This is a genomic window from Rhodococcus sp. ACPA1, assembly GCF_002300195.1.
Classification (GTDB): Bacteria; Actinomycetota; Actinomycetes; order Mycobacteriales; family Mycobacteriaceae; genus Rhodococcus_F; species Rhodococcus_F opacus.
The window spans coordinates 227,451-283,439 of record NZ_NSDX01000005.1; the positions used below are offsets into that span (position 1 = coordinate 227,451).

Consider the following 55,989-nt stretch of genomic DNA (forward strand, 5'->3'; position numbering starts at 1 on the left):
ACGTCCCGGCGCAGTTCGGTGTCGTGCGCGTGCCACCACTGCACCCAGTCGGGGCCGGCGAACCGGCCGAGGAGCCGGTATCGGGTGGCGACGAGCATGCCCGGGGCGAGCGAATCCGGGCCCTGCGGCGAAGGCGGCGGGACCCCGGACACCGGCGTCGCTGTCATCTACTCACCCGGCTCTCCCCGACCCGAAAAACCCTGTCAGGCAACTCTCACCCGGGCAGCAGCGCAGACGTTCGCGCCGCACCGGGCCTAGTGCTGATCATCCTCGGATGCGGCGCGAACCGTGTGCTTTTCGTTCGACCTAGCCGAGGACGTGCTCCGCGTATCGCGCGACCGCGAGTACGAGGTCGTCCGAGTGACGGGGGCCGATGACCTGCAGACCCACCGGCAGACCCGCAGCGGTGCGGCCTACCGGGATGCTGATCGCCGGCTGCTGCGTCAGGTTGAACGGGTAGGTGAACGGGGTCCACTGCGGCCAGCTGGTGAAGTCGCTGCCCGGCGGGACGTCGTAACCTGCCTCGAAAGCCGGAATCGGGACGGTGGGTGTGAGCAGGACGTTGTGCGTCAGGTGGAATTTGCCCATCGTGATGCCGATGTCCGCGGCGACCGCGCGGGCGTCGAGATAGTCGACCGCGCTGAACTTCTCGCCCCGCTCCCAGATCTTGCCGAGCCCCGGGTCGACCTTGTCGCGCGCACCCTCCGGGAAGTTCTTCAACATGGCCGCGGCCCCGGACGCCCACAGCAGCTCGAAGGCCTCGATCGGATCGCTGAAGCCGGGGTCGGCGGCGGTGACCGGCAGACCCGCGGCGTCGAGGGCCTGCACGGCGCGGTCGACGATCGCCCGGACCTCCGGATCGACGGTCACATAGCCGAGTGTGGGGGAGTACGCGATGCCGAGTCCGACCACGTCGCGGCCGATCTCGCCGCGGAAGGTGGTCGGGAACGGGGCGAGCGACGTCGGGTCGCGCGGGTCGGGCAGCGACAGGATGTCCATCAGCAGTGCCGCATCCTCGACCGTGCGGGTGAGGGGGCCGGCATGCGCCAGCGGCCCGAACGGGCTCGCCGGGAACAGGGGGATGCGACCGTGGGTGGGTTTGAAACCGACGACACCGCAGAATGAGGCGGGGATGCGCACACTGCCGCCGCCGTCGGTGCCGACGGAGCAGGGACCGAGCCCCGCCGCGACCGCCGCGGCACTGCCGCCCGAAGATCCGCCGGCCGTCTTGGTCGGGTCGGCCGGGTTGCGGGTGATCCCGCACAGGGCGCTGTCGGTTACGGCCTTCCACGCGATCTCGGGGGTCGTGGTCTTGCCGAGGAACACCATCCCGTCTTCGCGGAGCCGGGCGGCCACGGGACTGTCGACATTCCACGGCTGGTCCTCGTCGACGGCCTGTGATCCCCGGAGCGTCGGCCAGCCGTCGGTGAGGAAGATGTCCTTGATCGAGATCGGAACGCCGTCGAGTAGTCCCTTGGAGTAGCCGGTGTTCCAGCGCTCCTCGGACTTCCGGGCCTGCTCGAGCGCCCGCTCCTCGTCGACGAGGCAGTAGGAATTGATGGTGCGGTCACGCTCGGTGATGGCGTCGAGCATCGCCTGCGTCGCTTCCACCGGCGAAAGTTCTCCGGACGAGTAGGCCGTGACCAGTTCGACGGCGGTCATGTCGGTGGGATTCATGAGAACTCCTTCAGCCTGGACGTTCGGGCCCTGTCTTCATCGGCTCGGTACGTACCCGAGGTGCTTGTCAACTACGTTCTCGAGCGGGTACCCCGCAACCCAGCGTTCGAAATTGTCGGTGAACACGGTAACGAGGTCATCTCGCCAGCCGGCGAAGTCGCCCGAATTGTGGGGTGTGATCGAGACGTTCGGCATGTCCCAGAGTGGATGGCCGGCGGGGAGCGGTTCCGTGTCGAACACGTCGAGCGCGGCGCCCGTGATCGTCCCCGCCCGGAGCGCGGTGACGAGGTCGTCGGTGCGGACGAGCTCACCGCGTCCGACGTTGACGAACCGGGCGCCCGGCTTCATCGCGGCGAACGTCGAGTCGCGGAACATGTGGCGGGTCTGATCGGTGAGCGGTGCCACCGCGATCACGTAGTCGGCGACGGCGAGCTGCTCCGGGAGATCTTCCGTTGCGGTGACCGACCCGAAGTCGGGATCGGCGTTGCGTGCGGTGCGACCCGACCCGCTGACCTCCATCCCCGCCGCGCGGAGAAGCCGGGCGATCGCGCGGCCGATGGGACCGGTGCCGACGATCAGGGCGGTGCGGCCCGCGATCCGCTCGGATTCCCGGTGCTGCCAGGTGTGGGACTGCTGCAGGCGGAGCGAGCCCGGCAGATCCTTCGCGAACGAGAGCACCTGGGCGAGCACGTACTCGGCGATCGCCCCGTCGAACACGCCCCGTGAGTTGGTGATCGTGACGTCGCTGTCGCGGGCCTCGGGGAACATGACGGGATCGACGCCGGCCGCCGCGATGTGCAGCCACTGCAGGGAGCCGGCGGCGTGCCAGGCTCCGGGCACCGCGTCGGTGAGGAAGTCGTAGAGGAACAGCACGTCCGCGCCGTCGAGGGCATCGCTCAGCCCCGCCTTGCCGGTGTAGCGAACTTCGGCACGGGACGCGACGGGTGCCATGAGTTCGTCGCTCGGCAGGACGTGGGCATGTAGCACCGCGACGATCGGATTCCGACTCACGTTGACACCGTATGAGTAACTCGTATGATTGTCAACAATCTGATAATGCTCGGGCGCGGCCGAAACGAAGGTGAGGCCTGGTGTTGGAACTGAACATTCCCGAATTCGAGGGGCCTATCGCGCAACGGGGAATCGGCATCATCGCCCCGTTCGACCTGGCGCTCGAACGAGAACTGTGGCGATGGGCTCCCCTCGAGGTGAGCCTCCATCTGGCGCGCACGCCGTACGAACCCGTGCCCGTCAGTCTGGAGATGGCCGAACTCGTGTCCGAGCGAAGACACCTCATGGCGGCGACGCGCGACGTCCTGCACGTCGAGCCCGAGGTCGTGGCCTATCTGTGCACGTCGGGAAGCTTCATCAAGGGTCTCGAATACGAGCGAACCCTGTGCGACGCGATCTGCGAGGCAGGCGCCCAGCACGCGATCACCACGTCCGGCGCGCTGGTCGAGGCGATCGAACACCTCGAGCTGAGCAGGCTGTCGGTGATCACGCCGTACGACGCCCCGCTCACCGAACGGCTGCACACCTTCCTGAACGAGGCAGGCACCGAGGTGGTTCGCTCCGATCACCTCGGGCTCGGCGGCGGCATCTGGAAGGTCAACTACCGCACGATCGCCGAGCGGATCATCGCCGCGGACGACCCCAGGTCGGAGGCGATCTTCGTCAGCTGTACGAATCTGCCGACCTACGACGTCATCGCCCCGCTCGAGCAGGAACTCGGCAAACCGGTGCTCACCGCCAACCAGCTCACGATCTGGGCCTGTCTCGGCCGGATGAAACTCCCCATGACGGGCCCCGGCAAGTGGCTCCGCAACGTCTTCTGACATCACCCCTCACGACACGGAAAGAGGAGAACGCATGACGAGCACGCCGACCCCCACTGTGGGATTCATCTACCCCGATCACGCCGCCGAGGACGACTACCCGTTCGCCGCGGAGATGCTCGGAGTGGATCTGCCGGTCGTGCACATCTACGGCACCGACCTGCACGCCGTGCCCGAACTGCTCGACCTCGGGAGCCCCGAGAAGCTCGCAGGCGGGGCCGCGCTCCTCGCCGAGACGAAGCCGGACGCCGTCGTGTGGGCGTGCACCTCGGGCAGCTTCGTCTACGGCCCCGACGGGGCGAAGCAGCAGGCAGAGACGCTCGCCGCGGCCACCGGTGTACCCACGTCCAGCACCAGTTTCGCGTTCGTCCACGCCCTGCACGCGCTGGGGATCACCCGCGTCGCGGTGGCCGCCAGCTACCCGGAGGACGTCGCGAAGCTGTTCGTCGAGTTCCTCGCCGCCGCCGGCATCGAGGTGCTGTCGATGTCGAGTGCGGGAATCGACACCGCGGCCGAGGTCGGTCTCCTCAGTCCGGAATCCGTGGTGGAACTCGCAGTGGAGAACGACCACCCGGACGCCGAAGCCCTGCTCATCCCCGACACGGCCATGAGGACGCTGGGTGCGCTGAGTACTCTCGAGCAGCGCCTCGGCAAGCCGGTCCTCACGGCAAACCAGGTGACCATCTGGGAAGGCCTGCGTCTTGCGGGCCACACGGCGGTGAACCCGTCGTTAGGAACCTTGTTCGAGAAAGGCCACAGTCATGGCTCTGACTGACCTGGAACCCGTCAGTCGTCAATCGACTGCCGAATTCATCGCGGACCGCCTGCGGGTCGCCATCATGAAGGGTGCGCTCGAACCCGGTGCACAGCTGGGCGAGGCGGAACTGGCCGCGCATTTCCAGGTCTCGCGCGGCCCCCTGCGCGAAGCCATGCAGAGGCTCGTGTCCGAGGGCATACTGCACAGCATCCGTCATCGCGGGATTTTCGTGACGGAGCTGACCCTCGACGACGTCGTCGACGTGTACCGCAGCCGCTCGGTCATCGAGCGCGGGGCGCTCGAAATGATTCTCGACGACGGCCGCCGGGAAGCCACCTACGTGGCGCTCGAACCCACCGTGCTCGTGATGCTGGCCGCGGCCGAGCGCGGCGACGCCGCCGCCGTCTCGGACGCCGACCAGCAGTTCCATCAGATCCTGGTGGAGAGTTCGGAGAGCCCCCGGCTCATTCGGGCGGCGCGGACACTGCTGATCGAGACCCGGATGTGCCTGGGTGCGTTGCAGACCACCTACGACGACATCCGCGAGCAGGCGCAGGAACACGCGACCCTGCGCGAGGCGATCCGGTCGGGTACAGCTGGAGAGGTGCAGAAACTGCTCGCCGAACACCTGGACGACGCCGTCCAGCGGCTCCGCGCCGATCAGAAGACTCTGTCGTCGTAGCGACGGAGAAGTAGAGGTAAGTGCCGAGGAGGGCCAATGACCCAGGTAGCTGAGGTTCAGGGACACACCAACCGCCACGATCGCTACCCGACTCGGATCGCCGCCGAGCCGTCGATGCTCCAACGAAGCGAACCCGCCGTGTGGGGCAGACCCGCCGACGGGCCGTTCGATTCGTCGGCCCTCGCCGGACACGAGTCACGCGGCTTCACCATCATCGACAATTTCCTGAACGCGAGCGAAGTGATGTCGTGCCGGGAGGAGCTCGACCGGCTGTCCCGGGACCCCGCGATGCGTGACAGCGGGCGCGTCATCTGCGAACGCGGCACCGACGAGGTGCGTTCCGTCTTCGACGTGCACCGGCGCGGTGACGTGGTTGCCGAGCTGATCCGCGACGGCAGGATCCTCGACCGCGCGCGACAACTCCTCGGTTCCGATGTCTACATCCATCAGAGCCGGATCAACTCGATGCCCGGTTTCAAGGGCACCGGTTTCTCCTGGCACTCGGACTTCGAGACCTGGCACGCCGAGGACGGTCTTCCCGTCCCGCGGGCTGTCAGTTGCTCGATCACGCTCACCGAGAACTACCCGTTCAACGGGTCGTTGATGGTGATGCCCGGTTCGCACAAGCGGTTCGTCCAGTGCGTCGGCGCCACCCCCGACGACAACTACACGTCGTCTCTCGTCGCGCAGGAGGTCGGGGTTCCACGTCGCGAGGACGTGACGCGGATGGCAGCGGAGTTCGGGATCGACCAGTTCACCGGTGCCGCAGGCACCGCGCTGTGGTTCGACTCCAACGTCATGCACGGGTCGGGGAACAACATCACGCCCTACCCGCGGTCGAACCTGTTCCTCGTGTTCAACAGTGTCGAGAACACCCTCGTGGAGCCGTTCGCCGCGGCGCGTCCGCGGCCGGAGTACATCGCGTCGCGCGACTTCACCCCGCTGTCCTGACGTGAGTGGCAAGGAGTGCTCCGGCACGCCTTGGCACTCACCTATGCGGGGACTTCGTGCAGGGCCCGGGCGAGGTGAGCGAGCTCCGGAATGTCGGCGGCCCGATCGAGCGCCGCTTCCAGCGTGGCGTCGTGGGTGGGACGCGCCTCGTCCAGTGCGGCCCGGCCCGCGGGTGTGAGCTCGGTGTAGATGCCGCGACGGTCGTCGTCGCACAGAATGCGGATGAGCAGTCCGCGGTTCTCCAGACGGTTCACCAGCCGGGTGGTGGCGCTGCTGCTCAGCGCCGCCGCGCGGGCGAGTTGCGCCATGCGCATGTGCCAGCCGTCCTGACGGCTGAGTGCGTCGAGCACCGTGTACTCGACCACCGAGAGATCGTGCCCACGCTGAAGGGCGCGCTCGAGGTCCGCCTCGAGCAGCCCGTGCAGGGCCGCGAGCGTGCGCCATCCCTGCGACCGGATCTCGACGGCGTCGTCAGCGACTGCCATGGGCCACCTCCTGTGGATACGACTGCCAGGTCAGAATACCAGCTTGCGCACATAGCAGGCGTGTGCAACTATTTATGGCGCGCCTGCAACTAATGCAGGCGCGGTATTCGAGCTAGCGCTCTTATCTCCCAGTCTGTACGAAAGGAGTGGCTGCGATGCCACTGGGTCTGCTCGCCCTCGCAATGGGCGGCTTCGGGATCGGTCTCACCGAATTCGTCATCATGGGGTTGCTGCCGGAGGTGTCGGCCGATTTCCAGGTGAGCGAGTCGGTGGCCGGCTACCTCATCTCCGGCTACGCCCTCTCCGTCGCAATCGGGGCGATCGTCATCACCGCAGCCGTCACCCGCTTCGACCGCAAACGCGTGCTCCAGGCGCTGATGGTGCTGTTCATCGGCGGCAACCTGCTGTCGGCGCTGGCCCCGACGTACGAGGTCATGATGGGCGGACGCGTCCTCGCAGCCCTGTGCCACGGCGCGTTCTTCGGCATCGGCTCGGTCCTCGCCGCCGACCTCGTGCCCGCGAGCAAGCGGGCAGGCGCGATCGCGACGATGTTCGCGGGACTGACCATCGCCAACGTTCTCGGCGTCCCGTTCGGCACGTTCCTCGGCCAGCAGTTCGGCTGGCGCTCCACGTTCTGGGCCATCACCGTCATCGGCGTCGTGGCGCTGATCGGCATCGCAACGCTGGTGCCGTCCGTGTCCCGTCCGGCGGACGCACCGGAATCCGACGGTCTGCGCACCGAACTGCAGGCCTTCCGGTCTCGTCAGGTGTGGTTCTCGATCGCCGTCACCATCCTCGGATTCGGCGGCATGTTCGGTGCGTTCACGTACATCGCGTTCACCCTCACCGAGGTCGGCGGATTCGCGTCGACCAGCGTCCCGTGGCTCCTCGTGCTCTTCGGCGGCGGTCTGTTCGTCGGGAACGTCCTCGGTGGGCGGGCCGCTGACAAGGCACTCACCCGCACATTGATCACGATCCTCGCCGTGCTCACCGTCGTGCTCGTCGTGTTCGCCCTCACCGCCGGGAGCAAGCCGATGACGATCGCGGCCCTCTTCTTCATGGGGCTCTTCGGTTTCGCGACCGTCCCCGGGCTGCAGATGCGGATCATGAACTACGCGGCACAGGCGCCGACCATGGCGTCCGGCGCGAACATCGCCGCCTTCAACGTGGGCAACGCACTCGGGGCCTGGCTCGGCGGCATCACCATCGCCGCGGGACTCGGCTTCACGTCCCCGATCTGGATGGGTGCCGCACTGACCGTGGGCGCGCTCGCCGTTCTCGTCCTCGCCACCGCACTCGACCGTCGGTCGAAAGATCAGTCGGTGGAGGAGGATCCAGCGGTGGTGTCGGTCTAGCGTCAGCGCGGCGGCGTCGCGTCGCCCGCTGCGCGCGTGATGGTGACGATCGTGTTGTCGTTCTGGCTGGTGGCGTAGGCCTTCCTGCCGTCGGCGGAGACCGCGACGCCACCGGCGCTGCCACCGACGGCGAGCGACGTCACCTCGGCGTTGGTGCCCGGATCGAAGACCGTGACGGACCCGCCCTCGGAGTCGATGACGTACAGCGTGTTTCCGTCCCCGGTCACCGCGGCGCCGCCCATTATCCCGTCGACGCCGAACGTGGCGGTCACCGTGTTGGTGGCGGCGTCGATCACCGACATCTCCGCGCCGCTCCGCACGTAGGCCCGGTCGTTCGTCGCCGTCACGGCACTGGGATGGGAGGCGACGGGAATCGTGTCGACGACGGTCGTCGTGGCCGTGTCGATCACCGTCACCGTGTTGTCGGAGGAGTTGGTGACGTACACGTGCGTGCCGTTGGCCGCGAGCTGGATGGGGAAGGCGCCGACCGGAACCGTGGCGGTCACCGTGTTCGTGGCGGTGTCGATCACGGAGACGGTGCTCTCGACGCCGTTCGTGACATAGGCGTGGGCGCCGTCGGCGGAAACCGCAACCGCCAAGGCGAACTCGCCGACCGGGATCGTCGCCGCCACCGTGTTGGTGGCGGTGTCGATCACGGACACCGTCCGGTCGGCGGTGTTCACGACGAACACCCGCGCACCGTTCGGGGTGACGGCGATCCCGGTGGGGCCGCCGCCCACCGGGACGGTGGCGGTGACGACGTTCGTCGCGGTGTCGATGACGGAGACGCTGTTGGCCCCGGAGTTCGTGGCGTACGTGACGGCGCCGTTGGGTGCGACCGCCACCTGCATCGGCGTCTGCCCGACGGGGACGGTGGCGGTGACGGCGTACGTCGGCGCCGCGCCGGCGGTGGTGGCCAGCAGGCCGAGCGTGGCGGCGCCGATCGTCAGGACGGTCGAAGTGCGGGCGAACATCACCGTCGTAGTGTCTCTCGCACCCAGGCCGCCGTCGGGGACGTCCGCAAGATCACGTGGCAGGCTCGGCGAGTCCCCCCGCGTTCGCGGTCTCGCGTGTTCGCTGCGCCAACTCGCTGAGGCGACGAGCACGCGCGATCTCGGCCGGAGTGAACGGCTCGTCGGCCGGCCGCACGAAGACGAGCGGCTCGCCCTCGCCCGACGGGATCGCGACGGACGCCGCCGTGGTCGGATGGTCGCTCACTCGCGAATCGACGTACTGGGCGCCGAGAAGCTCCGCGATCGACAGGGGTAGTTCGGACGGATCGGCCGCCACCCGCGACGCCAACGTCAGCGCCTTCGTCTGTCCGTCGATCAGCGCGAGCGCCGACGCCGGCCAGATGCCCACACTGCGACCGCCCCCGGCCCGGACGGCATGCGACAGCGCGTCCGGTGGCGTCTCCCGGTCCGCGCCGACGATCAGCTCGTCGAGCGAACCGCCGTCCAGGTGATGGACGTGCACGGTCAGGATGTTGGCGTCCAGCTTCGCGAGGTTGCGCGCCAGCGATTCGAGCTGTCCCGGTTGGTCGCTCACCCGGACACGGATGCGCCAGAGCGACTGTCCGGTCGGGAGATCGCCGTGTCTGCCGTCGGGCGGACCGTGCAGCCAGCCGCCGAGCAGTCTCATCGCCGACGGCTCCACCACCCAGATCACCAACACCGTGGTACTGACGGTCAGGACCGTGACGGTCATCAGGTAGGAGACGTGGAAATGAATGACCAAGGCATGGAGCAATAGTTCGACGGGAAAGACGGCGCACAGTTTCGCGAGCGCCAGGCGGACGCGACGGGGGTGCGGAAGCCGACCGCACGCCTCGCACGCGTTGACATGAACTCCGGGTTCTCTCGCGGCATCGTTCATGCGCCCACTGTCGTCCGGAAGTATTGCCGGGTAGTTTCATCGCACGGTCGGTGGTGTGACGGATGAGCGTGAAATGCGTTGGGGTGCAACGTCGATGTGGTGGGCTAGACACTGCGGCGCCGCTTGTGAGCGGGGGCACCCTCCTGGGTCGCCGATACGCGCGTGGACATGGTGACGCCGCTGCCGCCGGGGACTGGCGCCCGGCAGCAGCGGCGTTATTCGGAGCGCTCAGCGCAGTGCGGCGGCGTCGCTCAGGTCCGTTCCCCGGGTCTCCGGGGCCATGAGGAAGCTGACGAGTGCTCCCACCGCGGCTATGCCCGCGGCGATGTACATCGTTGCGGAGAGTCCGAGGTTGGACAGCGCCCACGGGGTGGCGAAGGTGCCGATCGCCGCGCCGATCCGGCTGATCCCCGTGCAGAGGCCGACCGCAGTGGCCCGCACCTCGGTGGGGAACAGTTCGTTGGGGTAGATCCATTCGAGGATGGAGGGTCCGCCGTTGAAGAGTGCGTAGATCGCGAATGCGAATGCGATCACCCACAGGCCTGCGTCCGGCTTGATCGCGAGGAAGAGCAATCCGAGACCGGAGAGGACGAACCCCCAGATCAAGATCGGCCGGCGACCGAGCCGATCGACGAGCAGCAGCGCGACGACATTGCCGATGAGGAAGAACAGGTTGATGAGCCCGTAGCCGATGTGGGCCAGATTTCCGGAACCGAGGTTGAAGAGCTCGAGGATCTGCGGCCCGAATGCGTAGATGGCGAACAGGGTCACGATCGTGCACGTCCAGAAGATCGAAATGAAGACGACCCGCTGCAGGTACCCTCCGCGCATCAGTCCGCGAATCGATGTGGTCCCTTCCTCGTCGGGCAGATCGTCCAGAGTCGCATCGTTTCCGATCGTCTTGCGCAACACCGTCAGCGCCTCCGCTGAACGTCCCTTGCTGAGAAGCCAGCGCGGCGACTCGGGGATACTCGTGCGCGCGATCACGACCAGGGTGGCGGGAACCGCCGAGGACAGCAGCATCCACTTCCATCCATCGGGATGGCTGAGCAGAAGGTAACCCACGAACGCGGCGGTGGTTGCGCCCACGAACCACATGGCGTTCAGGCCGCCGACGAGTTTGGCGCGCCAGGCCTTCGGTGCGAACTCCGTCACGAGGGCGGTGGCGATGGGGTAGTCGGCGCCGACCGCGATGCCGATGATCAAGCGCAGAATGAACAGTTGCATTTCGTCCGCCGCGAAGAATTGCAGCACCGAGCAGACGATGATCACGATCAGGTCGATGGTGTACATCAACTTTCGGCCGATCCGATCGGTCACTGCGCCGAACACGGCACCGCCGAGGAAGACGCCGATGAGAGCCGAAGACCCGATGAGGCCGGCCCACAGTGCGCTCATGTCCCATTGCGCCTGGATCTGAACCATGGCGATGCCGATGATGCTGAGGATGTAGCCGTCGAGAAAGGGGCCGCCCGAGGAGAAGAGGGCGAGTTTGGCGTGAAAGCCGTTGAGCCTGGCGTTGTCCAGTGTGACGCCCGATCGGGCGGTGACGGTGGTGTCGAGGTTCATCTGAGGAATCCCATCGGAGGTGTGGGCTTGAGGGTCGGTCCCCACGTGATGTGGTTGCTGCCACATTAGGAAGTGAATCGGCGGCGCGGAATTACCAATCTCCTACCAATTCATGCTTCGTGCTTATCAATTCGTTGGTCGACGGCGGCAACCGCGTCGATTTCGATTCTCTTGCTGCCGCGGAAGCGCGCGACCTCCACGGTTGTCCGTGGTGGTAGTGGAATCCCTTCCAGCCGGTCGAGATACGCGGCGTTGTATTCGTCGAACTCCGAGAGATCCGCCAGGTACACGGTGGTCTTCAGGAGCGTGTGCAGCCCGCCGCCCGAAGCCAGGAGCGTCGCTTCCAGATTGTCCAGTGCGACCTTCACCTGATCTCCGATCGCGGCCGGGGTCTGTCCGTCCGCAGTGGTGGGGATCTGCCCGCAGGCCCAGATGGTGCCGGCGAACACTGCGGCTCTCGAATACGGTCGTTCGGTGCCGCGCGGATGTGCGACGAGTTCACGCTGGTCAGTCATGGTTTGCCTCCGGAACGAGGAATCGCCTGCCGAGCGCGTACGCCCGCGACCACTTCGCAGTGTCGACGAAGACGCCGTACGAGACGGCGTGGCGGTATCGCGTCTCGCGTTCGACCGCGGTGTGGACGGGACGGGACGCGTCCGTGGCGTGTGGTGCGGTCAGGACGAGCGTGCCTCCGCCGTATTCATCGTGGATTGTCACGTCGGGTTCGAGCGCCGTTGTGACAGCGACGTCGCGGTGCATGTCGCCGGCTGCTGTCACGACCGTCGCGCTCGTGTGCCGCCCACGGTCATCGAGAGTGACCAGCCACAGCGTCGTGCCGGAACGGGACGCGGCGCGCAGGGCGTACCAGTCGACGGCCTCGTGGTCGTCGATCCGGGACAGCAGAACCGGTCGCGATTGCGACAGCGCGAGGTCGACCGCGAGGGGTCCCGACAGCAGACCGCTCCGGGGCGAGTGGTCGACGATGTCGACGGCGGAATTTCTCGACAGCGACACACCGGCGGGACTGCTCGTCGAATCGAGCCGGTCCAGCGTTTCCAGGAGAGTGTCGATCCCGGTACGCGCGTGGAGTTGCATCGCCGTCACGGTGTCGGCCGCGGCGGCGGCCTCGCCGGAGCTGACCCCGGCCGCGTACAGCGCTCGGAAGGCGGTCTCGCGAACCTCCCGTACCGCCAACCTGATTCGGTTGTTCGTGGTGGGGAATGCGTCCTGCTCGGATGTGTGGGTGAGCATGTCGGTCATCGGCGTTCCTGTGTCTTCTGCAGGCCGGGGAAGACTTCGTCGAAGATCCGCAGCCAGTTCTCACCGAGAATCTTCGCGATGGTCTCGTCGTCGAGTCCGACCTCCTGCAGGCACTCGGTGAGAACCGGGAAGTCGGACGGGCCCGAAAACCAGTTCGGCCACATGGGCCACTCGGGTTCGACGGGATTCTGGCTGGGCGGTCGCCAGCGACCGTTGCGCAACCACGCGACGTAGTCCTCCGACCAGTTCCGGGTGCAGTCACTCCCGATCGCGACGTGGTCGGGTCCGATCTGATCCACGAGTCGCGCGACCATGACCGCGAAGTCGGAACTGGAGGTGGCTTCCCCTCCGAGAACGTTGGGGTAGAGGCAGCAGCCGATCACGCCGCCGCGGGCGGCCAGCGCGTCGATGACCTCGTCCGGCTTGTTGCGGGGGCTGTCGACGAACCAGGTCGGGTTCGAATGGGTGATCGCGACGGGCTTTTCGGATGCGTCGATCGCATCCAGGCAGGTGCGGTTGCCGACGTGGGAGAGATCGACGAGCATCCCCACGCGGTTCATCTCGGCGACCATGATTCGCCCGAACGCGGTGAGTCCCGAGTCGTGCTCGTCGTAGCAGGCGCCGCCCGCCAGGTTCTGAATGTTGTAGGTGAGTTGCGCGACACGAACGCCCAAACGATGGAAGATCTCTACCATCCGGTAGTCGTCCCCGAACGGCGAGGAGTTCTGGAACCCGAGGAGTACGGCGATTCGGTTGTCCCGCTTCGCAGCGCGAATGTCTTCGGACGTCTCCGCGAGGGTGACGATGTCCTTGTTGTCGGCGGCGAGTTGATACCACTGCGCGACGGCGCCGAGGGTGTCGGTCGGCCCGTCCCACACCGCGCAAGTGGCGTTCACACCCGTGACGCCACCGGCTCGGAGTTCCTCGAGGACCTTCCGATCCCAGTTGTTGATCTGGAGTCCGTCCACCACCAGCAGGTCGGAGTGAGTGAGCGTGTGCACTAGGAATCCTTTCGCGGCTTGCGGGTGAAGATCCAGTCGTCGTCGACTCCGGCGGCGACGTCGTCGGCCCGTGGGGCTCCCGAGTAGAGGGTCACGCGGAGCCAGTCGGTCGATTGCGGGCTGTAGTTGTCCATCCCGTACATCGCCAGTTGGAATCTCTGCAGATTCAGGGGAAGGAACTTCTCGGCGAGCAGGTTGTCGTGTGCTTCCGAATACGGGACATCGGCGAGCGTCTGGACTCGGGCGACGATGCCGCGGTGCCGAGGATGCTCGACGAGAAACGCGGCGACGGACGCTTCGTCATGTGCCGCCGCGAGATCGCGGTCCAGAGAGGCGACGGACCGGGCGATGTCGATCGGATGCTCGACGTTCTCGCCGGGATCGATGCCCCTGCGTCCGCGACGCGGCTCCTCGTTGTTCTCCGAGGAGAACCAGAAATGGGCCAGCTCGTCGGGATCGTCGAAGTCGAAGCGCCGCACCCACCCGTAGCGCTCTCGGAGGGCGAAGCGCAACTGGGCGCAGGTCTGTGCGGGATCGACGTCCTGCCGCTGATCGCAGCACAGCAACTCCTCGACCTCGGCGTCGAGTTGAGGATGTACCTCGACGATCACGCTGTCCACGACGGCGCGTCCCTCGGGACCGATTGTCGCCGCGTGCTCGTGGAGCGTCCGCCACGCATGGGTCGTGGCCTCCCCGCCGATCGTCCCGCTGTCGATGTACTCGGCCAGCATGGCCCGGAGTGGTTCGAGTCGGGACGAGAGTTCGCCGCACGGTACGAAGGGGGCAGTCGCCAGGTCTGCGCGTTCGCGGAAGTAGTGGGCGGCTCGCTCGAGCAGGTCGCCGGCAGTGCGGATGCGTCGATCGGCGGGCGTGGTCGCCTGTGTCAGCGCGTGAGCGAGCGGGAGTTCCCGCGTGGCACACCAGGCGTCGAGCACGTGCGGGTGGTTGATCACGTAGGGCACCATGCCGAGACCTGTTGCGTTGCCCAGCCCGAGGTAGCGTCGCCAGTCTCCGGACAGCCGCACCGACAGAGGGTTTCGGGCGCGGGCACAGTGCTCGACGAGGTCGTAACTGAGCTCGCGCAACAGCCAGGCGGTCAGCATGTGTGCCCGGTAGGGCAGACGCAGGGGATGGTCGGCGTCGAGCCGATCGAAATCAGCGAGCCCGAACTTTCCGTTGCCGTAGAACGCGGTGCTCCGCAGAATGTAGGCGGCCTCGCCCATGGTCGTGATGTCCGGTTGGTCGCCCTCGGAGAGGCGGTCGACGACGTAGTCGAAGAATCGGGCACTGCGGTTCGCCCGCGTCCAGATGAGAGTGCCGTCGTCCGCCCGGCCTTCTTCCTGACGCGGTACCTGCACCCGCAATGCGTTCAACCGGCTCTCGGTCAGCGGTCCCTCGATCAGGGCGCCCGTGACGTCCCAGGCCTTGGCGATGACACGATCGGTTCGATCGCTCTCGGTGAGGGTCGCCGAAAACACGACGAATCGCACCTCGTGTGAACCGATGACGACGCGGTACACGATGTCGCCGCGGCCGGCGCCGTCGACGTCCCACCTCTCGCGTTCCACCAGCCAGTTCTGCGCGGCCGCCGTTCGGAGGAAGGACCGGGCGAAGCTGTGACGGGTGCAGCGTGCCGCTCCCATGTCGGCCGGGTCCAGGACCTGCTCGGGCGATCGTGCCAGGGTCTGCGTCCGGCGGAGCGTGTCGGTCGGCCTCATGCGTCGCTCCTCGGCGTTCCGGTGCGGGCGTAGGCGATCTTGCTCCACGTGAAGAACTCGGCGCTGGTTGCCGCATTCTGCTCGCGGGGAGCAGGGAAGGACGAGTCCTTGAGTCCGCCGAAGGGAGCGTGGAGTTCGGACCCGGTGTTGGGGGCGTTGACTTTGATCAGTCCCGCTTCGAGGTCACGGATGCAGCGACGAACGGCGCGCTCGTCACAGGTGAACACCGCGGCGGTGAGGCCGAAGGGCGTCGCGTTCGCCATGGTGACGGCCTCGTCGAGGTCTTTCGCGCGCAACACCGTGGTCACCGGGCCGAACACCTCCTCTCGGCAGATGGTCAATTCGGTGCTGCCCGCCAGCAGAGTGGGAGCGACGAACGCGGCACCCGAGGTGGGCAGTGGTGCGCGCGCCAGCAATTCGGCGCCCTCGGACAGCGCCTGGTCGACCGCGGCCGTTACCTCCTTTGCCGCGCGGGGCGAGACGAGCGGGCCGACCTGCGATTCGGGTGCCAGTCCGTCACCGACCACCAGTTCCTCGACGCGGGCGACGAGCTCGGGAACGAGTGCGTCGTAGGCGTCGCCGACCGCGATGATCCTTCTCGTCGCCGTACATTTCTGACCGGTGCTTCCCATGGCGCCGGCGATCAACACGGCTGCTGCGTCGTGCGGATCGACGTCGGGGAGCACTATTGCCGCGTTGTGGCCGCCGAGTTCCATCTGGACCTTCGCGCCGCGGGGCACGGCGGCAGCCTGGATCGACCTGCCCACCGGTACCGACCCGGTGAAGGTGACTCCGGAGACCTCCTCCCGGGCAACAAGTTCGGCGCCGATCGGGCCGGGTCCCAGGATCATGTTGAGGACACCTGCCGGGACACCGGCTGCGGCAAGGACTTCGGCGAAGGCCGCGGCAACCGCAACGGTGTCGCTGGCGGGTTTCCAGACGACCGTGTTGCCCCAGAGCAGTGCAGGCGCCAGCTTCCAGGCCGGGATCTGGAGCGGGAAGTTCCACGGGGTGATGGCGGCGACCACGCCGAGCGGCCGGCGGACCGTCCGAATCACCTCGTCGGGATGAGAAGAAGGGTAGGTGGCGCCGTCGGCGTTCCTCGCCTGCGCTGCGTGGTAGTGGAGGGTCTCGACGGTGGCCCCGACTTCGGCGCGCGATTCGGGGAGGGTCTTGCCCTGCTCTCGGGTCATCAGCTCCGCGATCTCGTCCGCACGCTCGGCCAGGATCTCGGCGGCCCGGCGCAGGACCAGTCCGCGGGCGATGATCCCGCGGTCGTCCCACTCCCGCCGGGCCGACACTGCAGCGGACACCGCTGCGTCGAGGAGACGGGTGTCGGCCTGGTGGTATTCGGCGACGGTGGTCTCGTCGGACGGGTTCGTCGTCGTGGTGACCGGACCTTCCCCGTCCACCCAGTCACCGCCGATCAGGTGGCGTAGAAAATTGTCCGTGTCCGGCGCGGTGACGTGGTGCTCCACTGCTGACTCCTCGATGGCATGGTGATTCGGTGCCCTCAACGCTAGGCCGGGCACACACCGTGCAGAAGTACCTATTGTCAACCGACTGATAAGTTGCAAGTATCAATCGCGTGGAACTGCGGCAGCTTCGATACTTCGTCACGGTGGCCGAGGAGATGAACTTCAGGCGCGCCGCGGAACGCCTGCACATCGCACAGCCGGCGCTCAGTCAGCAGATCAGCAAGTTCGAGAAGGAACTGCGAACCACTCTGTTCGAGCGAACCACGCGACGCGTCGAGCTGACCGACGCGGGCCGGGTGCTCCTGGACGAGGGCCGACGCGTCCTTGCGGAAGCCGACCATGCGCTGGCGGCAGTGGAGCAGGTCGCGCACGGTGAGGTCGGACTGCTCCGCATCGGATTCGTCAGTTCCGCCGCGTTGAGGATCGTTCCCGCCACGGTGCTCGCCCTGCAGAAGGCGTGGCCCGGAGTCCAGGTCGAACTGTCCGAGTCGACGACCGACCGTCAGCTGTCCGGGATCGCCGACGGAATTCTCGACATCGGACTGGTGCGGGAAGTCGACCGCGCGAAGGGCATCGTGGTGCGCCCGCTGACCCGCGAACCGCTACTGGTCGCGATGCACTCGTCGCATCCCTTCGCGAACCGGACGTCGGTGTGGCTCGTCGAATTGCGCGACGAACGGTTCCTCACCTTTCCGCGAGGCCAGGTTTCGCGACTCTACGACCACATTGCCGCCCTGTGCCACCACGCGGGCTTCCGGTTGGAGGCCGCCCAGGAGGCAGTGCAGTTTCCCACCCTCCTCGGTTTGGTCGCCGCGAACACCGGCGTCACCATCGTCCCCGCCAGTCTCAGGGCCCTGCACCTACCGGACCTGCGGTACGTCGCGCTGTCCGATCCGCAGGCGGCGTCGACCGTCTCGGTCGCGTATCGCGCCGACCGGCAACAGGTCCCGGCGATCCGGCACTTCCTCGACGTCGCATCGTCCCTCGACCTGACGGACGAAACCCGGTAGGTGCGCGGAGTCCGGCGGCTAGCCGACCTCGAATTCGTTCGACGTCCCGGTGAACGCGGCGATCGCGCCTGCCGCGTCGCGGCTGTTGCCGAAGTGCTGAACACGGTAGTGCCCGGCGGGTGTTCCGTCCGGGACGTCCCACGTGATGCGCGCGACCGACTGGTTCGGCCCGGTGCGCGTCCAGCGGAACTTGGTGGACCAGTCGCCGTCGTCGGCGTGACGCACCCAGCCGTCGCCGCCGCGGCGCTGGATCTCGAGGAACGTGCCACCTCGACGCGGGTCGTTCCGGGGGTGGCCGGTGACGAATTCGACCGCGATCTGTTCGCCCGCCGACGCTTTCGCGGCGGGCTGGGTCAGCACGTCGCCGAAGACGCGGCCTGCGGGCGGTTCGTCGCGGTCGATGCCCGGACCGAGGTAGGGCTGGAACTGAGACAGGTCGCGGGGTGCCGGTCCGCGGGGAACGTCGCTCCCGGTGCGTAAAGCGTCCGCGAGCGCCGCGAATCCCTGCTGGTACGCGGGCAGTGTGTATCGGCCGAACAGGGTCGAGCCGCCCTCGTACTGCTGCGCGTCGTACTCCTGCGGGGTGGTGCAGTAACTCGCGTACGAGTTGGCGTAACCCTGGAAGATCACGTTCTCCAGCGGGGCACCGAGTCTGTCGGCGACGGTGCGCCGGATCCGCAGCCCGGACACGATCGTGAATTCCGCTGGGCCACCGACGACGTACACCCCGCCGATGCGAATGATCTGAATCTTCAGCACGTGCGGAACCCACCCGTCGGGTGGCAGCAGACCGACGGCCACCAGCACGAGTTTCGGGGCCTGCGCATCCTGCAGCCACTGCGGGATCGGCGCGTCCATCCCGCCGAGTGCGTCGACGAGCGGATTGGTGGTGCCCTCCGGGAAGATCGGGATGGCCGGACCGTCCTCGGTGCTGCCCGCGCTCATGGCGGCCCCGACGCACGCGGGGGACGTCCGGTACGTGCGGCCGTCGGGGGTGAATTCGCCGCCGACCTCCTGATTGGCCATGTCGAGGTACATGATTCGGCTGTCCACGCCGCCGGTGAGGGTCTCCGACGCCGACTCCCACGCCGTCCGTGCTGCCGCGACCTGCCGCTGCCCGATGATGCGGGTGTTCTCGAACTCGTCGTCGGTGGGACCGTGGCCGGGCCGGAGGTCGAGGTTGGGGGACATGTCGCCGGTGTTCGTCTGCGGGAACGCGGCGACGAAATGCGGCCTGTCGTCGTCGAGGTAACGGACACCCTCGTGGTCGTGCTCCCAGAAGTAGGCGGCCGCGCCCTTGTTGTCACCGGAGATCAGATGGTTCGTGTTGGTGAGCGAAGCGCCGTGGGTCGGGAACCAGTTGATCGCCCCGACGTCTCTGCTGCCCTGCGTGATTCGCAGGACCCGCATCGAGGTGTCGATGCCCAGGGGATAGTAGTCCCGGTCCTCGGCGGGGTTGCGGTCGAAGGCGATCCGCGAACGGTTGACGCTGGCATCGGTGAGTTCGCTGCGCCCGTACGACACCGAACCGGGGGCGAGGGAAGCGTGCGCGGCGGTGATCGCCTCGACGATGCCACCGACCTCGGCGTCGAACACCTGACGGTTGTGGCCGAGCACGGCGAGGTTGTAGGCGTAGTCGTGGGACGCGCCGCCGCACGCCGCGTGGGAGTGCACCGCCGTGAGCATGACGTTCCGCTCCGTGTACAGGCCGCCGTGGAGTTCCGCGAGCCGAGCCAGCACGGCGTCGTGCACGGACTGGAAGATCATGCACACGTCGACGCACACGTAGACCACGCGCTGCCGGCCGGCCTCGGCGAACACGAATGCCCGCGCCCGGGTCCGCTGATGCAGTCCCTCGGCGCGCTGCTCGAAACTGGAGTACCCCATCATCCCGACGTCGGCGACCGGCCCGGTGGCGTCGGAAATGCCGACACCGACGAGGAATTCGCCGTCGCCGTCGGTGGCGGGTTCTGCGGCCGCCGTCCCGGAACCGAGCGCGGCGAACGCCGGAGTCAGGGCCGCCCCCGCGAGCATGCTGCGTCGTCTGATCTGCACTACCGATCGTCCTTTCGGCGGCCGCCCCCCGGGGTGCCACGAATTGGTCAGGCGTCCAGAACCGTAGCCGGTATTGGACCCCAGTTCGGTGATCGGCGCAACCCCCATGTGAGTGGCGAAGCGTGCGCGGGCACGCTTCGCCACTCACGTGCGGTCAGACGGGCCGCGCGTCCCCGAACGTCATCGTCAATTCGGGGATCGAGGATGTGACGAGTGCCCGTTTCGGAAGTCCCAGCGACCGCAGCTCGTCGGCGATCGGGTGGCTGCCCAGTTTCAGCTCCGCGCCTCCGGGCCGGGAGCGGACCCCGATCGGGTTCATGTCCCAGGTGGTGAACCGGGTGAGTTCGTCGAGGTGCGAATAGGCGGCGAGCGACGTGCCGGCCCCCGAACCCGGCACCGGAATGCCCGGTTTGACGCTCAACTGGGCGATCAGCCGGCCGTCCCGGCTCACCGAACCGCGCTTGACGGAACCGGTGTGGTCGACGTCGAAATCGGCCAGAACCTTCGGGAAGCCCCAGATGCCGCGTCCGGCGGCCAGGGTGAAGTCGCCGTCGACGGGCAGTTGATGGATCAGCGCCCCGGCCCGGCCCTTGGCCAGCGCCTTCAGGTCCCCGGGGACCGAGGTGCCGTCGGCCCGGTGGTCGCGGACGAGGAACGCCACCCCGAATTCGTTGTACGGCCCGAGGTCGCCGTCCACGTAGTCGACGAACACGAGCACGCAGATGCCGCGTCCGGGCCGGAACTGCAGGATCTCGAGGCCGGTGTAGTCGATCAGCGACTGGGCGGCGGCGGTCGGCACCGAATACATCGCCATGAACGCCGACGCGGCCCGGATCTGCACGGGCATGTCGACCTGCTTGCCGAGAATCTGATGCGACGTCACGGCGCGACCGCCCCGCGCAGACCGTCGGCGCCGAACATGGGCTCGAACATCGACGTGAAGTCGGGCCCGCGACGCAACATCTGGCCGCCGTCGACGTTGATGATCTGCCCCGTGATCCAGGTGGAGTCGGGGCCGAGGAGGAACTTGGCGAGCGCGGCGATGTCGGTGACCTCGCCGACCCGTGCGATCGGGGTGTTGGCCATGTAGTCGTCGAGGACGGGTCCGCCGTCGGTGATGAGCGCGACGAGGTCGGTGCGGGTCAGGCCGGGGCGGATGCAGTTGACGCGGACGTTGCTGGCCCCGAGTTCGTCGGCGGCGAGTTGCGTCAGATTGTCGACTCCCGCCTTGGACGGACCGTATGCGCCGAACCAGCGGTGGGTGTTGCTGCTCGCGATCGAGGAGATGGTGACGATCGAACCGCCGCCAGCGGCGACGAGCGCCCGGGCGGAATGCTTGATCGTCAGCATGGTGCCGGTGACGTTCAGGTCCACGGTCCGCCGCCACGCGTCGACGTCCAGCTGGGTCACGGGTCCCACCGTTTCGTTCCCGCCTGCGCACGTGACGACGCCGTCGAGTTGCCCGGTGCGCTCGCTCGCCGTGGCGACCGCGCGGATGACGTCGTCCTCGTTCGTGACGTCGGCGGTGACCGTGTCGACCGTCCCCGCGGGATTGTCGGTGGTGATCTGCTGCGCTGCGCGTGCCAGTTTCTCTTCGTTGCGACCACAGATCGTGACGTGCACTCCCTCGGCCGCCAGGGCGGTGGCGACGCCCAACCCGATACCACTGCCGCCGCCGGTGACGAGTACGGACGTCTTCGCGAGCCCGCTGCTGCCGTCGTTGGTAACCACGTCCACCTCCAGGTAATAGAACTCGTGTCACTTCTCGAGCCGAAGATCTGTGAAACTTGCCGCTATACCACTACGTCATAGTAAGAACACGTTCTATTATCAGGGCACGATTGGCGGGATTCAATGCTGAGGAGTACCTCGATGACGGACAGGCCGGAATTCGATCTGATCGACGGACGGTTCTACTCGGGCGAGCTCGGCGACCCGCGGCAGGCCTACGCATGGATGCGCGCCCACGAACCGGTGTATCGCGCGGACGGGATTCTCGGCGCCGCGTCGTACGAGGCCGTCCTGGCGGCCGAACGCGATCCGGAGTTGTTCTCCAACGCGGGCGGAATCCGGCCCGGGGTGGGCCCGCTCCCGCAGATGATCGACATGGACGACCCGCAGCACCTGCAGCATCGCCGACTCGTCAACGCCGGCTTCACCCGTAAGCAGGTGGAAGCGAAGATCGACCGGATCCGGGAGATCTGCGATCACCTGATCGACGCCGCGTGTGACAAGGACGAAGTGGACTTCGTGCGCGATCTGGCGGCGCCGCTCCCCATGGCCGTCGTCGGTGACATGCTCGGCGTGCGGCCCGAGGAACGCGACACGTTCCTGCAATGGTCCGACGACCTGATGAACGCCCTCGGCAGCAACGCCACCCAGGAGGAACTCCAGGCACAGGCCAACGCCTACCTGGCATTCAACGAATTCACGCTCCGCACCATCGCGGAGCGGCGGCAGAATCCGACGGACGACCTCACCAGCATCCTCGTGCACAGCGAGATCGACGGTCACCGGCTCAGCGACCCGGACATCGTCGGCGAAACCCTGCTGATCCTGATCGGCGGCGACGAGACCACCCGGCACGTTCTCAGCGGTGGCATGGAACAACTGATGCGGCACCCCGACCAGCAACAGCGGCTCGTGAACGACCCCGACGGCATCCCGGCGGCGGTCGAGGAGATGCTGCGCTGGTCGTCGCCGATCAAGAACATGTGCCGCACCGTCACCCGCGACGTCGAATTCTTCGGAACCGACCTGCGCGAGGGCGAGAAGATGATGCTGCTCTTCGAATCCGCCAACTTCGACGAGGCGGTGTTCGAGCATCCCGAGGTGTTCGACATCGAACGGTCGCCGAACCCGCACGTCGCATTCGGTTTCGGCACCCACTTCTGCCTCGGCAATCAACTCGCCCGGCTCGAAGCGAAGATCATGTTCGAGCAACTGCTGTCGCGGCTGCCGGACATGGTGCTCGTCGACGACGGCCCACTGCGGCGTCGTCCCGCCAACTTCGTGTCGGGGCTCGAGGAGATGCCGGTGAAGCTCTAGGCGCTCCGCGCCCGTGCGTGGTTAAGGAGTCTCTGGACTCGTCAACCACTCACGGGCGCGAAGCGCCTACTCCGGTGCGCCGATGTTCAACTCGTCCGGGTGGGCTCCGACGCGGACGCCGTCGTCCATCGTCTCGATCTCGCTGAGGTCCTGCTCGCTGAGCTCGAAATCGAACACGTCGATGTTCTCGCGGATCCGCGACTCGTGGACCGACTTGGGAATGACGATCAGCCCGCTCTGCAGATGCCAGCGGATCAGCACCTGGGCCGGGCTCTTGCTGTGCCGGTCGCCGATGCGGGTGATGATCGGATCCGTGAGCAGCGTGTTCGGCTTCGAATTGTCGCCCCACCCCGAATTGCTGGTGCCGCCGAGCGGGCTCCACGATTCGACGGCGATGCCGTGGTCGACGGCGAACGTCCGGATCTCCTGCTGCGCCAGATGCGGGTGCAACTCCACCTGATCGACCGCCGGAACGACGCCGCCCCGGTCGATCAGCAACTGCAGGTGACGCGGTTCGAAATTGCACACACCGATCGCCTTCGCGCGACCCGACTCGGCGATCTTCTCCAGCGCATCCCACGTGCGGAGGATGCGGTCGTCGTCCTGCAGCGGCCAATGGATCAGGTACAGGTCGACATAATCGACGCCGAGACGTCCGAGGCTGGCGTCGAACGCCTTCAACGCCGGTTCGTAGCCCTGATCGGCGTTCCACAACTTGGTGGTGAGAAAGATGTCTTCGCGGGCGACTCCCGAGTTCGCGATGCCACGGCCCACCCCTTCCTCGTTGCCGTATGCGGCGGCGGTGTCGATGTGCCGGTAGCCCGCCTCGTCCAGGGCGAACCCGACGGCGTGTTCGGTCTCGTCGTTGTCCGCCTGCCAGACTCCCAGGCCGAGCTGCGGGAGGATGGTTCCGGAATTCAGCACGATGCTGGGTACTCGAGGACTCATGCTGTCCAGGCTATCGACTGTGGTGGGGTCGTGAGGGGTACATGCGCTGCCTGGCATCATGCGGAGGTGACGCAAATTCGGCTGTTGGCGACGGACCTCGACGGCACCCTGCTGCGGTCGGACCGCACGATCTCCCCTCGCACCGCGCAGGCCATGGAGGACGCGCGACTGTCGGGGGTCGAGATTGTGTGGGCGACGGCCCGCGCCCGGCACTCGGTGCACGAGCTGGCGCAGTCGTGCGGATTCCGGGGCAAGGCGATCTGCGCGAACGGGGCGGTGGTCCTCGACCTGGCCGACGGAACCCCGGTGATCACGGCGACGACGACCATCGCGATGGCGTCGGCCGCGGCGGCGATGGACCGGGTGCGGACGTTGATGCCCGGTGTCGTGTTCGCGAACATCGGCCCGACGCGCTTCGTCGCCGAACCGGCGTACGCGGCCTTGTGCGAGTTCGCCGACCACCACCGGCACCCGCACGAGATGATGTTGTCGGAACTGCTGCCCGACATCGACGAGCCGATGGTGAAGATCGTCGCCCGGCACCCGGAGGTTCCCAGCGCGGAGCTGTACCGGGCGGCGGTGGCGGCCGGCGTCGACGGCGTCGAACTGACGCACTCCGGCGCCCCGTATGTCGAGATGGCGGCGTCCGGCGTGTCCAAGGCGAGTGCGCTCGCGGAGCTCTGTGCGGTCGACGGGATCTCGACGGAGGAGGTCGCCGTGGCCGGGGACGCCATCAACGACGTCCCGATGCTGATGTGGGCGGGCACGGCACTCTGCCCGTCCAACGCGCTGCCGGAAGTCCTCGCCCTCGCCGACCACGTCCTGCCCAGCAACGACGAAGACGGGGTCGCCAGCTACCTGGAGGGGCTGCGCCCGTGAGCGGTTAAGGAGTGCAGAGACTCGTTAACCACGCACGGGCGGCGAAGCCGCCTACAGTCCGGCCGCCGAGGCGAGTTCGGGCAGGTACTCGCGCGGCTGCCCGAACAGCTGTGCACTCCCGTGTGCACGTTTGAAGTACAGCTGCGCGTCGTGTTCCCACGTGATCGCGATGCCGCCGTGCAGCTGGACGGCCTCCGCCGCGACGTGCTGCAGCGCCTCCGAGCAGTACACCTTCGCGATGACCGCGTCCTCGTGCGTCCCGGACAGCGCCGCGGCGTACGACATGGACCGGGCCGTCTCGACGAGGGCGTACATGTCGGCCATGCGGTGTTTGAGCGCCTGGAACGACCCGATTGCCCGGCCGAACTGCTTGCGCGACTTCGCGTACTCCACCGTCTGCTCCAGCGCCGCGGACGCCGCGCCCACCTGTTCCGCCGACAACGCGACCAGCGCGACCGTGCGCACCTGGTCGACGAGGTCGGTGGGGGAGACGAGCCTGCGCGCCGCGGCCCCGTCGAACGTCACCTCCGACAGCGGACGCGTCGGGTCCATCGCCGGGACGCGACGACGCGTGACGCCGTCCGTCGCCGACTCGACCTCGAACAGGCCTTCGGACGTGAGAACCAGCAGCACGTCCGCGACGTCACCGCCGAGCACGTACGACGCCGTCCCCGACAGCGCCTCGCCCGACGCGGTGACCCCGAAACCGGACCAGCCGTCCGCACCCGCCCAGCACAGCGCGGCCACCGAACCCGCCGCGATGCCGGGCAGCAGTCGGGCACACGCGTCATCGTCCCCCGACAGCACCAGCGCCTGCGCGGCCAGCACGGCGCTGCCCAGCATCGGCGACGGCGTCAGCGTGCGGCCCAGCTCTTCTTGCACCACATGGACTTCCAGCAGCGACGCCCCGACACCGTCGTACTTCTCCGGAACGGCGAGGGCGGCGACGCCGATCTGCTCGCACAACTTGGACCACAGCGCGTCGTCGTAACCGTGGTCGGTGGTGATCGCCCGGCGGACGGCGGCCGAGTCGGAATGCTTACCCAGCAGATCCCGGACCGACGACCTGAGTGCGGCCCGCTCCTCGTTGTCGAAACTCATGACACACCCACCAGTGAATCGACGACGCGGCCGCGGTGGAACGCCGGGGTGCCCCAAGCGGTGACCAGTGCCCGGACCTTGGTGAGCCACAGCGAGAGGTCGTGCTCCTGCGTGTAGCCGATGGCGCCGTGCACCTGCAGCGCCACCCGCGCCGCCCGGTACGCGGCATCCCCGCACGCGACCTTCGCCGCCGCGACGTCCCGGGAACTGTCGGCGGACTCGTCCCGCACCGCCATGGCCGCACCGTGCAGCAGCGGCCTCGACATCTCCAGCCCGACCGCGACCTCGGCGAGGTGATGTTTGACAGCCTGGAACTGTCCGATCACCTTGCCGAACTGCTTGCGCTGCTTGGCGTAGTCGGTGGTGACGTCGAGCAGGGTCTGCCCGAGTCCCTGCAACTGGGCGGCGGTGGCCAACGCCCCGAGATCGAACGCGGGCGCGAAGCCGGCGTCGCCGAGGGCGTCCCCGGCGGTCAGTGGGAACAGCCGTCGCGACTGATCCACCGAGTTCTGCACCGCCCCGGCCTGCCCGAGGCTCACCGTCGCACCGTCGACGAGCACGACCAGATCGGCCGAGTCCGCATCCACGGCGAACGGCACGTGCGGCGCGGCCGCGACCGTGGCGAGCGAACCGGATGCCAACGCCGCCAACCGGTCCGGAGCCACCTGCGCGAGCAGGGCCGGCACGACCGCGACGGTCTCGGCCACGGGGCCGGGAACGGCATGGCGGCCGAGTTGTTCGACGGCCACGACGAGGTCGACGGCGTCGGCGCCCAGTCCGTCGTGCTCGTCCGCGATGAGCAGTCCGTTGACTCCGGTCTCGGCGAGGCGCTGCCACACCTTCAGGCCCGGACCCGTGTCGCCGGTGTTCCACGACCGGATCACCGCCGGCATGTCCGACTTCGACAGCAGGGCGTCGATGCTGGACGCGAAGTCCTGATGGGAGGAGTCGAGTGTGAATCTCATCGATCCGCCTTCGGTAGGCCGAGCAGCCGCTCGGCGATCACGTTCTTCTGAATCTCGTTGGTGCCGGCATAGATCGGACCGGACAGGGAGAACAGGTAGCCGTCCATCCAGTTGTCCGCAAGCTCCGCCGAGGCGCCTTGCAGTTCGAGTGCGGTCTCGTGGGTGGTGATGTCCCATTCCGACCAGAACACCTTGTTGATCGACGATTCGGCGCCCAGCTGCCCGCCATCGGCGAGCCGGGTGACGGTGCCGAACGTATTCAGCTGGTAGGCGCGGGCACCGATCCAGGCGTCGGCGACCTTGTTTCGCAGGGCCGCGTCGTCGGTGAGTCCGCTGTCCCGGAACAGTTCGACGAGCCGGTCGACGGTCGCGAGGAAACGGCCCGGGCTGCGCAGCGACAGTCCGCGTTCGTTGGACGCGGTGCTCATTGCGACGCTCCAGCCTTCGTTCACGCCGCCGATCACTCCGGACTCGCCGGGGTTCGCAGGGTCGTCCGGGACGAAGACGTCCTCGAGGAAGATCTCCGCGAAACCGGGCTCGCCGTCCAGCTGATCGATCGGGCGCACGGTGACACCCTTCGAGCGCAGGTCGAACATGAAGTACGTGATGCCCTTGTGTCGCTGGGCGTCCGGGTCGGACCGGAACAGCCCGAAACCCCAGTCCGCGAAGCTCGCCCGCGAACTCCACGTCTTCTGCCCGTTCAGCACCCAGCCGCCGTCGACGCGCCGGGCGGTGGAACGGAGCGACGCGAGGTCGCTACCCGACTCCGGCTCCGACCAGGCCTGCGCCCAGATGTCGTCGGCGCGGGCCATCCGCGGCATGATGCGGGTCAACTGCTCGGCGTTCGCATGCTCGAACAGTGTCGGAGCGAGCAGGAAGATGCCGTTCTGGCTGACGCGTCCGGGCGCACCCGAGCGGTAGTACTCCTCCTCGAACACCACCCATTCCAGCAGCGACGCGTCCCGTCCGCCCAGTTCCTCCGGCCACGACACCACCGACAGCCGGGCGTCGGCGAGAGTGCGTTCCCACTCGCGGTGCGCCTCGAAACCCTCCGCGGTATCCATCGACGGCAGCGGCTCGGCGGGAACGTTGTCGCGCAGGAAGGTCCGCACCTCCTCGCGGAAGGCGACGGTGGCGGCGTCGAACTCGAGATCCACTTACTTCGCCCCTTCGTTCGAGTTGCGTGCACTGGCCGCCATCGACTTGGCATCCATGCCGCCGAGCGGATCGGTGTCGATCTCGGCGTTGTGCGCGTGCGCGAAGTGGTGGAGACCGAAGACGGAGTCCATACCGTTCCGCATGCCCATCTGGTCCTCGCACTGGTTGACAGCCTTCTTGGTGAGCGCGAGACCGAACCGGGGCATGGCGGCGATGCGTCCGGCGATCGCGAGCGTCTCCTGCTCCAGGTCCTCGCGCGGCACGACGCGGTTGACCATGCCCACCTCGTAGGCGCGCTGCGCGGTGAACCGGTCGCCGGTGAAGAGGATTTCCTTCGCGAACCGCGGTCCGAGCATCCACGGATGCGCGAAGTACTCGACCCCCGGAATGCCCATACGTACGACCGGATCGGAGAAGAACGCGTCGTCCGACGCCACGATGAGGTCGCACACCCACGCCAGCATCAGACCGCCGGCGATGCAGGCACCCTGGATCATCGCGATGGTCGGCTTCGGGATCTCGCGCCAGCGACGGCACATCCCGAGATAGACCTCCATCTCGCGCGCGAACCGCTGGTCGCCACCCGGCTTGTCGACGTGGTCCCACCACATCACGGCCTTGTTGTCGTACTGCACGTGATGGTCCCGGCCCGGGGTCCCGATGTCGTGCCCGGCGCTGAAGTGCTTTCCGTTGCCGGCAAGGACGATCACCTTCACGTCGTCGTCCTCGACGGCCCGCTCGAACGCGGCGTCGAGGGCGTACGTCATCACCGAGTTCTGGGCGTTGCGGTAGTCGGGGCGGTTGAGCGTCACGAATGCGACACCGTCACGCACCTCGTAGGTGACGACGTCACCCTCGTCCGGAACCGTCATTTCTTCTCCTCACGCAGAACGTTTTTCATGACCTTCCCGGAGGGGTTCCGGGGGAGGGAGTCCACGAAGCGCACCGACCGGGGCACCTTGAAATTGGCGAGTCGCTCCTTGCAGAACGCGACCACGTCGTCCTCGGCGAGCGTGACGCCCGCCTTGGCGACCACGTAGGCCCGCCCGACCTCGCCCATCCGCTCGTCGGGCACACCGACGACTGCAGACTCCGCGACGCCGTCGAGTCGGGCAAGAGCGTTCTCCACCTCAGCGGGATACACGTTGAAACCGCCGGAGATGTACATGTCCTTGAGGCGGTCGGTGATGTCCACGTAACCGCGGTGGTCCAGGGTTCCGACGTCGCCGGTGTGCAACCAGCCGTCCGCATCGATGGTCTTGGCGGTCGATTCGGGGTCGTCGAGATAACCGAGCATCACGTTCTCGCCGCGCACCAGGATCTCGCCCTGGTCGCCGATCCGGACCTCCATCCCGGGGATGGCGCGACCCGACGTGGTCGACACGGTCACCGGGTCGTCGTCGGTCCGGCACATCGTGACCACCACCGCCTCCGTCTGACCGTAGGCGGTGAGGACGGCGTCGAAGCTCAGCTCCGACTGCATCCGTTCCACCAGTGCGACCGGAACCGCGGCCGCGCCCGTGATCGCGACCCGCAGGCTGGACAGGTCGTACTTCGGACGGTCCGGGTGGTCCAGGATCGACTGGAAGATCGTGGGGGCGCCGGGGAGCACGGTGATCTGCTCGTCGTGCACGGTCGCCATCACCTTCGGCACGTCGAACACCGCCATCGGGACCACCGTCGCCCCGTTCAGCAGACACACCAGGAACCCGGCCTTGTACCCGAAGGTGTGGAAGAACGGGTTGATGATCAGGTAGTTGTCGTCGGAGGTCACCTCGGCGCACTCGCCCCACGCCTGCGCGATGCCCACCGACTGCCGGTGCGCACTCATCACGCCCTTGCTACGGCCCGTCGTGCCCGACGTGAACATGACGTCGGAGACGTCGTCGGGGGAGACGGCGGCCGCGCGGACGTCGGCCTCGGCGCGCGTGTCCTCGTCGGCGAGGGCGAGGAAGTCGTCGAAGTCGAAGACGCCGGGCACCTCGGCGTCGCCGCCGTCGACCGGAACCCGGACGACGGTCGGCAGGTCGAGGGTGCTCGACTCGTCGCGCAGCGCCGCGTACCGGTCGGTGCCGAGGAAGTTGCCCGCGACCACCAGTGCGGTGGTCTTGGTGCGCTCGAGAATGTCGAGGGCCTCGGTGGCCGTGTACCGGGTGTTGATCGGGACGAGAGTCGCGCCGGCGTAGTGGATGCCGAGCGCCGCGACCACCCAGTGATACGTGTTGGGCGACCACACCGCGACGTGATCGCCGGGTCGCACGTCCTGTGAGCTGAGTGCTGCGGCGAAATCGCGGACACGGTCGTGCAGTTGTGTGAAGGTCAGACGGACGTCGCCGTCCGCCACGGCTGTGAGCTCGCCGAATTCGCGTGCGGCCCGTTTCAGGGCGGACGGGGTGGTTGTCGGTTGTTCGGTCACTGGGCTCCCTACCTACCTAGCAAGTGCTTGGTAGGTTATCTTACAGACGTGGACCAGAGCGAGAGCCCGGACGGGCTGATCACCGACGACGACTTTGCGCAGACCGTCAGGACGTGGCTGAACGACAACCTCACCGGCGACTTCGCCCGGCTGAAAGGTAAAGGCGGCCCCGGCAGCGAGCACGAGTTCTTCGGGGAACGGCTCGCCTGGGACCGTCATCTCGCCGCGGCGGGATGGACGTGCCTCGGCTGGCCGAAGGAGCACGGCGGGCGCGGAGCCACGCTGGCACAACAGGTGGTGTTCCATCAGGAGTACGCGAAGTCGGGGGCGCCGGCGCGGGTCAGCCACGTCGGCGAGGAACTGCTCGGGCCGACGCTCATCGCGTTCGGCACCGAGGAGCAGAAGCGCCGCTTCCTTCCCGGGATCAACACCGTGACCGAACTGTGGGCACAGGGCTACTCCGAACCGGGCGCCGGTTCCGACCTCGCCAACGTCGCCACCACCGCGCGCCGCGACGGCGACAAGTGGGTGATCAACGGGCAGAAGGTCTGGACGTCCCTCGCGCACGTCGCCCAGTGGGCGTTCGTCCTCTGCCGCACCGAACCGGGATCCAAGCGGCACCGGGGCCTGAGCTTCCTGCTCGTCCCGCTCGACCAGCCCGGCGTCACGGTCCGGCCCATCCAGCAGTTGACCGGCACGTCCGAGTTCAACGAGGTGTTCTTCGACGACGCCGTCACGGACGCGGATCTGGTGGTCGGGGAGCCCGGCGACGGCTGGCGGGTCGCGATGGGTCTGCTGACGTTCGAGCGCGGCGTGTCCACGCTCGGGCAGCAGATCGGTTTCGCCCGCGAACTGCAGGGCGTCGTCGACCTCGCGAAGGCCAACGGTGCGGCGACCGACCCGAACATCCGCGAGAAGATCTCCCGCGCGTGGGTCGGACTGCGGGTGATGCGGGCGCACGCCCTGCGCACCCTGGAAGCGGTCGACGCCGGGACCTCCGGCGCGGAGGCGTCCGTCGCGAAGCTGTTGTGGGCCAACTGGCATCGAGACCTCGGTCAGCTGGCCATGGACGTGCAGGGCGCGGCGTCGCTGCTCGCCCCGGCCGATCCGTCGTCCGACGTCACGGACCCGGAACATCTGGAACTGGGCGAGTGGCAGCGACTGTTCCTGTTCACCCGCGCCGACACCATCTACGGCGGATCCAACGAGATCCAGCGCAACATCATCTCCGAGCGCGTGCTCGGACTTCCCCGAGAGGCCCGTTCATGACTACTACTCCGCTCGCCGCCGCGCCCGTCGAGACTCCGGGCCACGACCTGTTGAAAGGCAAGAAGGTCGTCGTCACCGCCGCGGCGGGCACCGGCATCGGATTCGCGTCCGCGCGCCGCGCCCTGCTCGAGGGCGCCGACGTGCTGGTGTCCGACTGGCACGAGCGTCGCCTCCTCGAGACCAAGGAGAAACTGGCCGCCGAGTTCCCCGGGCAGGCGGTCGAGGCGCTGACGTGTGACGTGTCCAGTACGGAACAGGTGGACGCGTTGATCTCCGGGGCCGCCGACGCGCTGGGCAGGATCGACGTGCTCGTCAACAACGCCGGACTCGGCGGCGAGACCCCGCTCGTCGACATGACGGACGAGGAGTGGGACCGCGTCCTCGACATCACGCTGAACGGAACGTTCCGGGCCACCCGCGCCGCGCTGCGCTACTTCAAGGGGGTCGAGCACAACGGCGTACTGGTCAACAACGCGTCCGTCCTCGGGTGGCGGGCGCAGCACTCGCAGGCGCACTACGCGGCCGCGAAGGCCGGCGTCATGGCGCTGACCCGGTGCAGCGCGATCGAGGCCGCCGAGTACGGCGTCCGGATCAACGCCGTCGCGCCGTCCATCGCGAGGCACGCCTTCCTCGCGAAGGTGACCAGCGAGGAACTCCTCGACAAGCTGGCGTCCGACGAGGCGTTCGGCCGCGCCGCCGAGGTGTGGGAAATCGCCGCCACCATCGCCGTGCTCGCCAGCGACTACACCACCTACCTCACCGGTGAGGTCGTGTCGATCTCGTCGCAGAGGGCGTAGCCGCCCTGTGCGTGGTTAACGAGTGTCTGGACTCCTTAACCGCGCACGGGGCCGAAGGCCCTAACAAGCGCTTGGTTGATAGGATGTGACGATGACGCCACCCCCCGCCGACGACACGTCCGGCAAGTCCGGACGCCGGACCGAACTCCTCGACATCGCGGCCACCCTGTTCGCCGAACGCGGCCTGCGGGCCACCACCGTCCGCGACATCGCCGACGCCGCGGGCATCCTGTCGGGCAGCCTGTACCACCACTTCGACTCGAAGGAGTCGATGGTCGACGAGATCCTACGGGGCTTCCTCGACGACCTGTTCGGCAAGTACCGCGAGATCGTCGCGTCCGGACTCGACAGCCGCGCGACCCTCGAAGCACTGGTCACCACGTCGTATGAGGCGATCGACGCGTCGCATTCCGCGGTCGCGATCTACCAGGACGAGGTGAAGCACCTCGTCGCCAACGAGCGTTTCGAGTACCTGTCCGAACTGAACACCGAATTCCGCGAGCTGTGGATGGGTGTGCTCGACGCGGGTGTGAAGGACGGCAGCTTCCGGTCCGACATCGACGTCGAGCTCGCCTTCCGATTCCTCCGCGACACCGCCTGGGTCGCCGTCCGCTGGTACCGGCCCGGTGGCTCGGTCACGGTCGACACCGTGGCCAAGCAATACCTCTCGATCGTCCTCGACGGACTTGCGAGTCCCCATCACTGACTAGGAGTTTCACATGACCGAGGCCTACATCGTCGACGCCGTCCGCACACCGATCGGCAAGAAGAACGGCGGCCTGTCCGGCGTGCATCCCGCCGACCTGGGTGCGCACGTCATCAAGGCCCTCGTCGAGCGCACGGGCATCGACCCGGCCGGTGTCGACGACGTCGTCTTCGGTTGCGTCGACGCGATCGGCGGGCAGGCGGGCAACATCGCCCGCACCGCGTGGCTGGCCGCCGGCTACCCGGAAGAGGTCCCGGGGGTCACCGTCGACCGGCAGTGCGGGTCCAGTCAGCAGGCCGTGCACTTCGGTGCGCAGGCGATCCTGAGCGGCACCGCCGACCTGATCGTCGCCGGCGGTGTGCAGAACATGAGCCAGATCCCGATCGCCTCGGCGATGGTGGTCGGTCAGCAGTACGGATTCGACACCCCGTTCGGCGGATCGACGGGCTGGACGGAACGCTACGGCGACCAGGAGGTGTCGCAGTTCAACGGCGCCGAACTGATCGCGGACAAGTGGGACATCAGCCGCGAGGAACTCGAGCGCTGGGCGCTGCAGAGCCACGAGCGGGCGCGGACGGCCATCGCCGAAGGTCGCTTCGACCGCGAGATCGTCCCGTTCGGTGACGTGACGACGGACGAGGGTCCCCGCGAGACCAGCCTCGAGAAGATGGCGGCGCTGAAGACCCTCACCGACGGGGGACGTCTCACGGCCGCGGTCGCGAGCCAGATCTCCGACGGCGCGAGCGCGGTGCTGCTGGCCTCACCGGAAGCGGTCGAGAGGTACGGCCTGACCCCCCGGGCCCGCATCCACCACCTGAGCGCCCGCGGCGCCGACCCGATCTTCATGCTCAGCGCGCCGATCCCGGCCACGCGCTACGCGCTGGAGAAGACGGGTCTGAGCATCGACGACATCGACCTGGTCGAGATCAACGAGGCCTTCGCGCCGGTCGTCCTCGCATGGATCAAGGAGATCGGCGCCGACCCGGCGAAGGTCAATGTCAACGGCGGCGCGATCGCCCTCGGCCACCCACTCGGCGCGACCGGCACGAAGCTGATGGCCACACTCCTCAACGAACTCGAGCGCACCGGCGGCCGCTACGGTCTGCAGACCATCTGCGAGGGCGGCGGCACAGCCAACGCCACCATCATCGAACGCCTGTGAGTACTTGTTAACCGCGGGCGGTTAACAAGTACTCACAGGTCAGGTGCGGGCATGACCGGCGATGTCCTCCGTGAAGGCCCGCATCATCTCGGCGGTGAGGGTGGGACGCACCGTGTCGATCACGTCCAGATAGTCCTGGGTGCCGGCATGGCAGCGTCCACCCGAATCGACGCTGCACTCGAAGGTCGCCTGCGCCACGGTCCGTGCCGCATGCGCGACATCGGCGGGCGTGTAGCCCTCGGTCGCGGCGACGAGGGCGGACACGTCGACCTGCTCGTTGCCGAGATAGCGCTCCCACAGGGCGTGACGGGCCTCCGCGTCCGGCGCGCCGATCGGCAGCACGTAGTCGAAACGTCCGTGTCGAAGGAACGCATCATCCAGTGCTCGAACGGAATTGGTGGCGCACACCAGTAGCCGCCCGCCGCGTTCACGGAAGTTGACGATCGACTTCAGCAGTTCGTTCACCACCCCGACGGATTGCGACCCGGGCCGGCGCCGCGCCGCCACCTCCTCCACCTCGTCGATGAAGACGACGACGTGCTCGAGTTCGCCCATCGACGCGAACGCCTCCCCGAGGCCGGCAGCGAGACCGCTCTCGGCGGCCGCGAGCCGCGACGGGAACAGTTCGACGAACGGCCAGCCGAGCCGGCTGGCGATGGCACGCGCGAACGTCGTCTTCCCGGTTCCCGGCGGGCCGAACAGCACCACCGCGCGGGGTGCTGCCACCCCGTGGTCGGCGGCCAGCGCCGGCCGGGACAGCGGCAGCACGATCTTGCGTTCGATCAGCGATTTCTCCCGCGTCATGCCGGCGACCTGTTTCCACAGTCCGGCGGTCGGCACCGCACCGCCGAGCGTCGCCAGAAGCCCGGCCGTGCGGGGCGACACCGTCCCGAGCTTCTCGTAGTACGTGACTCCGGTGCGGGCCGTGAATCCCGAATTGGTCAACGCCGTCGCACCGGTCTCCCCTTCGGGGAGGAGGGCGGTCACCCGCCGGACTCCTCTGGCGAGGAGCCGGTGCTCGAGCTGCGACAACAGGGCGCTGCCGAGCCCTTGCCCACGCCATTCGGGATCGAGGGAGATCCGCATGACCCAGGCGCGGTCCTCGTCGACGCGAGCGACCGCCGTCCCGATGATGTGCCCGTCCCTCGTCGCGACGACCGCGGGGTGACGATTCAGCAGACTCCCGACCACGTCCGAGAGCGCGAACAGGGGCAGCTGGTCCGTGGTGGTGGAACTGCTATCCATGCGCACGACAGCCTCGAGATCCTCCGGTTCGAAGTCTCGGATGGTCCAGGCGTCCATGCGCCCTCCCTGAAGTGGATGGCGGAACCTCAGACTACGTCTGCCGTGAGTACTTATTAACCGCGGGCGGTTAATAAGTACTCACGGGCGGGAAGCGCTACGCTCGAATCCACAGGTGACGAGTCCTGAACGGGGCCGTGATGCACGAGTTGGCAATCACCCAGAGCGTCGTCGACGCCGTCTGCGAGACCGCCGCGGGACGGACGGTCCACAGTGTGCGCGTACAGGTGGGGGCGTTGACGGCCGTGGTCGCCGATTCGATGCAGTTCTGTTTCGAACTGGTCACCGAAGGGACCGTCGCGCACGGTGCCCGTCTCGACATCGACCACACCCCGGGCGGTGCGCACTGCCGTGAGTGCGGCGAGGATTTCGCGCTCACGGACCTGGTGTTGCTGTGCCCGTGCGGAAGTGCGGACGTGGAGGTCACGTCGGGTCGGGAACTACGAATCCTCTCGATGGAAGTGAGCTGACGCAAATGTGTGCCACCTGTGGATGCGGAGACGAGACCGGAACCAGGATCACGGTGCCCCACGAGCACCCGCACGACCACGAGCACCCGCACGACCACGAGCACCCGCACGACCACGACCACCCGCACGACCACGACCACCCGCACGACCACGACCACCCGCACGACCACGACCACCCCCACACTCACGAACACCCCCACGAGCACGCGACCGAGACGGTGACCCTCGAGCAGAAGGTGCTGGCGAAGAACGACCTCACGGCGGAGCGCAACCGGGGCTGGCTGGCCGGACGTGGGGTGCTCGCGCTGAACGTGATGAGTTCGCCGGGGTCGGGGAAGACGACGCTGCTCGAACGCACCATCGCCGACATCGGTGGGCAGCGGCGCGTCTCGGTGGTGGAGGGTGATCAGGAGACGATGCTCGACGCGAACCGAATCAAGGCGACGGGATGTGCTGTGGTGCAGGTGAACACGGGTGCCGGGTGTCATCTCGACGCCGAGATGATGCGGGACGCGCTGACCGCTCTCGACCCCGAGCCGAACTCGCTGCTGTTCATCGAGAACGTGGGGAACCTCGTCTGTCCGGCACTGTTCGATCTCGGTGAGAAGAGCAGGGTGGTGGTGATCTCGGTGACCGAGGGGACGGACAAGCCGCTCAAGTATCCGCACATGTTCGCGGCGGCGAACCTGGTGATCGTGAACAAGGCGGACCTGTTGCCGTACGTGGACTTCGACGTCGATCTCTGCACGAAATACGCCCGGTCCGTGAACCCCGACCTGCAGATGATCACGTTGTCGGCGACGACGGGCCAGGGCATTGCGCAGTGGTACGACTGGATTGCGAAGCAATGACGCCCCTACACGACCGGGCGGAGCCGCGCGGTGCGACGCGCCGAGGACCGTTGACATCCGCTCGGCGGCGGAGCTAAATAAATATCAGCGCCACGCAGGTGGGCCGACGGTCGACTCCGGTGGCGACAGGAGTTGTGTTCACTCCGGAAAGCGACCTGATATGCCGACACAGGAAGCAATCAACGCCGAGGACACCCTGATTCACGTGCTGTGGATCAATGCGGGACTCAGTTGCGACGGCGATTCGGTGGCCTTGACGGCTGCGACGCAGCCCAGTGTCGAGGAGATTGCTCTGGGAGCCCTGCCGGGCCTGCCCAAAGTGGCCGTTCACTGGCCGCTGATCGACTTCGAGAACGGCCCCGAGGGCGGCGCCGACGACTTCCTGGAGTGGTTCTGGAAGGCGGATCGCGGCGAGCTCGAACCGTTCGTCCTGGTGGTGGAGGGTTCGATCCCGAACGAGCAACTTCACGACGAGGGTTACTGGTGCGGTTTCGGCAACAATCCCGAGACCGGTCAGCCGGTGACGACGAGTGAATGGCTCGATCGTCTCGCTCCGAAGGCGACGGCGATCGTCGCGGCCGGGACGTGCGCCACGTACGGCGGTATTCACGCGATGGCGGGTAATCCGACCGGTGCGATGGGTGTTCCCGACTATCTCGGCTGGGATTGGAAGTCGAAGGCGGGCATCCCGATCGTCTGCGTTCCCGGCTGCCCGATCCAACCGGACAATCTGTCGGAGACTCTGACATATCTCCTCTACATGGCCACCGAGCAGGCGCCCATGATCCCGCTCGACGACGCTTTGCGCCCGCAATGGCTGTTCGGTGCCACGGTGCACGAGGGCTGCGACCGCGCCGGCTACTACGAGCAGGGTGATTTCGCCACCGAGTACGGCTCACCCAAGTGCATCGTGAAGCTGGGGTGCTGGGGCCCCGTCGTCAAGTGCAACGTCCCGAAGCGGGGCTGGATCAACGGTGTCGGTGGGTGCCCGAATGTGGGCGGTATCTGCATCGGGTGCACGATGCCTGGCTTCCCGGACAAGTTCATGCCGTTCATGGACGAACCCCCGGGCGGCAAGATCTCCACCGCGGCGTCCGGACTGTACGGATCCGCCATTCGGAGTCTCCGCAAGATCACCAAGACCACCTTGGACAAAGAGCCGCACTGGCGCAGTCGCGGTACGAAACTGACCACGGGCGCCACACGCACCTGGTAGTCCCGCTCGGGGTCTCGGGCGGTAGTCCGCCGGCCTCGAACACTGAGAGGTACGTCGATGACAACGATCATTCCGGAACCTTCGCACAAGTCGGAATCCGACGGCCTGGTCGAGATGGCGTGGGATCCGATCACGCGCATCGTGGGCAGCCTGGGCATCTACACGAAGATCGACTTCAAGCAGAAGGAAGTCGTGGAGTGCCACAGCACCTCGTCGATCTTCCGCGGCTATTCGATCTTCATGAAGGGTAAGGACCCGCGCGACGCCCACTTCATCACGAGCCGCATCTGCGGTATCTGTGGTGACAACCATGCGACGTGTTCGTGTTATACCCAGAACATGGCCTACGGCGTGCAGCCGCCGCACATCGGCGAGTGGATCGTCAACCTCGGCGAGGCCGCGGAATACATGTTCGACCACAACATCTTTCAGGAGAACCTCGTCGGTGTGGACTTCTGCGAGAAGATGGTCTCCGAGACCAATCCCGGGGTGCTCGCGCAGGCCGAGAAGACCGAGGCGCCGCACGCCGGTGAGCACGGCTACAAGACCATCGCCGACATCATGCGTTCGCTCAACCCGTTCACCGGCGAGTTCTATCGGGAGGCGTTGCAGGTCAGTCGGTGGACGCGAGAGATGTTCTGCCTCATGGAAGGTCGGCACGTCCATCCGTCCACCCTGTATCCGGGTGGCGTGGGCACGGTCGCGACGATCCAGCTGATGACCGACTACACGACGCGTCTGATGCGCTACGTGGAGTTCATGAAGAAGGTCGTCCCCATGCACGACGACCTGTTCGACTTCTTCTACGAGGCCATGCCCGGCTACGAGAAGGTCGGCCTGCGCCGGACTCTCCTCGGCTGCTGGGGGTCCTTCCAGGATCCCGCGGTGTGCAACTTCTCCTACAAGGACATGGAGAAGTGGGGACGGGCCATGTTCGTGACGCCCGGCATCGTGGTGGACGGCAAACTGATCACGACGTCCCTCGTCGACATCAATCTGGGCATCCGAATCCTGCTGGGCAGTTCGTATTACGACGACTGGACCGACCAGGAGATGTTCGTGAAGAACGATCCACTCGGGAACCCGGTCGACCGCAGGCATCCGTGGAACCAGCACACCAACCCGCACCCGCAGAAACGCGACATGGAGGACAAGTACAGCTGGGTGATGTCGCCGCGGTGGTTCGACGGCACCGACCACCTCGCGCTGGACACCGGCGGCGGGCCGCTGGCCCGGCTCTGGAGTACCGCCCTCGCGGGCCTCGTCGACATCGGGTACGTGCAGTCGACCGGTCACAGCGTGAAGATCAACCTGCCGAAGACCGCGCTGAAGGGCCCGGTCGAGTTCGAATGGAAGATCCCGCAGTACGGCAGCAACACCATCGAGCGTGACCGGGCGCGGACCTACTTCCAGGCGTACGCGGCGGCGTGTGCGCTGCACTTCGCGGAGAAGGCGCTCGCCGAGATCCGGGCCGGGCACACGAAGACGTGGGAGAAGTTCGAGGTCCCCGACGAGGGAATCGGCTGCGGCTTCACGGAGGCGGTGCGCGGAGTCCTGTCGCACCACATGGTGATTCGCGACGGCAAGATCGCGAACTATCACCCGTATCCGCCGACGCCGTGGAACGCCAACCCCCGCGACAGCTTCGGGACACCGGGGCCGTACGAGGATGCGGTGCAGGGTCAGCCGATCTTCGAGGAGAACGACCGGGAGCACTTCAAGGGCATCGACATCATGCGGACCGTCCGCAGTTTCGATCCCTGCCTGCCCTGCGGTGTGCACATGTATCTCGGTGAGGGGAAGACGCTGGAGAAGCTGCATTCGCCCACCCAGTCCGTGACCGGCGAGTGACGGGGTACGCATGGAGAGTGGCGGATCGGAGACGTGGGGGAGTGACGAAGTAGGAGACGACCCCGATCGGTGGCGGACGGCCGGCGAGAGGATCGACAGCCTGTTGGACGCGAGTTCGACTGGTGGTTCGGTGGCACGTGATCGCGCCGAGCAATTGGTCCGCGAGGTGGTCGAACTCTACGGCGCCGGGTTGCAGCGCGTCCTCGAGATCATCGGTGAACGCGACGACGACCTCGTCGAACGACTGGCCGCCGACGAACTCGTCGCGAGCCTGCTGCTGGTGAACGGACTCCATCCGCACGACGTCGAGACGAGGGTCGCCACCGCACTCGACAGTGTGCGCCCCTATCTGGGTTCCCACGGCGGTGACGTCGAACTGCTCGGTGTGGTGAACGGTGTGGTGCGGCTTCGGCTGACCGGCAGTTGTCAGAGCTGCCCGTCCTCGGCGGTGACGTTGGAACTCGCCGTCAAGGACGCCGTACTGGCGGCGGCACCGGAGACCGTGGACATCGAGGTGGTGGGTGCCACGCCCGCGGCCGGCTCCGGGCTGATTGCCGCGGAATCTCTGTTCTCCCATGTTCATCCGAACGGAACGGACGGGTCGAGTGGCACCGGGACGTGGATCTCGGTGCCCGAACTCGAGGACCTCGCGCCCGGGGAGGTGGCCGGGTTCGCCGTCGCCGGGCTCCCGATTCTGGTGTGCCGGATCGGGGAGCAGTTGTTCGCCTACCGCGACCGCTGCGCCGCCTGCACCAACTCGCTGGCCGGGGCCACGTTGCAACGAAAGGCGGGCGGGCAGGTGGGTGATGCGGTGCTGCGCTGTCCGTCGTGCCGGGCGCACTTCGACCCGCGCCGGGCAGGACTCCGTCTGGACGGTGACGCGGACGCCGAAACGCTGTCGCCGCTTCCGGTCCTCGTGCGTGACGGCGTCGTCTCCGTCGCGGTGCCCGCCGCGGAGGTGGCGTGATGAGCCCGTCGGGGAACGGACTGCGCATCCTGCAGCGCATCGCGTCCGAGCGACCCAAACCGGTGGTCGGGGAACGGTGCGACATGTGCGCCGTGCCGATCGCCGACGCCCATCAGCACGTCGTGAACGTCCAGGACCGGCAACTGATGTGCGTGTGCCGCGGGTGCTACCTGCTGTTCACCGACGAGAGCGCTGAACTGCGTTTCCGGGCCGTCCCGGAACGCTACCTGTCGTTTCCCGACTTCGAACTCGCACCGGGTCGCTGGGACGAACTGGAGATCCCCGTCGGGCTCGCCTTCGTGTTCCGGAACTCGCTGCTGGCCAAGACCGTCGCCTTCTATCCCGGTCCGGCAGGTGCCACCGAATCGGAGCTGCCACTCGACGCCTGGGACGGCGTCCTCGCGGCCAACCCGGCGCTCGGCCGGCTGTCCGCAGACACGGAAGCGTTGCTCCTGCGGGTCCCGGAGCACGGTGGCGCGGACCCCGAGTGCTACCTCGTCCCCATCGACGCCTGCTATCAGCTGGTGGGCGAGTTGCGGCAGGTGTGGCGGGGGTTCGACGGCGGCCAGGATGCTCGCCGGGTCATCGACACGTTCTTCGAGACGGTGCGTGCGCGCAGTCGCGTCGCGAAGGAGCCGACGTGACCGAGTTGTCGTTCCACGTGGAGGACGTGTTTCCGGAACCGTTCGCGGTTGCGCCGAATCTCACTGCGCGAGTAGAGGTGACGGAGTCGAGCGGTGCGGCCGTGCACGCGCTGGCCGTCCGGTGCCAGGTCCGCATCGACCCGCAACGCCGCCGCTACACGGACGGTGAGGCGGAGGGCCTCCTCGATCTGTTCGGGCCCCGCGAGCGGTGGACGGCCACGCTCAAACCCTTCCAATGGATGCAGACCAGCACCGTGGCCCAGGGGTTCACCGGGTCGAGTGTGGTGGAGTTGCCGCTGCCGTGCACGTACGACTTCGAGGTGACGGCATCGAAGTATCTGCACGCCCTGGACGAGGCCGGGTCGACGGTGCCGCTCGTGTTCCTGTTCAGCGGGACGGTCTTCACCCGCGGGGTCGCCGGTTTCGGGGTGGAACGGATCCCGTGGGACCGCGAGTCGACCTACGACCTGCCGGTCGGCGTGTGGCGCGAACTGGTTCAGGCGCACTACCCGAACACGGGGTGGGTGCGCCTCGACCACGACACGCTCGCCGCGCTGGCGCGCTACAAGGCGGCGCACGGTCTGATCGGACTGGACGTCGCCATTTCGGACCTGCTGCAGGGAGCTGGGGAGGTGATCGCATGATCTCCCCGGCGTCCCTGCAGCGAGTACGTGCCGTGGCCGACGCGGTCCTGTACGAGGGCTACCTTCTGTATCCGTATCGTGCGAGTTCGTCGAAGAACCAGTCGCGGTGGCAGTTCGGCGTCCTCGGACCGTCGGGTGCGGCGGAGTCGGGGGTCGGCGAGGAACCGCGCATGTCCTGTCAGACCCTGATGCGGGCCGGCACCGGAGCGGGGGTGAACGTCACCCTCCGATTCCTGCAACTCCAGGTGCGCAGCATCGAACGCGCGGTCGCTGACTCGGCGGAATTCGTTCCCGTCGACGAACTGACCGTCGCGGGTGCGAGCTGGCTCAGCTGGGACGAGGCGGTGGAGCGCGAATTCGATCTCGGCATCCTGCACCCCGCGGAGTGGCCGGGTGAACGCCGACTCGACGTCCACATCGACGGCGGCACGGAGGTGGAGGAACTTCGGGGCGAGGACGGATCCCTCGCCGGCCGCGTGGTGCGCACCCGGTGGCCCGCACACGCGGTCGTGACGGTGGGGAGCGACAGCGTCGACGGGCTGAGCCGGGTGCGGGTATCGGTCGAGAACGTGACCGCCGCGCCGGACGTCACCGGCTGGGACAAGGACTCGGCGATCCGGCAGTCGCTGATCGGCGCCCACCTGATCCTGGCGGCCGAGAACACCGAGTTCGTCTCACTCCTCGAACCCCCCGCGGAGGCGGAGCAACTCGCGGGCACGTGCGCGCACGAACGGTGCTACCCCGTGCTGGCCGGCTTGCCTGGGGAGACGGACCTCGTCCTGGTGTCGCCGATCATCCTGTACGACCACCCCGAGGTGGCCGAGCAGAGCGACGGGGCACTGTTCGACGCCACCGAGATCGACGAGATCCTCACACTCCGCGTCATGACCCTCACCGAGGAGGAGAAGCGGCAGGCCCGCGCCACCGACCCGCTGGCCGCCCAGATCATCGACCGCTGCGAGCAGATGTCGCCGGCGACGCTCGCTCAGATGCACGGCATCCTCCGAGACCCGCACCTCCCGGACCCGCACCTCCCGGACCCGGGCCTCCCCGACATGGGTCTCGTCCCGGAACTGACCGACGACATGCCGTGGTGGGATCCGGACGCCGACACCGCCGTACGCCCCGACGTCGACGGCGTCATCGTGAACGGCGTCCGGGTGGCGAAGGGCACCGTCGTGCGGATCCACCCGTCGCGGCGCGCCGACGCCCAGGACCTGTTCTTCGCGGGACAGTTGGCTCGCGTGGTGACCGTGCACGCCGACGTCGACGGTGGCACCCACGTCGGCGTCGTGCTGGTGGACGACCCTGCGTCGGAGTTGCACGAGTGGTACGGACGGTATCTGTACTTCGCCCCGGACGAGGTGGAGCCGGTCTCGGCAGACACCGGAAAGGATGGACAGCCATGAAGATTCTCGGAGAAATGACCACCGCGGCTCTGGCGTTGGTCGCGGTCGCGGGCGTTGCGGTCGCCGTCATCGCGATTCCCGACATCAGGCGATATCTGCGTATCCGGAAAATGTGAGACGCGCGTGACGGTGGGCAGGCGGGTTCTGGTTGCCGGTGTGGGCAACATCTTCTTCGGCGACGACGGTTTCGGACCCGAGGTGCTGCGCGGGGTCGCGACGAGGTCGCTGCCGCCGGGCGTCCGCGCCGTCGACTTCGGCATTCGTGGAACGCATCTGGCCTACGAGTTGCTCGACGGGTGGGGCGCCCTGCTGCTGGTGGATGCGGTGCCCGGCCGCGGTGAGCCCGGGGCGCTGAGGGCGTTCGAGGTGGGACCCGATTCCGTCCCGGTTGCGCCGCTGGACGCGCACAGCATGGATCCGGGGGCGGTGTTCGGGAGTCTGCGCGCGCTCGGTGGCACCCTGCCGCGGACCGTGGTCCTCGGCTGCCAGGTGGAGAACACCGGCGAGGGAATCGGGCTCTCACCGCGGGTCGAGGCCGCCGTCGGACCGGCCGTCGACATGGTGTTCGAAATCGTGGATCAACTGCTGGAGTCCGACTCCGCGGCAACGCTGCAACCGGACGGGACGGAGGGCTGAATCATGTGTCTCGGTATTCCCGGTCAGGTGGTGCGCATGCTGGAGGGCTACGGCAACCAACTCGCGCTCGTCGACGTCGTCGGCGAACAGCGCAAGGTGAACGTCGGCATGCTGCCCGAGGACGTCCGCCTGGAACCGGGCGACTGGATCGTCATCCACATGGGTTTCGCCATGGAGAAGGTGGACCAGGCGGGCGCCGAGAAGGCGATGGCCGGGCTGGAGATGATGGGGCGGTCGCGGACGGCCGACGACGACTGACGGCGCAGATCACCGCATCCCGGCCTCACGGACGTCCGGTGGTCCGGCGACGAAGTCGCGTGCCCGGTTCCAGCGGGCGTGGTAGCGCTCGCCGAATCGTGACCGGGCACGGGCCATCCGGCGCGGTTTGTTCGGGTAGCGGCGCATCGCCCACCAGGAGTCGGGTTTGGCGAGGCGGATGGCGCCGATGATCGCCACCGGCTGGAACACGATCCCCACGATCCCGGTGACGAACTTGCCCTTGAGCATGCAGATCACCGAGATGGCGAGAGAGATGGCCAGATAGCCGATCGACGACCACCACTCCGGGGTGCCGATCCGGCCGGTCACGAGTTCGGCGCCTCCGATCATCAGACCGGTGATCATGAGCGCGCAGAAGATCGCGTCCACCGACTTCCGGCCGGACGTGCTCCAGTACACATCGTCGAGGTGCACCCACAGCGCGAACTCGTCGAAGGTGAGCGCGAGGCCCACTCCGAAGAGGGCGGCGAACACGTTGAGTGCAGTGCCCTCCGGGGTGGTGGCGATCAATGCCAGCCCGGCCAGCGTCATGAACAGGATGCCGAAAACCTGGTGGTGCAGGTGCACTCCGCCGACGGTGATGTCGTTGATCAGCCCGCCCCCCGACTCCGTGGCGTCGTCCGTGGGCGCCGCTCCCGACCGCGACCGGATACGGCGGGTGATGGTCCGGGTGACGACGAACGTGACCAGGACCGCGATGAACAGCCACATCACGGGATACAGGACCACAACCCGGCTGTCGCCTTCGGTGTCCACGACGATCTCGGCGAGAAGGGCCATCTCGACACTCCGTCAGGTGGGGAACATCATCCTCTCTCCGGGTATACACCCCGCTCGCGGACGGCGGACGAAGACTGGACGTTCCGCTCGACGGAGAATCCGAGTCCGTGCCCGTCCCAGGTCTGGAGGGTGACCACCGAGTCGGCCAGAGTGATGCGGGCGTCCAGGCCGCGTCCGTCTCCGCGGCCGTGGGCCAGCATGCCGGACAGCACGATCGCGCCGCGGGTGGCGGAGTCGAATTCGAGGACCGCGGTGGATGTTCCCGTGCCGTCGTGCACCTCGGCGACTCGCACGTGGAAGCAGTGGGGCGCGGCGAGATGTTGCCCGACCTGCTGCCGGGCCAGGGCAGGCGTGTCGGCGGTTACCGACAGGGGTGTCCGCCGGTCGGGGAGCGGCTCCGGCTCGTCGAACGACTCCGGCAGACGCACGTCTTCCCAGGCGGGCTCGGGCTGCCCGCACGACAGCAGGCCCGACCACAGTTCGGTCATCGTCGCCGCGACCATCGTCCGCCCGGTGGGCGAGGCCACGGTCCAGCCGCTGGGGGTGGAGCGGACCCGCGCCGCGGCCGACCCGACGAGCCTGGCCACCGCCTCCCGCTGAGTGTGTGTGCGGATGACCGGGCTCAGCCAGTCGCCCGCCTTCGCTCCCGGGCATCCGCCACACATCAGGGCATCACGTCCCCACTGTTCGGGCCGAGGGTCTGGCCCACGTACAGGTTCCCGCCGGGGTCGGACGCGAGGAGCACGGCGGTGGGTGCCACCTCCCGGGGTAGTCCGAATCGGCCCAGGGGCAGTTCCGCCCGCTTGGCGACCTTCCAGTCCTCGGTGATGCCGTCGACGAGCGGGGTCTCGATCGGCCCCGGCGCGATGGCGTTGACCAGGACGTTGTGCTGCGACACTTCGAGTGCCAGCGATTTGGTGAGCGCGATCGTCCCGGCTTTCGCGGCCGCGTAGTGCGCGAGTCCCACCCCGCCCTTGATCCCGAGTTGCGACGCGATGTTGACGATGCGCCCCTCGCCCGCGGCCACCATCGCCGGAACAGCGGCCCGGCACATCAGGAACATCCCGGTCAGGTCGATGTCGATCGTGCGGCGCCACATGTCGAGTGACATGTCGGCGAGCTCGGATTCCTCGAGGATCCCCGCGGAGTTGACGAGCACATCCACGCGTCCGAGTGCTTCGACGGCGCCGGCGAAGGCCGCGCGCACCGACTCCTCGTCCGCGACGTCGACTCGGACGGCGGCCGTGGCCCCGAGTTCTTTCGCCGTCAGCTGCGCCGCCGCTTCGTCGACATCGGCGATCACCACGTCTGCGCCCTCGGCGAGATACGCCTCGGCGATCGCGCGGCCGATACCGCTGGCTCCGCCCGTGACCAGCGCCCGTCTACCGTCCAGAACTCCCATGATCGTTCTCCTAGTCCTGCATCTTGGTGGTGAGGCCGCCGTCGACGACGATGGACTGCCCGGTGAGATAGCGTGATTCGTCGCTGACGAGGAACCGGATGACGGTCGCGATCTCGGCGGCCGTCCCGACGCGTCCACACGGAATCTTCGCCCCGGCCGCCACCAGACCGTCGGGGCCGAGTGAATTGACCGGATCGGCCGACTGCGGAGTCTCGATCAGTCCCGGAACGATGGTGTTGGAGCGGATCCCGCGCGGCGCGAGTTCGACGGCGAGGGCGCGGCTGAGTCCGAGCACGCCGGCCTTGGCGGCCGAGTAGTGCGCATGCTCGCCCCACCCGTAGACGCCGCCCGCGATCGAGGAGATGGAGATCAGCGAGCCCGGCCCGTCGATGCGGGTGGCGGCGGCGCGCAGGGTCCGCATCACACCGGTGAGATCGACCTGCAGCATGTCGGACCAGGCGGCGTCGTCGAGTTCGGCGATCGCGTTCTTGCGTAGGACACCGGCGTTCGCGACGGCGAAGTCGAGCCGCCCCCATTCCGTCAGTGCCCGGTCGGTGAACTCCTCGACCTCGCTGGTGGACCGCACGTCGACGTCGTGGATCACGCCGTCGCCGCCGACGCTCTCGACGCGGCGCAGCGTCTCCTTCGGGTCGTGGGGGTCGCCGGGGAAGGTGCCGATGACCACCCGGACACCCACCTCGGCCAACGCGACCGCGGTCTCGCGGCCGATACCACTGGCCGCGCCGGTGACGACGGCGACCCGGTCCTTCAGATTGTCGTACGGATTGTGCATGAAAGTTCCTGTCGTAGTGCGGGGTACACCGCTATCCGGCGGTGATCGCGACCTTCTTGGCGAACAGCATCACGAGGCCGGACGCGAAGGTGCCGAGAGCGCCGACCCAGAACGCCGCGGTACCGAATCCCACGTTGGCCGACACCATGGCGGTGAGGAGGAAGCCGCCGATGATCGCTCCCGGTTGGCTCATGGCGCCGATGAACGTGGCACCGGTGGCGCGGCAATCGGTGGTGTAGCACTCGGCCATGAAGAAGTTCATCGCCGAGTACGGGCCGAGGAGGAAGAACAGGCCGAACATGTAGGTGGGCAGGACGAATGCCGCGGACGACGGCCCGAGCAGCATGAGGGCGAACAGGATTCCGCCGACCATCCAGCCGCCCACGATCGCGTTGCGGCGTCCGAATCGGTCTCCCGCCCAGCCGTGGAAGAGGTACCCGAAGATGCCGACGACGTTGGCGAACACGACGAGCAGCAGTGTGAAGTTGCCCGAGAAGCCCTTGCCGTCCTCGAGGACCGTCGTGCCCAGCACACTGAACGTCTGGATGCCGAACCAGTTGACCATCCACGCGAGCGACAGGACGATCGTATTGCGACGGTTGGCGCCGTGGAAGATCCGGGCGAGCGAGCTCGATTCGGAGTGCTCGATACCGTACTCCTCGGCCAGGACCCGGGCCTCGTCGGACTTTCCGGCCTTGCGCAGCCGGCGAATCCGGTCCTGGAGATCGAACTGCGGCGACTCCTTCAGCCGTGCGCAGACGAACGCGATGATCAGGGCGGGGAGGGTGGCGACGAGAAAGACGATGCGCCAGTCGTCCGGTCCCACGATCGAACCCATCAGGGCGACGAATCCGGCGGCGAGGAGTGCGCCGAGGGGCCATCCGGTCTGGACGAACGAATAGATGAACCCGCGGTGCTTGCGCACGGCGTCACTCTCGGAGACCGCGTAGATCTCGTTGAGATACGTGGCGTTGACGGCCTGTTCGGACAGTCCCATGCCGCCGATGGACTTCGCGGCGACGAGGCTGAACGCACCGCCCGAGGCGGCTGTCGCGGCGGAGGACAGCGCCGTGCCGCCGACGGTGATCATCATGCCCTTGCGTCGTCCGAGCCGGTCGACGAGCGGGCCGACGCCGAGCACGACGATCGCCGTCCCGATGCTGACGAACGTGGAGATGAGTAGCGCGTGCGAGGAACTCCAGCCGAAGTCCTCCTTGACCCGGGGGAGCAGGGTGCCGAACAGGATGAAGTCGTAGACCGCGACCGTCCAGGCGAGGAACGCGATGATCGTGGACTTACGGGTTTCGCGGATGCTGAAGCGGGGGAGTTGCTTGGTGGGACCGCCGGTTTGCGATACTGGGATTCCCTCGGCTGTCTGGCTCATGGGTGTCCTTCCGGGACTGATGATGTCGGATGCTGGGGGCGGCGGTGGGAGTGCGGGCCTGCACCCCACCGCCTTTCGGTGGGTCAGCTCTGGCGCGGGAAGCGTTCCTTGAAGTCGTTCACCATGTGGTCGAACGTCACCCACTCGACGCCGTCGTGCTGGTTGATGTACTCGATGAGGCGTTCGAGCATCAGCAGCGACTGCGGCCGGCCCGACACGTCGGGGTGAATCGTGACGGGGAAGATCGCGTAGTCCATCTCGCGGTAGACCCAGTCGAACTGGTCCCGCCACATCTCCTCGAGGTGCCGCGGGCTGACGAAGCCGTGGCTGTTGGGGCTGGACTTGATGAACATCTGCGGCGGCAGATCGTCGAGCAGCCAGTTGGCCGGGATCTCCACCAGATCGGTCTCCTGGCCGCGCACGAGCGGCTTCATCCACGTCTCGGCCGGCTGGCTGTAGTCGATCTTCGACCAGGAATCGCCGACGCGCACGTAGTACGGCGTGAAGTCGTTGTGCATGAGGGAGTGGTCGTACTTGACGCCACGCTCGATGAGCAGTTCGTTGGTGACCTTGGAGAATTCCCACCACGGGGCCGTGTATCCGGTGGGCTTGCTGCCGGTGAACGATTCGATCAGTTCGATGCTGCGATCGAGGATGTCGGTTTCCTGCTGGCGCGTCATCGCGATCGGGTTCTCGTGGCTGTATCCGTGGATGCCGATCTCGTGCCCGGCCGCGACGACCTGCTCGATTTCGCGGGGGAACGTTTCGATGGAGTGGCCGGGCACGAACCAGGAGGTGGTGATGTCGTACTTGTCGAACATCTTCACCAGGCGAGGCACGCCCACCTCACCGGCGAACATGCCGCGGGAGATGTCGCCGGGGGAGTCTTCTCCGCCGTACGAGCCGAGCCATCCTGCGACGGCGTCGACGTCGACTCCGAAGTTGACGTAGATCTTCTTGGACATGCGTACCTCTCCTACTGGTCGGTCTGGTTCGCCGTGGCGTGGGGCACCACGGTGGGGTGGGTATGGGTGCGGACGACGTCGGCGACGTCCGAGGGGGAGGACACGGCGACTGCCGTGGCGAGCAGGACCCGGGCCTGCGCCGGCCGCAGGAGACCGGCAGTGAGCGCGCCGACCTCGGCGAGGTCGGCGCCGCCACCGTTTCCGTAGCGGGGAACGATGTCTCCGTCGGCGACGCGCGTGGCGACGACCACCGGGATACCGGCCGCGATGCAGTCGCGGGCTCCGTCCACGAACGTCTTGTTCGCGTTGCCGATCCCCGTCGCCTCCAGCACGATTCCCCGGGAACCCGCGTCGACGGCGGCGTCGAGCAGGGCCCGGTCGGCGCCCGGGTGCACGGCCACGATGTCGACCCGGGGGAGCGCGTCCGGTATCGGAAGAGGCTGAGGACGAACCGGTCTGGCGAAGAGCGTCAGGACTCCGTGGACGATCCGGCCGAGAGGTCCGGTCGGGCCGTTGTCGAACGCGTCCAGTGCGGTGGTGTGTCTCTTGCGCGTCCCGGCGGCCGTGAAGAGCCGGCCGTCGAACGCGATCGTCGTGCCGAGGTCGTGGGCGCGGTGGTCGGCGGCGACGGTGATCGCGTCCCGCACGTTGCGCGGCCCGTCGGAATCCGGCTCGCCCGCCGTGATCTGCGCACCGGTGAACACGACCGGACGCGGATCGGCGTGGTGGAGTTCGTGCAGGTACGCGGTCTCCTCCATCGTGTCCGTTCCGTGCGTGACCACCACGCCGGACACGGACGGGTCGCGGAGTGCGGCCACGATCTCGCGCACGATGACGAGTTGATCGGCCGGTGTCAGCAGGTAGCTACCCGTGGTGAGAATGTCGCGGCCCTCGATCTCGACGTCCGTCGGAGCGGACGTGCCCGCGGCGTCGAGTAACACCGAAACGTGATCGGAGGCCACGGCCTTTCCGGCCGGGTCGTTCCGGGACGCGATGGTCCCGCCCGTGCCCAGCACGACAACCTTGCTCATGACTTCCCTTCGGTTGCGCAAACGTTTGGCTCAAACGTTTGGGTACATTAGATTCGTGACGGCGGCCACGTGTCAAGAGGGCCCGGGTTACGTTTCACAGCGTTTACACGGCGTGGAAGGATCGACATCGTGGGGAATCCGAAGAAGCCGCGCGCCACACTGCGCCTGATCGCGGACGAGCTGGGCGTCCATGTCTCGACGGTGTCGCGTGTGCTGAACGGAACCACCGAACCCGGAGTACGCGCCGCGTCGGCCGCGACCACCGAACGCATCCGCGCACTGGCGGACAGTCTCGGCTACCGGCCGAACCCGCACGCCGCGAGTTTGCGCACCAACCGCAGCAACCTCATCGGCGTCCTCGTCCCCAGGCTGTCCGACTACGTGCTCGCCACCGTGTACGAGGGGATCGAGGAAGCGGCCGAGGAGGCCGGCCTGTCCACGTTCGTCACGAACTCCCTCGACGAACCGGACAATCAGTCCGCACGCACCGACATGCTCCTGGCGCGGCGAGTGGACGGACTCATCTTCGGCGATGCGCACATGGACCACCGCTTCCTCGACAGCGTCGCCGAACGGGGAACACCGTTCGTGCTCGTGTCCCGGCGTTCGGGTGAGTACCCGTCGGTGACCTGCGACGATCGAACAGGGGGCAGCCTCGCCGCCCGGCACCTCCTCGACCGTGGCCACGAACGGGTGGGCATCATCGCCGGTCTGCCGTTCGCCAGCACGACCGTCGACCGGTCCGGCGGATTCGCCGAAACCTTCGCGGCGGCAGGATGTCCCGTGCCCGAAGAGGACATCGTCTACACGGGATTCGACGCGGCAGGCGGGCGCCTCGGCGCAGTGGAACTGCTCGCCCGCGAGCCCGGCCTGACGGCGATCTTCGCGACCAACGACTTCGCGGCGATCGGTGCGTACGGCGCCCTGCGCGACGCGGGACGCGAAGTGGGCCGGGACGTCGCGGTGATCGGCTACAACGACATTCCGCTGTCCGCCGAGATCACCGTCGCCCTGACGACGATCCGGTCACCGATGCACGCAATGGGCCGGCGCAGCGTCCAGAAACTCGTCGAACTGCTGGGCGGCGCCGAGGTGACGTCCGAGCGGCTGGCTCCGGAACTCGTCGAGCGGGCGTCGACGGACTTCCGCCTGTAAGCGGCCGGAACCCGTCACGCCGGGAAGTGCTCCAGGGGACCGTGGCCGACGATCGAACCCGTGGCGGTCCAGAGGCGGGTCGGGTCGTACCAGTGGTCGCGGCCGATGAGGTCGAGGTGGCGTTCGGTGAGGCCGTGCCGCGTTCCGGCAGCCAGGGCTTGGTCGAAGGTGAGGCTGGTGGCCGGTAACCGAAGCCGGCCCGAGTCGGCGAGGGCCTGCCCGAGTTGTCGGACGGTCACCGGGTCGGGGTGGCAGGCGTGGAACACGTCGCCGGGGCGAGCGGGAGGCTGCGCGGCGAGGGCGGCGAGGAGCCGGGCGAGATCGTGCACTGCGATGATCGAGATCCGGGATCGTCCCTCGTCGATCCAGGCCCCCAATGCCTCGAGGATCCGGATGAGGCCGGGAACGAACCAGCGGTCGCCGGGGCCGTGGACGAAGCCGGGCCGGACGACGCAACCGCCCCGTTCGAGCACGCGGTGTTCGGCGGCGAGCCTGCTCGCGCTCAGCGTCGAGACGGGTGCGGGCGTGGTGTCGAACTCACCGATTCCGCTGTGCGGCCCGGACCCGTACACGCCGATGGTGCTGACGTAGATCACCCGGCCGATGCCGTTCCGGGTCGCGGCGGCCAACAGATTCTCGGTGCCGTCGATGTTGACGGCGGCGCAGTGCGCCGGGTCGGTCCCGGTGTAGGAGGCGGCATGGATCACGACATCGGCGCCGGTGAGTGCCGTTTCGAGGCTCGCCGGGTCGGTCAGATCCGCCCGGGCGGACACCACGTGCGGAAGGTCCGAGCGTGAAGGTGCGCGTGCGACCGCGATGCAGGGGATCCCGGCCGACGCCAGTGCCGTCACGGTGGCCGATCCGACGAAGCCCGTGGCTCCCACCACCGCGACACGGACCGGCGTGGAACGTGTTCGACCGCGGTCGGTCGCGGTCGACGCTGGTACCGTCTCTCCGGGCAATGGGCGCGTAGTCCGTGCTTTCATCGTCATCGTTCTTCTCTCGTGCGGCAGGGAAAGGTGTGAACGTGGTTCAGCAGGCGCGTGCTGCGGCGACCCGACAGCAGATCGTCCGCGGGGCGGCGGAGATGTTCGAGAAGTCGGGGTTCGAAGGAGCCAGACTCGGCAACATCGTCGAGAACGCCGGAATCACGAAGGGGGCCTTGTACTTCCATTTCCGCTCGAAAGAGGATCTGGCGCGATTCATCATCGGTGAGCAACACCGGATCTCCATCGCGTCGGTCGAGGCGATCGGCCGCGAGCAGGTTTCGGCGATCGAGCAGATCGTGATGCTCTGTCACGAGATGGCCCGGCAGATCGTGAACGACCCGATCGTGCGGGCCGGTATCCGCATCACCCTCGAACTCAGTGCCGACGACCAGGGCCCCGCCGATCCCTATCTCGACTGGATCAACAGTTGCGAGATGCTCGCCACGCGGGCCGTCGAGCAGGGAGATCTCCTCCCGGACATCGACCCGCCGAGGTTGGCGCGGTTCGTGATCGGCGCCTTCACCGGCGTCCAGACCGTGTCCCAGGTGTTGACGCAGCGCACGGACCTCGAACAACGTGTCGACGACATGTGGGGGTTCCTGCTCCCCGGGATCATGCCCGCGACCCGGCATCAGGACATTGCCCGGATCCGCCGGGCCCGCTGGACACCCGACGACGCCGACTAACGCGCGCATGCGCTCACCGCGGTAGGGGCCAGCGCCGCGGTCCCTCGCACGACCGCCACGCCGCCCTGCACCAACGATCCGCGGATCGACAGCGTGCCGTCGTCCACGACGTCCAGCCGGATCGTGGCCCGCTCGTCGAGCTCGGCGAAACGGTGGAACGTGGCACCCAGGGAAACGAGGTGCGCTTCCGGCAGGTCGAGCCGGGCGCAGGCGGCCTGCCGGAATACCTCGAGCATCAGCATCCCGGGAATGTGATCACACGGATGGTCGAACAGCACGGGGTGCGCGTCGTCGATCCGCAACTCCCACTCGTTCTCGGAACACCGGGGACCCAGGACGACGTGCGCGTCGTCGACGTGACCGACCAGCCCCGCCGGGGCGGGTGCGGGACACCACGGCGCCCCGATCGACCGCGGTCCGTGCTCACCCCACCGGGCCCGCGAGTACGCCGCCGGCGGAAACACTGCTGCATGACCCGTCGCTGTGCCCACGTCCTGTCCGTCGAGCCGGAACCGCAAGTCCACGCGGAAGGCGGACAGCGCCCCACCGCGGTACACGTGCTCGGACACAGCGACCTCGACGATCACGTCGGCTGCCGCCGCGCCCACCTCGAGCGCGCCGGGCACCGCCTGCACCCGGAGGTGCTGCATGACGAACCGATTCGGCAGCGGAACGGAGAAGCGGGTATGCCCCAGGTAGATCGCGGTCTGCCGGAGCGTTTCCGCCAGCAGCATCGTGTCGTAACTCCCGCCCCGGGCGCGGTAGAACCCGTGCAGGCGGGGCCACTGCGCGGCGACCACGAACCGATCCGGCCCCGGCAGCGACACACAGTCGGTGAGGAAGACCTCGGCCACGGATTGGCGATGGACGTACCTGCGCGGCACGGTCCGCTCGAACGACATCGGGGGAAGCGCATCGGGCACCGGACGGGAAACTCGCGCCACAACCCATCTCCCCACAGAACCGGTCGGCCCGATGCCGCGGACCCGCCGAACTATAGAACACAGACCGCGCGGTCTGTGATGTGGGGAGTGCGTCGTTACCGGCCCTTCAAGCTTCCGATCCGAAGCGATCCCGCGCTGCTGCCCTCGTCGAGCCCCTCTTCGACCTCCCGGACGTACTCCTGCGGATCTTTGTCCGAGGTGTCCACATCCTTCGTGGAACGGTGAACGAGGAAGTATTCGGCGAAGCGCCGCCCGAGCGACTCGCGAAGATCCCCCGATGCGCTCCGGAAGTCAGCCAGGCCCTCGCGTTCCTCCTCGGCCATGTGCTCGTCGTTGGCCCGGCGTGTCCGGTCGACTTCCGCCCACCACTCCTCGGAGAGGATGGGGTATCCCGCCGCGGCTCGGACGCCGTCGCGGATGTCGTTGTGGTCCCCGATCGCGTCGAGGGTTTCCTCCTCGGCGTCCTCCTCGCCGACGCGGAGAAGCTGGGGATAGAAGATTTCCTCTTCGGCTGCCGCGTGCAGATCCAGGCGTTTCGCCAACGGTGTCCACACCGCCTCGACGGCAGTGATATCCACCCGGCGGCGAGCCTTCAATTCGTCCAGTGCGGCGAACTGTCGTCGGAACCACTCGTGGTCGTCGAAGATCAACTCGATGATGTCAGGCATGATTCGATCCTTCGTTGCATCTCTTCCTCGGGCAAGGAATTCAGAATCAGGCGGCTTCGCCGCCCGTGCGCCTTTTTGGTAGGCGTTTTCAACCAAAAAGGCGCACGGGTGCGGAGCGCCTATCGTTCCCCGGTCGCGGCTTTGAGATGCGCGGCAGAGGCGGCTTTGAGATGGGTGAGGTCGGACGCGACCGTCGCGAACGTGTATCCCTCCGCGAGTCGGCGAGCCGCCACCGCGCCGTCGGGGGTGTGGATGCCCGCCGCGATGCCTGCTGCCGCGGCAGCCTCGCGGACGCGGACCAGGGCCGCCTCGAACTCGTCGTCCACGCTCGGATCGTTCGGGTGCGCACCGCCCACGGCGAGGCGCAGATCGGACGGTCCGACGTAGACCCCGTCGAGTCCGGGGACGGCGCAGATCTCTTCCACGTTCGCCAGTCCCTGCGGTGTCTCGATCATCACGACGACGACCGTGTCGTGGTTGGCGTCCGCCGGGTTCGGGCCGATCCGCAGTTGGGAGCGCATCGGCCCGTACGAGCGAACGCCGGCAGGCGGGTATGTCGCGGCCGCAACGGCCCGGGCAGCTTCCTCGGCGGTGTTCACCAGCGGAACGATCACGCCCGCCGCGCCGGCGTCGAGTGCCCGGCCGATCGGTGTCGGATCGTTCGACTCGACCCGGATCATGCCGACCGTGGAGCCTGAGGCATCGATGGCGGTGAGTCCCGCGACCATGCCGGAGTATCCGATCAGGCCGTGCTGGAGGTCGAGGG

General features: G+C 67.5%; 58 protein-coding genes (2 of these 58 running past the window's edge). 25 read left to right on the plus strand and 33 right to left on the minus strand.

Annotated features, from left to right (window positions below):
• From CJ177_RS25440 to CJ177_RS25450, 3 genes are all read right to left on the minus strand, one after another.
• Positions 1-167, minus strand: the 5' end (the start) of a protein-coding gene (locus CJ177_RS25440) for a protein kinase family protein (protein WP_095868920.1). The gene continues 1,324 nt to the left of window position 1, outside the view; only the first 167 of its 1,491 coding nucleotides appear in the window; the start codon lies at positions 165-167; its stop codon lies beyond the left edge, outside the window.
• Between the two features lie 139 nt (positions 168-306).
• A complete protein-coding gene (locus CJ177_RS25445) occupies positions 307-1,677 on the minus strand; it encodes an amidase (RefSeq protein WP_005244713.1) in 1,371 nt (456 codons plus the stop codon).
• Between the two features lie 36 nt (positions 1,678-1,713).
• Positions 1,714-2,688 (minus strand): D-2-hydroxyacid dehydrogenase, encoded by a 975-nt coding sequence (locus CJ177_RS25450; protein ID WP_095868921.1) that lies wholly within the window; start codon positions 2,686-2,688, stop codon positions 1,714-1,716.
• A gap of 80 nt (positions 2,689-2,768) precedes the next feature.
• Here CJ177_RS25450 and CJ177_RS25455 point away from each other — a divergent pair, with 80 nt between their 5' ends.
• From CJ177_RS25455 to thpD, 4 genes are read left to right on the plus strand one after another with little or no spacing between them, the layout of a single operon-like run.
• A complete protein-coding gene (locus tag CJ177_RS25455) occupies positions 2,769-3,512 on the plus strand; it encodes an Asp/Glu/hydantoin racemase (protein ID WP_025431791.1) in 744 nt (247 codons plus the stop codon).
• 34 nt (positions 3,513-3,546) lie between these two features.
• Positions 3,547-4,287 carry a hypothetical protein gene (locus CJ177_RS25460; RefSeq protein ID WP_005244710.1) on the plus strand — a complete coding sequence of 247 codons (741 nt, stop codon included), beginning with the start codon at positions 3,547-3,549 and terminating at the stop codon, positions 4,285-4,287.
• Positions 4,274-4,951, plus strand: coding sequence for a GntR family transcriptional regulator (locus tag CJ177_RS25465; RefSeq protein ID WP_025431792.1), 678 nt, complete (start codon positions 4,274-4,276; stop codon positions 4,949-4,951). The genes CJ177_RS25460 and CJ177_RS25465 overlap by 14 nt, the downstream gene beginning before the upstream one ends.
• 36 nt (positions 4,952-4,987) lie before the next feature.
• Complete coding sequence (gene thpD / locus CJ177_RS25470) at positions 4,988-5,902, plus strand: ectoine hydroxylase (protein WP_005244708.1); 915 nt, start codon at positions 4,988-4,990, stop codon at positions 5,900-5,902.
• A 41-nt stretch (positions 5,903-5,943) separates the two neighbouring features.
• On the opposite strand, the gene CJ177_RS25475 is transcribed toward thpD, so the two are convergent.
• Positions 5,944-6,387: a MarR family winged helix-turn-helix transcriptional regulator gene (locus CJ177_RS25475; protein WP_005244707.1), complete on the minus strand. Its 444-nt coding sequence runs from the start codon at positions 6,385-6,387 to the stop codon at positions 5,944-5,946.
• A 155-nt stretch (positions 6,388-6,542) separates the two neighbouring features.
• On the opposite strand from CJ177_RS25475, the gene CJ177_RS25480 reads away from it, so the two are divergent.
• Positions 6,543-7,742 carry an MFS transporter gene (locus CJ177_RS25480; RefSeq protein ID WP_095868922.1) on the plus strand — a complete coding sequence of 400 codons (1,200 nt, stop codon included), beginning with the start codon at positions 6,543-6,545 and terminating at the stop codon, positions 7,740-7,742.
• A gap of 2 nt (positions 7,743-7,744) precedes the next feature.
• Here the strand turns inward: CJ177_RS25480 and CJ177_RS25485 are convergent, their stop codons facing one another.
• From CJ177_RS25485 to CJ177_RS25520, 8 genes are all read right to left on the minus strand, one after another.
• Positions 7,745-8,716 (minus strand): YncE family protein, encoded by a 972-nt coding sequence (locus tag CJ177_RS25485; protein ID WP_061697659.1) that lies wholly within the window; start codon positions 8,714-8,716, stop codon positions 7,745-7,747.
• 52 nt (positions 8,717-8,768) lie between these two features.
• Positions 8,769-9,617, minus strand: coding sequence for a hypothetical protein (locus CJ177_RS25490; RefSeq protein WP_061697660.1), 849 nt, complete (start codon positions 9,615-9,617; stop codon positions 8,769-8,771).
• Positions 9,618-9,845: 228 nt separating this feature from the next.
• On the minus strand, positions 9,846-11,186 hold the full coding sequence (locus CJ177_RS25495) for an MFS transporter (protein ID WP_095868923.1): 1,341 nt from the start codon (positions 11,184-11,186) through the stop codon (positions 9,846-9,848).
• 110 nt (positions 11,187-11,296) lie between these two features.
• Positions 11,297-11,701 carry a RidA family protein gene (locus CJ177_RS25500; protein ID WP_005244702.1) on the minus strand — a complete coding sequence of 135 codons (405 nt, stop codon included), beginning with the start codon at positions 11,699-11,701 and terminating at the stop codon, positions 11,297-11,299.
• Entirely contained in the window at positions 11,694-12,446 is a 753-nt protein-coding gene (locus CJ177_RS25505; protein ID WP_061697662.1) for a hypothetical protein, read from the minus strand. Before CJ177_RS25505 ends, CJ177_RS25500 begins: the two co-directional genes overlap by 8 nt.
• Positions 12,443-13,447 (minus strand): membrane dipeptidase, encoded by a 1,005-nt coding sequence (locus tag CJ177_RS25510; RefSeq protein ID WP_061042331.1) that lies wholly within the window; start codon positions 13,445-13,447, stop codon positions 12,443-12,445. Before CJ177_RS25510 ends, CJ177_RS25505 begins: the two co-directional genes overlap by 4 nt.
• Positions 13,447-15,165: a hypothetical protein gene (locus CJ177_RS25515; protein WP_095868924.1), complete on the minus strand. Its 1,719-nt coding sequence runs from the start codon at positions 15,163-15,165 to the stop codon at positions 13,447-13,449. Before CJ177_RS25515 ends, CJ177_RS25510 begins: the two co-directional genes overlap by 1 nt.
• Positions 15,162-16,643 carry an aldehyde dehydrogenase family protein gene (locus CJ177_RS25520; RefSeq protein ID WP_005254482.1) on the minus strand — a complete coding sequence of 494 codons (1,482 nt, stop codon included), beginning with the start codon at positions 16,641-16,643 and terminating at the stop codon, positions 15,162-15,164. The genes CJ177_RS25515 and CJ177_RS25520 overlap by 4 nt, the downstream gene beginning before the upstream one ends.
• A gap of 110 nt (positions 16,644-16,753) precedes the next feature.
• On the opposite strand from CJ177_RS25520, the gene CJ177_RS25525 reads away from it, so the two are divergent.
• Positions 16,754-17,653, plus strand: coding sequence for a LysR family transcriptional regulator (locus CJ177_RS25525; protein WP_095868925.1), 900 nt, complete (start codon positions 16,754-16,756; stop codon positions 17,651-17,653).
• Positions 17,654-17,671: 18 nt separating this feature from the next.
• Here the strand turns inward: CJ177_RS25525 and CJ177_RS25530 are convergent, their stop codons facing one another.
• From CJ177_RS25530 to CJ177_RS25540, 3 genes are all read right to left on the minus strand, one after another.
• Entirely contained in the window at positions 17,672-19,708 is a 2,037-nt protein-coding gene (locus tag CJ177_RS25530; RefSeq protein ID WP_095868926.1) for a neutral/alkaline ceramidase, read from the minus strand.
• A gap of 154 nt (positions 19,709-19,862) precedes the next feature.
• On the minus strand, positions 19,863-20,591 hold the full coding sequence (locus CJ177_RS25535; RefSeq protein ID WP_005244695.1) for an acetoacetate decarboxylase family protein: 729 nt from the start codon (positions 20,589-20,591) through the stop codon (positions 19,863-19,865).
• Complete coding sequence (locus CJ177_RS25540; protein WP_005244694.1) at positions 20,588-21,439, minus strand: SDR family oxidoreductase; 852 nt, start codon at positions 21,437-21,439, stop codon at positions 20,588-20,590. Before CJ177_RS25540 ends, CJ177_RS25535 begins: the two co-directional genes overlap by 4 nt.
• Positions 21,440-21,580: 141 nt before the next feature.
• On the opposite strand from CJ177_RS25540, the gene CJ177_RS25545 reads away from it, so the two are divergent.
• Complete coding sequence (locus tag CJ177_RS25545) at positions 21,581-22,756, plus strand: cytochrome P450 (protein WP_025431797.1); 1,176 nt, start codon at positions 21,581-21,583, stop codon at positions 22,754-22,756.
• A gap of 66 nt (positions 22,757-22,822) precedes the next feature.
• Here CJ177_RS25545 and CJ177_RS25550 read toward each other — a convergent pair whose 3' ends face one another.
• Entirely contained in the window at positions 22,823-23,704 is an 882-nt protein-coding gene (locus CJ177_RS25550) for an aldo/keto reductase (protein WP_025431798.1), read from the minus strand.
• Between the two features lie 66 nt (positions 23,705-23,770).
• Here CJ177_RS25550 and CJ177_RS25555 point away from each other — a divergent pair, with 66 nt between their 5' ends.
• A complete protein-coding gene (locus CJ177_RS25555) occupies positions 23,771-24,583 on the plus strand; it encodes an HAD family hydrolase (RefSeq protein WP_095868927.1) in 813 nt (270 codons plus the stop codon).
• 51 nt (positions 24,584-24,634) lie between these two features.
• Here CJ177_RS25555 and CJ177_RS25560 read toward each other — a convergent pair whose 3' ends face one another.
• From CJ177_RS25560 to fadD3, 5 genes are read right to left on the minus strand one after another with little or no spacing between them, the layout of a single operon-like run.
• Positions 24,635-25,684: an acyl-CoA dehydrogenase family protein gene (locus tag CJ177_RS25560; RefSeq protein ID WP_095868928.1), complete on the minus strand. Its 1,050-nt coding sequence runs from the start codon at positions 25,682-25,684 to the stop codon at positions 24,635-24,637.
• The gene (locus tag CJ177_RS25565) at positions 25,681-26,649 is read right to left on the minus strand and encodes an acyl-CoA dehydrogenase family protein (RefSeq protein ID WP_095868929.1); all 969 of its coding nucleotides are present in this window, start codon (positions 26,647-26,649) and stop codon (positions 25,681-25,683) included. Before CJ177_RS25565 ends, CJ177_RS25560 begins: the two co-directional genes overlap by 4 nt.
• Positions 26,646-27,806: an acyl-CoA dehydrogenase family protein gene (locus tag CJ177_RS25570; RefSeq protein WP_095868930.1), complete on the minus strand. Its 1,161-nt coding sequence runs from the start codon at positions 27,804-27,806 to the stop codon at positions 26,646-26,648. The genes CJ177_RS25565 and CJ177_RS25570 overlap by 4 nt, the downstream gene beginning before the upstream one ends.
• A complete protein-coding gene (locus CJ177_RS25575; protein WP_005244687.1) occupies positions 27,807-28,679 on the minus strand; it encodes an enoyl-CoA hydratase in 873 nt (290 codons plus the stop codon).
• Entirely contained in the window at positions 28,676-30,223 is a 1,548-nt protein-coding gene (gene fadD3, locus CJ177_RS25580; protein WP_095868931.1) for a 3-[(3aS,4S,7aS)-7a-methyl-1,5-dioxo-octahydro-1H-inden-4-yl]propanoyl:CoA ligase, read from the minus strand. The genes CJ177_RS25575 and fadD3 overlap by 4 nt, the downstream gene beginning before the upstream one ends.
• A gap of 48 nt (positions 30,224-30,271) precedes the next feature.
• Here fadD3 and CJ177_RS25585 point away from each other — a divergent pair, with 48 nt between their 5' ends.
• The 4 genes from CJ177_RS25585 (at position 30,272) to CJ177_RS25600 (ending at position 34,157) form a co-directional block, all read left to right on the plus strand.
• Complete coding sequence (locus CJ177_RS25585) at positions 30,272-31,492, plus strand: acyl-CoA dehydrogenase family protein (protein ID WP_095868932.1); 1,221 nt, start codon at positions 30,272-30,274, stop codon at positions 31,490-31,492.
• Complete coding sequence (locus CJ177_RS25590; protein WP_095868933.1) at positions 31,489-32,289, plus strand: SDR family oxidoreductase; 801 nt, start codon at positions 31,489-31,491, stop codon at positions 32,287-32,289. The genes CJ177_RS25585 and CJ177_RS25590 overlap by 4 nt, the downstream gene beginning before the upstream one ends.
• Before the next feature lie 91 nt (positions 32,290-32,380).
• The gene (locus tag CJ177_RS25595) at positions 32,381-32,995 is read left to right on the plus strand and encodes a TetR/AcrR family transcriptional regulator (RefSeq protein ID WP_061042321.1); all 615 of its coding nucleotides are present in this window, start codon (positions 32,381-32,383) and stop codon (positions 32,993-32,995) included.
• 13 nt (positions 32,996-33,008) lie between these two features.
• Positions 33,009-34,157: an acetyl-CoA C-acetyltransferase gene (locus CJ177_RS25600; protein WP_095868934.1), complete on the plus strand. Its 1,149-nt coding sequence runs from the start codon at positions 33,009-33,011 to the stop codon at positions 34,155-34,157.
• Positions 34,158-34,196: 39 nt separating this feature from the next.
• Here the strand turns inward: CJ177_RS25600 and CJ177_RS25605 are convergent, their stop codons facing one another.
• A complete protein-coding gene (locus tag CJ177_RS25605; protein WP_025431801.1) occupies positions 34,197-35,459 on the minus strand; it encodes an ATP-binding protein in 1,263 nt (420 codons plus the stop codon).
• Positions 35,460-35,599: 140 nt separating this feature from the next.
• Here CJ177_RS25605 and hypA point away from each other — a divergent pair, with 140 nt between their 5' ends.
• The 11 genes from hypA (at position 35,600) to CJ177_RS25660 (ending at position 44,405) form a co-directional block, all read left to right on the plus strand.
• Entirely contained in the window at positions 35,600-35,929 is a 330-nt protein-coding gene (hypA, locus tag CJ177_RS25610) for a hydrogenase maturation nickel metallochaperone HypA (protein WP_005244680.1), read from the plus strand.
• 5 nt (positions 35,930-35,934) lie between these two features.
• Complete coding sequence (hypB, locus tag CJ177_RS25620) at positions 35,935-36,780, plus strand: hydrogenase nickel incorporation protein HypB (protein WP_179443283.1); 846 nt, start codon at positions 35,935-35,937, stop codon at positions 36,778-36,780.
• A gap of 160 nt (positions 36,781-36,940) precedes the next feature.
• Positions 36,941-37,996 carry a hydrogenase expression protein HypE gene (locus CJ177_RS25625; RefSeq protein WP_005244678.1) on the plus strand — a complete coding sequence of 352 codons (1,056 nt, stop codon included), beginning with the start codon at positions 36,941-36,943 and terminating at the stop codon, positions 37,994-37,996.
• 57 nt (positions 37,997-38,053) lie between these two features.
• Entirely contained in the window at positions 38,054-39,847 is a 1,794-nt protein-coding gene (locus CJ177_RS25630; protein ID WP_005258616.1) for a nickel-dependent hydrogenase large subunit, read from the plus strand.
• A gap of 10 nt (positions 39,848-39,857) precedes the next feature.
• Entirely contained in the window at positions 39,858-40,814 is a 957-nt protein-coding gene (locus CJ177_RS25635; RefSeq protein ID WP_179443284.1) for a NifU family protein, read from the plus strand.
• Complete coding sequence (locus CJ177_RS25640) at positions 40,814-41,458, plus strand: DUF5947 family protein (RefSeq protein ID WP_005244674.1); 645 nt, start codon at positions 40,814-40,816, stop codon at positions 41,456-41,458. The genes CJ177_RS25635 and CJ177_RS25640 overlap by 1 nt, the downstream gene beginning before the upstream one ends.
• The gene (locus CJ177_RS25645; protein WP_061697676.1) at positions 41,455-42,102 is read left to right on the plus strand and encodes a DUF6084 family protein; all 648 of its coding nucleotides are present in this window, start codon (positions 41,455-41,457) and stop codon (positions 42,100-42,102) included. The genes CJ177_RS25640 and CJ177_RS25645 overlap by 4 nt, the downstream gene beginning before the upstream one ends.
• Positions 42,099-43,511 (plus strand): hypothetical protein, encoded by a 1,413-nt coding sequence (locus CJ177_RS25650; protein ID WP_095868935.1) that lies wholly within the window; start codon positions 42,099-42,101, stop codon positions 43,509-43,511. Before CJ177_RS25645 ends, CJ177_RS25650 begins: the two co-directional genes overlap by 4 nt.
• Positions 43,508-43,627 carry a hypothetical protein gene (locus tag CJ177_RS49440; protein ID WP_016884051.1) on the plus strand — a complete coding sequence of 40 codons (120 nt, stop codon included), beginning with the start codon at positions 43,508-43,510 and terminating at the stop codon, positions 43,625-43,627. Before CJ177_RS25650 ends, CJ177_RS49440 begins: the two co-directional genes overlap by 4 nt.
• Positions 43,628-43,634: 7 nt before the next feature.
• A complete protein-coding gene (locus CJ177_RS25655; RefSeq protein ID WP_061697678.1) occupies positions 43,635-44,147 on the plus strand; it encodes a hydrogenase maturation protease in 513 nt (170 codons plus the stop codon).
• A 3-nt stretch (positions 44,148-44,150) separates the two neighbouring features.
• Complete coding sequence (locus CJ177_RS25660; RefSeq protein WP_061697679.1) at positions 44,151-44,405, plus strand: HypC/HybG/HupF family hydrogenase formation chaperone; 255 nt, start codon at positions 44,151-44,153, stop codon at positions 44,403-44,405.
• Between the two features lie 9 nt (positions 44,406-44,414).
• Here the strand turns inward: CJ177_RS25660 and CJ177_RS25665 are convergent, their stop codons facing one another.
• From CJ177_RS25665 to CJ177_RS25695, 7 genes are all read right to left on the minus strand, one after another.
• Positions 44,415-45,206, minus strand: a complete 792-nt coding sequence (locus CJ177_RS25665; RefSeq protein ID WP_061697680.1) for a hypothetical protein — start codon at positions 45,204-45,206, stop codon at positions 44,415-44,417.
• 26 nt (positions 45,207-45,232) lie between these two features.
• Positions 45,233-45,871, minus strand: coding sequence for a hypothetical protein (locus CJ177_RS25670; protein WP_005244668.1), 639 nt, complete (start codon positions 45,869-45,871; stop codon positions 45,233-45,235).
• On the minus strand, positions 45,871-46,608 hold the full coding sequence (locus tag CJ177_RS25675) for an SDR family NAD(P)-dependent oxidoreductase (RefSeq protein ID WP_095868936.1): 738 nt from the start codon (positions 46,606-46,608) through the stop codon (positions 45,871-45,873). Before CJ177_RS25675 ends, CJ177_RS25670 begins: the two co-directional genes overlap by 1 nt.
• Positions 46,609-46,618: 10 nt before the next feature.
• Positions 46,619-47,401 (minus strand): SDR family NAD(P)-dependent oxidoreductase, encoded by a 783-nt coding sequence (locus tag CJ177_RS25680; protein WP_095868937.1) that lies wholly within the window; start codon positions 47,399-47,401, stop codon positions 46,619-46,621.
• A 31-nt stretch (positions 47,402-47,432) separates the two neighbouring features.
• The gene (locus tag CJ177_RS25685) at positions 47,433-48,785 is read right to left on the minus strand and encodes an MFS transporter (protein WP_005244665.1); all 1,353 of its coding nucleotides are present in this window, start codon (positions 48,783-48,785) and stop codon (positions 47,433-47,435) included.
• An 83-nt stretch (positions 48,786-48,868) separates the two neighbouring features.
• Complete coding sequence (locus CJ177_RS25690; RefSeq protein WP_005244664.1) at positions 48,869-49,750, minus strand: polysaccharide deacetylase; 882 nt, start codon at positions 49,748-49,750, stop codon at positions 48,869-48,871.
• A gap of 11 nt (positions 49,751-49,761) precedes the next feature.
• Positions 49,762-50,781 (minus strand): asparaginase, encoded by a 1,020-nt coding sequence (locus tag CJ177_RS25695; RefSeq protein ID WP_005244663.1) that lies wholly within the window; start codon positions 50,779-50,781, stop codon positions 49,762-49,764.
• Between the two features lie 129 nt (positions 50,782-50,910).
• Between CJ177_RS25695 and CJ177_RS25700 the strand changes: the two genes are divergently transcribed.
• Positions 50,911-51,936, plus strand: a complete 1,026-nt coding sequence (locus tag CJ177_RS25700; protein ID WP_005244662.1) for a LacI family DNA-binding transcriptional regulator — start codon at positions 50,911-50,913, stop codon at positions 51,934-51,936.
• Positions 51,937-51,950: 14 nt separating this feature from the next.
• Here the strand turns inward: CJ177_RS25700 and CJ177_RS25705 are convergent, their stop codons facing one another.
• On the minus strand, positions 51,951-52,928 hold the full coding sequence (locus CJ177_RS25705) for an NAD(P)-dependent oxidoreductase (protein ID WP_095868938.1): 978 nt from the start codon (positions 52,926-52,928) through the stop codon (positions 51,951-51,953).
• Positions 52,929-52,963: 35 nt separating this feature from the next.
• Between CJ177_RS25705 and CJ177_RS25710 the strand changes: the two genes are divergently transcribed.
• Entirely contained in the window at positions 52,964-53,611 is a 648-nt protein-coding gene (locus tag CJ177_RS25710) for a ScbR family autoregulator-binding transcription factor (protein ID WP_005244660.1), read from the plus strand.
• Here the strand turns inward: CJ177_RS25710 and CJ177_RS25715 are convergent.
• The 3 genes from CJ177_RS25715 to CJ177_RS25725 all read right to left on the minus strand — a co-directional run.
• Entirely contained in the window at positions 53,608-54,555 is a 948-nt protein-coding gene (locus CJ177_RS25715) for a ScbA/BarX family gamma-butyrolactone biosynthesis protein (RefSeq protein WP_095868939.1), read from the minus strand. The genes CJ177_RS25710 and CJ177_RS25715 overlap by 4 nt on opposite strands.
• A 95-nt stretch (positions 54,556-54,650) precedes the next feature.
• The gene (locus CJ177_RS25720) at positions 54,651-55,223 is read right to left on the minus strand and encodes a hemerythrin domain-containing protein (RefSeq protein WP_095868940.1); all 573 of its coding nucleotides are present in this window, start codon (positions 55,221-55,223) and stop codon (positions 54,651-54,653) included.
• A 119-nt stretch (positions 55,224-55,342) separates the two neighbouring features.
• Positions 55,343-55,989: the 3' portion of an HpcH/HpaI aldolase/citrate lyase family protein gene (locus CJ177_RS25725; RefSeq protein ID WP_061042309.1), read on the minus strand. Its footprint extends 121 nt past the window's final position; the window shows 647 of its 768 coding nt (coding positions 122-768); its start codon lies beyond the right edge, outside the window — the gene reads right to left on this strand; the stop codon is at positions 55,343-55,345.

Excerpts from the sequence above, each read along its gene's own strand:
- CJ177_RS25590 (WP_095868933.1), top strand. The coding sequence starts at position 31,489 with ATGACTACTACTCCGCTCGCCGCCGCGCCCGTCGAGACTCCGGGCCAC.
- CJ177_RS25490 (WP_061697660.1), bottom strand. The coding sequence starts at position 9,617 with ATGAACGATGCCGCGAGAGAACCCGGAGTTCATGTCAACGCGTGCGAG.
- CJ177_RS25660 (WP_061697679.1), top strand. The coding sequence starts at position 44,151 with ATGTGTCTCGGTATTCCCGGTCAGGTGGTGCGCATGCTGGAGGGCTAC.
- CJ177_RS25595 (WP_061042321.1), top strand. The coding sequence starts at position 32,381 with ATGACGCCACCCCCCGCCGACGACACGTCCGGCAAGTCCGGACGCCGG.
- CJ177_RS25635 (WP_179443284.1), top strand. The coding sequence starts at position 39,858 with ATGGAGAGTGGCGGATCGGAGACGTGGGGGAGTGACGAAGTAGGAGAC.
- CJ177_RS25460 (WP_005244710.1), top strand. The coding sequence starts at position 3,547 with ATGACGAGCACGCCGACCCCCACTGTGGGATTCATCTACCCCGATCAC.
- CJ177_RS25550 (WP_025431798.1), bottom strand. The coding sequence starts at position 23,704 with ATGAGTCCTCGAGTACCCAGCATCGTGCTGAATTCCGGAACCATCCTC.
- CJ177_RS25480 (WP_095868922.1), top strand. The coding sequence starts at position 6,543 with ATGCCACTGGGTCTGCTCGCCCTCGCAATGGGCGGCTTCGGGATCGGT.
- CJ177_RS25675 (WP_095868936.1), bottom strand. The coding sequence starts at position 46,608 with ATGGGAGTTCTGGACGGTAGACGGGCGCTGGTCACGGGCGGAGCCAGC.
- CJ177_RS25545 (WP_025431797.1), top strand. The coding sequence starts at position 21,581 with ATGACGGACAGGCCGGAATTCGATCTGATCGACGGACGGTTCTACTCG.
- CJ177_RS25690 (WP_005244664.1), bottom strand. The coding sequence starts at position 49,750 with ATGTCCAAGAAGATCTACGTCAACTTCGGAGTCGACGTCGACGCCGTC.
- CJ177_RS25705 (WP_095868938.1), bottom strand. The coding sequence starts at position 52,928 with ATGACGATGAAAGCACGGACTACGCGCCCATTGCCCGGAGAGACGGTA.
- CJ177_RS25720 (WP_095868940.1), bottom strand. The coding sequence starts at position 55,223 with ATGCCTGACATCATCGAGTTGATCTTCGACGACCACGAGTGGTTCCGA.
- CJ177_RS25495 (WP_095868923.1), bottom strand. The coding sequence starts at position 11,186 with ATGAACCTCGACACCACCGTCACCGCCCGATCGGGCGTCACACTGGAC.
- CJ177_RS49440 (WP_016884051.1), top strand. The coding sequence starts at position 43,508 with ATGAAGATTCTCGGAGAAATGACCACCGCGGCTCTGGCGTTGGTCGCG.
- CJ177_RS25650 (WP_095868935.1), top strand. The coding sequence starts at position 42,099 with ATGATCTCCCCGGCGTCCCTGCAGCGAGTACGTGCCGTGGCCGACGCG.
- thpD (WP_005244708.1), top strand. The coding sequence starts at position 4,988 with ATGACCCAGGTAGCTGAGGTTCAGGGACACACCAACCGCCACGATCGC.
- CJ177_RS25630 (WP_005258616.1), top strand. The coding sequence starts at position 38,054 with ATGACAACGATCATTCCGGAACCTTCGCACAAGTCGGAATCCGACGGC.
- CJ177_RS25445 (WP_005244713.1), bottom strand. The coding sequence starts at position 1,677 with ATGAATCCCACCGACATGACCGCCGTCGAACTGGTCACGGCCTACTCG.
- CJ177_RS25485 (WP_061697659.1), bottom strand. The coding sequence starts at position 8,716 with ATGTTCGCCCGCACTTCGACCGTCCTGACGATCGGCGCCGCCACGCTC.
- CJ177_RS25465 (WP_025431792.1), top strand. The coding sequence starts at position 4,274 with ATGGCTCTGACTGACCTGGAACCCGTCAGTCGTCAATCGACTGCCGAA.
- CJ177_RS25475 (WP_005244707.1), bottom strand. The coding sequence starts at position 6,387 with ATGGCAGTCGCTGACGACGCCGTCGAGATCCGGTCGCAGGGATGGCGC.
- CJ177_RS25600 (WP_095868934.1), top strand. The coding sequence starts at position 33,009 with ATGACCGAGGCCTACATCGTCGACGCCGTCCGCACACCGATCGGCAAG.
- CJ177_RS25665 (WP_061697680.1), bottom strand. The coding sequence starts at position 45,206 with ATGGCCCTTCTCGCCGAGATCGTCGTGGACACCGAAGGCGACAGCCGG.
- CJ177_RS25625 (WP_005244678.1), top strand. The coding sequence starts at position 36,941 with ATGCCGACACAGGAAGCAATCAACGCCGAGGACACCCTGATTCACGTG.
- hypB (WP_179443283.1), top strand. The coding sequence starts at position 35,935 with ATGTGTGCCACCTGTGGATGCGGAGACGAGACCGGAACCAGGATCACG.
- CJ177_RS25695 (WP_005244663.1), bottom strand. The coding sequence starts at position 50,781 with ATGAGCAAGGTTGTCGTGCTGGGCACGGGCGGGACCATCGCGTCCCGG.
- CJ177_RS25575 (WP_005244687.1), bottom strand. The coding sequence starts at position 28,679 with ATGACGGTTCCGGACGAGGGTGACGTCGTCACCTACGAGGTGCGTGAC.
- CJ177_RS25685 (WP_005244665.1), bottom strand. The coding sequence starts at position 48,785 with ATGAGCCAGACAGCCGAGGGAATCCCAGTATCGCAAACCGGCGGTCCC.
- CJ177_RS25515 (WP_095868924.1), bottom strand. The coding sequence starts at position 15,165 with ATGAGGCCGACCGACACGCTCCGCCGGACGCAGACCCTGGCACGATCG.
- CJ177_RS25680 (WP_095868937.1), bottom strand. The coding sequence starts at position 47,401 with ATGCACAATCCGTACGACAATCTGAAGGACCGGGTCGCCGTCGTCACC.
- CJ177_RS25640 (WP_005244674.1), top strand. The coding sequence starts at position 40,814 with ATGAGCCCGTCGGGGAACGGACTGCGCATCCTGCAGCGCATCGCGTCC.
- hypA (WP_005244680.1), top strand. The coding sequence starts at position 35,600 with ATGCACGAGTTGGCAATCACCCAGAGCGTCGTCGACGCCGTCTGCGAG.
- CJ177_RS25500 (WP_005244702.1), bottom strand. The coding sequence starts at position 11,701 with ATGACTGACCAGCGTGAACTCGTCGCACATCCGCGCGGCACCGAACGA.
- CJ177_RS25670 (WP_005244668.1), bottom strand. The coding sequence starts at position 45,871 with ATGTGTGGCGGATGCCCGGGAGCGAAGGCGGGCGACTGGCTGAGCCCG.
- CJ177_RS25560 (WP_095868928.1), bottom strand. The coding sequence starts at position 25,684 with ATGAGTTTCGACAACGAGGAGCGGGCCGCACTCAGGTCGTCGGTCCGG.
- CJ177_RS25605 (WP_025431801.1), bottom strand. The coding sequence starts at position 35,459 with ATGGACGCCTGGACCATCCGAGACTTCGAACCGGAGGATCTCGAGGCT.
- CJ177_RS25565 (WP_095868929.1), bottom strand. The coding sequence starts at position 26,649 with ATGAGATTCACACTCGACTCCTCCCATCAGGACTTCGCGTCCAGCATC.
- CJ177_RS25505 (WP_061697662.1), bottom strand. The coding sequence starts at position 12,446 with ATGACCGACATGCTCACCCACACATCCGAGCAGGACGCATTCCCCACC.